This window comes from Streptomyces endophytica (assembly GCF_026153355.1).
GTDB classification, from domain to species: Bacteria; Actinomycetota; Actinomycetes; order Streptomycetales; family Streptomycetaceae; genus Streptomyces; species Streptomyces endophytica.
The window spans coordinates 2814890-2872231 of sequence record NZ_CP110636.1 but is presented as its reverse complement, the minus strand read 5'-3'; the positions used below and the strand labels follow the sequence as shown (position 1 = coordinate 2872231).

At 72.5% G+C, this 57342-nt stretch carries 44 protein-coding genes, 1 tRNA gene, 5 pseudogenes and 1 riboswitch (2 of these 51 only partly in view); of the genes and pseudogenes, 27 read left to right on the top strand and 23 right to left on the bottom strand.

Annotation, left to right across the window (positions count from 1 at the left end):
• The 3 genes in view from OJ254_RS13030 to hutU are tightly spaced (each overlapping or abutting the next) and all read right to left on the bottom strand, a layout consistent with a single transcriptional unit that may run on beyond the window.
• Positions 1-410: the beginning of a formimidoylglutamate deiminase gene (locus tag OJ254_RS13030; RefSeq protein ID WP_265362468.1), read on the bottom strand. It extends 949 nt beyond the left edge of the window; the window shows 410 of its 1359 coding nt (coding positions 1-410); the start codon lies at positions 408-410; its stop codon lies beyond the left edge, outside the window.
• Positions 401-1639 (bottom strand): allantoate amidohydrolase, encoded by a 1239-nt coding sequence (locus OJ254_RS13025; protein ID WP_265362467.1) that lies wholly within the window; start codon positions 1637-1639, stop codon positions 401-403. Before OJ254_RS13025 ends, OJ254_RS13030 begins: the two co-directional genes overlap by 10 nt.
• A complete protein-coding gene (gene hutU, locus OJ254_RS13020) occupies positions 1636-3300 on the bottom strand; it encodes a urocanate hydratase (RefSeq protein WP_265362466.1) in 1665 nt (554 codons plus the stop codon). The genes OJ254_RS13025 and hutU overlap by 4 nt, the downstream gene beginning before the upstream one ends.
• A gap of 228 nt (positions 3301-3528) precedes the next feature.
• Here hutU and OJ254_RS13015 point away from each other — a divergent pair, with 228 nt between their 5' ends.
• From OJ254_RS13015 to OJ254_RS12995, 5 genes are all read left to right on the top strand, one after another.
• Positions 3529-4050: a hypothetical protein gene (locus OJ254_RS13015; protein ID WP_265362465.1), complete on the top strand. Its 522-nt coding sequence runs from the start codon at positions 3529-3531 to the stop codon at positions 4048-4050.
• Positions 4047-4430, top strand: coding sequence for a transcriptional regulator (locus tag OJ254_RS13010; RefSeq protein WP_265362464.1), 384 nt, complete (start codon positions 4047-4049; stop codon positions 4428-4430). The genes OJ254_RS13015 and OJ254_RS13010 overlap by 4 nt, the downstream gene beginning before the upstream one ends.
• Complete coding sequence (locus OJ254_RS13005) at positions 4427-5392, top strand: ABC transporter ATP-binding protein (RefSeq protein WP_265362463.1); 966 nt, start codon at positions 4427-4429, stop codon at positions 5390-5392. The genes OJ254_RS13010 and OJ254_RS13005 overlap by 4 nt, the downstream gene beginning before the upstream one ends.
• Positions 5393-5431: 39 nt before the next feature.
• Complete coding sequence (locus OJ254_RS13000) at positions 5432-6397, top strand: ABC transporter permease (protein WP_265362462.1); 966 nt, start codon at positions 5432-5434, stop codon at positions 6395-6397.
• Between the two features lie 204 nt (positions 6398-6601).
• Positions 6602-7924, top strand: coding sequence for a type III PLP-dependent enzyme domain-containing protein (locus OJ254_RS12995; protein WP_265362461.1), 1323 nt, complete (start codon positions 6602-6604; stop codon positions 7922-7924).
• Positions 7925-8529: 605 nt separating this feature from the next.
• Here the strand turns inward: OJ254_RS12995 and OJ254_RS12990 are convergent.
• Together OJ254_RS12990 and OJ254_RS12985 are read right to left on the bottom strand one after the other, a co-directional pair.
• A complete protein-coding gene (locus tag OJ254_RS12990) occupies positions 8530-9474 on the bottom strand; it encodes a MurR/RpiR family transcriptional regulator (RefSeq protein ID WP_265362460.1) in 945 nt (314 codons plus the stop codon).
• Positions 9475-9837: 363 nt separating this feature from the next.
• Positions 9838-11321, bottom strand: a pseudogene (locus tag OJ254_RS12985) (aromatic amino acid ammonia-lyase).
• 207 nt (positions 11322-11528) lie between these two features.
• On the opposite strand from OJ254_RS12985, the pseudogene OJ254_RS12980 reads away from it, so the two are divergent.
• The 4 genes and pseudogenes from OJ254_RS12980 to OJ254_RS12965 all read left to right on the top strand — a co-directional run.
• Positions 11529-12634, top strand: a pseudogene (locus OJ254_RS12980) (ABC transporter ATP-binding protein); the annotation flags it as partial.
• Between the two features lie 155 nt (positions 12635-12789).
• Positions 12790-13461, top strand: a complete 672-nt coding sequence (locus OJ254_RS12975; RefSeq protein ID WP_261951075.1) for an ABC transporter permease — start codon at positions 12790-12792, stop codon at positions 13459-13461.
• Positions 13462-13468: 7 nt separating this feature from the next.
• Positions 13469-14140, top strand: coding sequence for an ABC transporter permease (locus tag OJ254_RS12970; protein WP_261951074.1), 672 nt, complete (start codon positions 13469-13471; stop codon positions 14138-14140).
• Between the two features lie 50 nt (positions 14141-14190).
• Positions 14191-15117, top strand: coding sequence for an ABC transporter substrate-binding protein (locus tag OJ254_RS12965; protein WP_265362459.1), 927 nt, complete (start codon positions 14191-14193; stop codon positions 15115-15117).
• Positions 15118-15670: 553 nt separating this feature from the next.
• Here the strand turns inward: OJ254_RS12965 and OJ254_RS12960 are convergent.
• Positions 15671-16708, bottom strand: a complete 1038-nt coding sequence (locus tag OJ254_RS12960; RefSeq protein ID WP_265362458.1) for a LacI family DNA-binding transcriptional regulator — start codon at positions 16706-16708, stop codon at positions 15671-15673.
• Positions 16709-16936: 228 nt separating this feature from the next.
• On the opposite strand from OJ254_RS12960, the gene OJ254_RS12955 reads away from it, so the two are divergent.
• The 4 genes from OJ254_RS12955 to OJ254_RS12940 all read left to right on the top strand — a co-directional run bounded on the left by OJ254_RS12955 (position 16937) and on the right by OJ254_RS12940 (position 20450).
• On the top strand, positions 16937-17854 hold the full coding sequence (locus OJ254_RS12955) for an amidohydrolase family protein (protein WP_265362457.1): 918 nt from the start codon (positions 16937-16939) through the stop codon (positions 17852-17854).
• A complete protein-coding gene (locus OJ254_RS12950; protein WP_265362456.1) occupies positions 17851-18429 on the top strand; it encodes a cysteine dioxygenase in 579 nt (192 codons plus the stop codon). The genes OJ254_RS12955 and OJ254_RS12950 overlap by 4 nt, the downstream gene beginning before the upstream one ends.
• Positions 18430-18568: 139 nt before the next feature.
• Positions 18569-19993: a purine-cytosine permease family protein gene (locus tag OJ254_RS12945; RefSeq protein WP_265362455.1), complete on the top strand. Its 1425-nt coding sequence runs from the start codon at positions 18569-18571 to the stop codon at positions 19991-19993.
• 40 nt (positions 19994-20033) lie between these two features.
• On the top strand, positions 20034-20450 hold the full coding sequence (locus OJ254_RS12940) for a hypothetical protein (RefSeq protein ID WP_265362454.1): 417 nt from the start codon (positions 20034-20036) through the stop codon (positions 20448-20450).
• A 350-nt stretch (positions 20451-20800) separates the two neighbouring features.
• On the opposite strand, the gene OJ254_RS12935 is transcribed toward OJ254_RS12940, so the two are convergent.
• Positions 20801-22189 carry a cystathionine beta-synthase gene (locus tag OJ254_RS12935; RefSeq protein WP_265362453.1) on the bottom strand — a complete coding sequence of 463 codons (1389 nt, stop codon included), beginning with the start codon at positions 22187-22189 and terminating at the stop codon, positions 20801-20803.
• 194 nt (positions 22190-22383) lie between these two features.
• On the opposite strand from OJ254_RS12935, the gene OJ254_RS12930 reads away from it, so the two are divergent.
• The 3 genes from OJ254_RS12930 to OJ254_RS12920 all read left to right on the top strand — a co-directional run bounded on the left by OJ254_RS12930 (position 22384) and on the right by OJ254_RS12920 (position 26425).
• A complete protein-coding gene (locus OJ254_RS12930; RefSeq protein WP_265362452.1) occupies positions 22384-23400 on the top strand; it encodes an SGNH/GDSL hydrolase family protein in 1017 nt (338 codons plus the stop codon).
• 268 nt (positions 23401-23668) lie between these two features.
• A complete protein-coding gene (locus tag OJ254_RS12925; RefSeq protein WP_265362451.1) occupies positions 23669-24889 on the top strand; it encodes an acetyl-CoA C-acetyltransferase in 1221 nt (406 codons plus the stop codon).
• 585 nt (positions 24890-25474) lie between these two features.
• Positions 25475-26425 (top strand): hypothetical protein, encoded by a 951-nt coding sequence (locus OJ254_RS12920; RefSeq protein WP_265362450.1) that lies wholly within the window; start codon positions 25475-25477, stop codon positions 26423-26425.
• 238 nt (positions 26426-26663) lie between these two features.
• Here the strand turns inward: OJ254_RS12920 and OJ254_RS12915 are convergent, their stop codons facing one another.
• Positions 26664-27023 (bottom strand): hypothetical protein, encoded by a 360-nt coding sequence (locus OJ254_RS12915; RefSeq protein WP_265362449.1) that lies wholly within the window; start codon positions 27021-27023, stop codon positions 26664-26666.
• A gap of 98 nt (positions 27024-27121) precedes the next feature.
• Here OJ254_RS12915 and OJ254_RS12910 point away from each other — a divergent pair, with 98 nt between their 5' ends.
• Positions 27122-27349, top strand: coding sequence for a DUF4287 domain-containing protein (locus tag OJ254_RS12910; protein ID WP_265365138.1), 228 nt, complete (start codon positions 27122-27124; stop codon positions 27347-27349).
• Positions 27350-27441: 92 nt separating this feature from the next.
• Here OJ254_RS12910 and OJ254_RS12905 read toward each other — a convergent pair whose 3' ends face one another.
• Positions 27442-28320 (bottom strand): Bax inhibitor-1/YccA family protein, encoded by an 879-nt coding sequence (locus OJ254_RS12905; protein WP_265362448.1) that lies wholly within the window; start codon positions 28318-28320, stop codon positions 27442-27444.
• Positions 28321-28745: 425 nt separating this feature from the next.
• Here OJ254_RS12905 and OJ254_RS12900 point away from each other — a divergent pair.
• A pseudogene (locus OJ254_RS12900) lies at positions 28746-31591 on the top strand (bifunctional glycosyltransferase/CDP-glycerol:glycerophosphate glycerophosphotransferase).
• Positions 31591-32760: a glycosyltransferase gene (locus OJ254_RS12895; RefSeq protein ID WP_265362447.1), complete on the top strand. Its 1170-nt coding sequence runs from the start codon at positions 31591-31593 to the stop codon at positions 32758-32760. The pseudogene OJ254_RS12900 and the gene OJ254_RS12895 overlap by 1 nt, the downstream one beginning before the upstream one ends.
• A gap of 106 nt (positions 32761-32866) precedes the next feature.
• Here OJ254_RS12895 and OJ254_RS12890 read toward each other — a convergent pair.
• Positions 32867-32948, bottom strand: a tRNA-Leu gene (locus OJ254_RS12890).
• 474 nt (positions 32949-33422) lie between these two features.
• Between OJ254_RS12890 and OJ254_RS12885 the strand changes: the two genes are divergently transcribed.
• Both OJ254_RS12885 and OJ254_RS12880 read left to right on the top strand, forming a co-directional pair.
• Complete coding sequence (locus OJ254_RS12885; RefSeq protein ID WP_265362446.1) at positions 33423-34235, top strand: ABC transporter ATP-binding protein; 813 nt, start codon at positions 33423-33425, stop codon at positions 34233-34235.
• Between the two features lie 47 nt (positions 34236-34282).
• A complete protein-coding gene (locus tag OJ254_RS12880) occupies positions 34283-36817 on the top strand; it encodes an ABC transporter permease (protein ID WP_265362445.1) in 2535 nt (844 codons plus the stop codon).
• Between the two features lie 68 nt (positions 36818-36885).
• Here OJ254_RS12880 and OJ254_RS12875 read toward each other — a convergent pair whose 3' ends face one another.
• Both OJ254_RS12875 and OJ254_RS12870 read right to left on the bottom strand, forming a co-directional pair.
• On the bottom strand, positions 36886-38196 hold the full coding sequence (locus OJ254_RS12875) for an SAM-dependent methyltransferase (RefSeq protein WP_265362443.1): 1311 nt from the start codon (positions 38194-38196) through the stop codon (positions 36886-36888).
• Positions 38197-38417: 221 nt separating this feature from the next.
• A pseudogene (locus OJ254_RS12870) lies at positions 38418-39803 on the bottom strand (NAD(P)/FAD-dependent oxidoreductase); the annotation flags it as partial.
• A 465-nt stretch (positions 39804-40268) separates the two neighbouring features.
• On the opposite strand from OJ254_RS12870, the gene OJ254_RS12865 reads away from it, so the two are divergent.
• Both OJ254_RS12865 and OJ254_RS12860 read left to right on the top strand, forming a co-directional pair.
• A complete protein-coding gene (locus OJ254_RS12865; RefSeq protein ID WP_260639121.1) occupies positions 40269-40541 on the top strand; it encodes a type II toxin-antitoxin system Phd/YefM family antitoxin in 273 nt (90 codons plus the stop codon).
• On the top strand, positions 40538-40807 hold the full coding sequence (locus tag OJ254_RS12860) for a type II toxin-antitoxin system RelE family toxin (protein WP_265362442.1): 270 nt from the start codon (positions 40538-40540) through the stop codon (positions 40805-40807). Before OJ254_RS12865 ends, OJ254_RS12860 begins: the two co-directional genes overlap by 4 nt.
• A 51-nt stretch (positions 40808-40858) precedes the next feature.
• On the opposite strand, the gene OJ254_RS12855 is transcribed toward OJ254_RS12860, so the two are convergent.
• From OJ254_RS12855 to OJ254_RS12820, 8 genes are all read right to left on the bottom strand, one after another.
• Positions 40859-41812: a Ppx/GppA phosphatase family protein gene (locus tag OJ254_RS12855; protein WP_265362441.1), complete on the bottom strand. Its 954-nt coding sequence runs from the start codon at positions 41810-41812 to the stop codon at positions 40859-40861.
• Positions 41809-42360, bottom strand: coding sequence for a DUF501 domain-containing protein (locus OJ254_RS12850; protein WP_265362440.1), 552 nt, complete (start codon positions 42358-42360; stop codon positions 41809-41811). Before OJ254_RS12850 ends, OJ254_RS12855 begins: the two co-directional genes overlap by 4 nt.
• Positions 42361-42495: 135 nt before the next feature.
• Positions 42496-42948: an FtsB family cell division protein gene (locus OJ254_RS12845; protein WP_265362439.1), complete on the bottom strand. Its 453-nt coding sequence runs from the start codon at positions 42946-42948 to the stop codon at positions 42496-42498.
• 176 nt (positions 42949-43124) lie between these two features.
• On the bottom strand, positions 43125-44405 hold the full coding sequence (gene eno, locus OJ254_RS12840; RefSeq protein WP_261951051.1) for a phosphopyruvate hydratase: 1281 nt from the start codon (positions 44403-44405) through the stop codon (positions 43125-43127).
• Between the two features lie 329 nt (positions 44406-44734).
• On the bottom strand, positions 44735-45391 hold the full coding sequence (locus OJ254_RS12835) for a transglycosylase family protein (RefSeq protein ID WP_279350563.1): 657 nt from the start codon (positions 45389-45391) through the stop codon (positions 44735-44737).
• Positions 45392-45398: 7 nt separating this feature from the next.
• A riboswitch (cyclic di-AMP (ydaO/yuaA leader) is annotated at positions 45399-45565 on the bottom strand.
• A gap of 251 nt (positions 45566-45816) precedes the next feature.
• Positions 45817-46857 carry a transglycosylase family protein gene (locus tag OJ254_RS12830; protein ID WP_279350561.1) on the bottom strand — a complete coding sequence of 347 codons (1041 nt, stop codon included), beginning with the start codon at positions 46855-46857 and terminating at the stop codon, positions 45817-45819.
• A 251-nt stretch (positions 46858-47108) separates the two neighbouring features.
• On the bottom strand, positions 47109-48344 hold the full coding sequence (locus OJ254_RS12825; RefSeq protein ID WP_265365136.1) for a cytochrome P450 family protein: 1236 nt from the start codon (positions 48342-48344) through the stop codon (positions 47109-47111).
• A 184-nt stretch (positions 48345-48528) separates the two neighbouring features.
• Complete coding sequence (locus tag OJ254_RS12820; RefSeq protein WP_265362437.1) at positions 48529-49410, bottom strand: LysR family transcriptional regulator; 882 nt, start codon at positions 49408-49410, stop codon at positions 48529-48531.
• A 46-nt stretch (positions 49411-49456) separates the two neighbouring features.
• Between OJ254_RS12820 and OJ254_RS31585 the strand changes: the two are divergent.
• Positions 49457-50850, top strand: a pseudogene (locus OJ254_RS31585) (MFS transporter).
• Here the strand turns inward: OJ254_RS31585 and OJ254_RS12805 are convergent.
• The 3 genes from OJ254_RS12805 to OJ254_RS12795 form a co-directional block, all read right to left on the bottom strand.
• On the bottom strand, positions 50840-53209 hold the full coding sequence (locus OJ254_RS12805) for a tetratricopeptide repeat protein (protein ID WP_265362434.1): 2370 nt from the start codon (positions 53207-53209) through the stop codon (positions 50840-50842). The pseudogene OJ254_RS31585 and the gene OJ254_RS12805 sit on opposite strands and share 11 nt — an antisense overlap.
• Before the next feature lie 34 nt (positions 53210-53243).
• Positions 53244-54188 (bottom strand): nucleoside triphosphate pyrophosphohydrolase, encoded by a 945-nt coding sequence (locus OJ254_RS12800; protein ID WP_265365135.1) that lies wholly within the window; start codon positions 54186-54188, stop codon positions 53244-53246.
• A 164-nt stretch (positions 54189-54352) separates the two neighbouring features.
• Entirely contained in the window at positions 54353-54991 is a 639-nt protein-coding gene (locus OJ254_RS12795; protein ID WP_265362433.1) for a SurA N-terminal domain-containing protein, read from the bottom strand.
• Positions 54992-55270: 279 nt separating this feature from the next.
• Between OJ254_RS12795 and OJ254_RS12790 the strand changes: the two genes are divergently transcribed.
• From OJ254_RS12790 to OJ254_RS12780, 3 genes are all read left to right on the top strand, one after another.
• Entirely contained in the window at positions 55271-55501 is a 231-nt protein-coding gene (locus tag OJ254_RS12790) for an acyl carrier protein (RefSeq protein ID WP_261951044.1), read from the top strand.
• Between the two features lie 77 nt (positions 55502-55578).
• Positions 55579-56787: a beta-ketoacyl-[acyl-carrier-protein] synthase family protein gene (locus OJ254_RS12785; RefSeq protein ID WP_265362432.1), complete on the top strand. Its 1209-nt coding sequence runs from the start codon at positions 55579-55581 to the stop codon at positions 56785-56787.
• Positions 56788-56830: 43 nt separating this feature from the next.
• Positions 56831-57342, top strand: partial view of an alpha/beta fold hydrolase gene (locus OJ254_RS12780; protein ID WP_265362431.1) — the 5' portion only. The gene runs 364 nt beyond the window's last position; 512 of the gene's 876 nt are visible here — the first part of the coding sequence; its start codon is at positions 56831-56833; the stop codon falls past the right edge of the window.

Sequence of the window (57342 nt, the reverse complement as noted above, 5' to 3'; positions counted from 1 at the left end):
TAGCGGGTGCCGCCGGGCGCGTGGTGGAGGTAGTGGAATTCGCCGACGCAGGTGATGCCGGCCAGCGCCATCTCGGCGTAGACGGCGCGGGCGAGGGCGTAGTAGCTGTCCGGGGTGAGCCGGTCGGCGACGGCGTACATGATCTCGCGCCAGGTCCAGAAGGTGCCGCTGCCGACCTGGACGGTGCCGCGCAGCGCGCGGTGGAAGGCGTGACTGTGGGCGTTGGCCAGGCCGGGCAGCGTCAGGCCGCGCAGGACGGTGGCGCCGGGCGGCGGGGTGGCGTCCCCGGTGCGGACGGCCGTGATCCGGCCGTCCGCGGTCCGAAGGGTCACGCCCGGTTCGACGTGGCTGCCGAGCCAGGCGTGTTCGAGCCAGTACGTCGTCGGTGTTGCCTGCGTGGTCAGCGACACGCCAGCCCCTCCAGTACGTCGGCGAGTGCGAGGACCCCGGCGGTGCAGTCGTCCTCCTCCGCCGCTTCGGCGGGCGAGTGGGACACGCCGGTCGGGTTGCGCACGAACAGCATGGCGGTGGGGACGGTTCCGGACAAAATACCGGCGTCATGGCCCGCGCCGGTGCCGAGGACGGGCACCGGGCGCTCCGCCGCCTTGCCCAGGAGGGTGCTCAGCTCGTCCCGCAGGGCGTGCTCGAACTCCACGACCGGGGTGAAGGATTCGCGGACGACGGTCAGGTCGACCCCGTCGCGTGCGGCGCGTTCGGCGGCGGCCTGCTCGATGCCGTGGATCACGGTGTCCAGGGTGTCCTGGTCGGGGGCGCGGGAGTCCAGCCAGCCGCGGACGAGCGAGGGGATGGCGTTGACGCCGTTCGGCTCCACGCTGATCTTCCCGAAGGTGGCCAGGGCGCCGGCCAGCCGGGCCTGTTCCCGGGCGGCGAGGACGGTCGCGGCGTAGCTGAGCATCGGGTCGCGCCGGTCCTCCAGGCGCGTGGTGCCGGCGTGGTTGGCCTCGCCGCGGAAGTCGAACCGCCAGCGGCCGTGCGGCCAGATGGCGGAGGCGACGCCGACCGGGTCGCCGGACAGGTCGAGGGCGCGGCCCTGCTCGACGTGGAGCTCGACGAACGCGCCGATCGCGGCGAGCCGTTCGGGGTCCGGGCCGATGGCGTCGGGGTCGTATCCGGCGCGCTCCATGGCCTGCGGCAGCGAGATGCCGTCGGCGTCGCGCAGCTCGTGCGCGGCCTCGGGGGTCAGGGCGCCGGCGGTGAGCCGGGAGCCGACGCAGGCCAGGCCGAAGCGGGCGCCTTCCTCGTCGCCGAAGTTGACGATCGCCAGCGGCTTCGCGGGGTCGGCTCCCCGGCGGCGGAGTTCGTCGAGCGCGGCGAAGGAGGAGACGACGCCGAGGGGGCCGTCGAAGGCGCCGCCGTCCGGCACGGAGTCCAGGTGGGAGCCGGTGACGACGGCCTCGCCGGGGGCCACGTCCTGGTGGCCGGTGGCGCCGAGCCAGGCCCACTGGTTGCCGTTGCGGTCGAGTTCGTAGGCGAGTCCGCGGGCCTCGGCCTGCGCCCGGAACCACGCGCGGCAGTCGGCGTCCGCGCCGGTCCAGGCGTAGCGGCGGTATCCCCCGGTGGCGGAGTTGCGGCCGAGCGGCCGCAACTCCTGCCACATCTCGTGGAACGAGGCGGTCACGCGCCCTCGCCCTCGCGCATCGGGATGCGGACGCCGCGTTCGGCGGCCACCTCGTCGGCGCGCTCGTAGCCGGCGTCGACATGGCGGATGACGCCCATGCCGGGGTCGTTGGTGAGGACCCGGCGGATCTTCTCGCCGGCCAGCGGGGTGCCGTCGGCGACGGTGACCTGTCCGGCGTGGATCGAGCGGCCCATGCCGACGCCGCCGCCGTGGTGGAGCGAGACCCAGGAGGCGCCGGAGGCGACGTTGACCATGGCGTTGAGCAGCGGCCAGTCGGCGATCGCGTCCGAGCCGTCCTTCATGGCCTCGGTCTCGCGGTAGGGGGAGGCGACGGAGCCGCAGTCGAGGTGGTCGCGGCCGATGGCCAGCGGGGCGCGCAGGGTGCCGTCGGCGACCATCTCGTTGAACCGCTCGCCGGCCTTGTCGCGTTCGCCGTAGCCGAGCCAGCAGATCCGGGCGGGCAGGCCCTGGAAGTGGACCCGCTCGCCGGCCATCTTGATCCACCGGGCGAGCGACTCGTTCTCCGGGAAGAGGTCGAGGATCGCCTTGTCGGTGGCGGCGATGTCCTGGGCGTCACCGGACAGCGCGGCCCAGCGGAACGGCCCCTTGCCCTCGGCGAACAGCGGCCGGATGTAGGCGGGGACGAAGCCGGGGAAGGCGAAGGCCCGCTCGTAGCCGGCGAGTTGGGCCTCACCGCGGATGGAGTTGCCGTAGTCGAAGACCTCGGCGCCGGCGTCCATGAAGCCGACCATGGCCTCGACGTGCCGGGCCATCGACTCGCGGGCGCGGGTGGTGAAGCCCGCCGGGTCCTTGGCGGCGTAGGCGGCCATGTCGTCGAAGTCGACGCCGGTCGGCAGGTAGGCCAGCGGGTCGTGGGCGGAGGTCTGGTCCGTCACGATGTCGATCGGGGCGCCCTCGGCGAGCATCTGCGGGAGCAGGTCGGCGGCGTTGCCGAGCAGGCCGATGGAGAGCGGCTTGCGGGCGTCGCGGGCCTCGACGGCGAGCTGCAGGGCGTGCTGCAGGTTGTCGGCCTTGACGTCGAGGTAGCGGTGCTCGATCCGGCGCTCGATGGCGCGCGGGTCGCAGTCGATGCACAGGGCGACGCCGTCGTTCATGGTGACGGCGAGGGGCTGGGCGCCGCCCATGCCGCCGAGGCCGGCGGTGAGGGTGATCGTCCCGGCGAGGGTGCCGCCGAACTTCTTCGCCGCGACGGCGGCGAAGGTCTCGTAGGTGCCCTGGAGGATGCCCTGGGTGCCGATGTAGATCCACGAACCGGCGGTCATCTGGCCGTACATGGTCAGGCCGAGGGCCTCCAGGCGGCGGAACTCCTCCCAGTTGGCCCAGTCGCCGACGAGGTTGGAGTTGGCGATGAGCACCCGCGGCGCCCACTCGTGCGTCTGCATCACGCCGACCGGCTTGCCGGACTGGACGAGCATCGTCTCGTCCTGCTTGAGCGTGGTGAGGGTGCGCACCATCGCGTCGAAGGAGCGCCAGTCACGGGCGGCCTTGCCGGTGCCGCCGTAGACGACGAGCTGGTCCGGGTGCTCGGCCACCTCCGGATCGAGGTTGTTCTGCAGCATGCGCAGCGCGGCTTCCTGCTGCCATCCCCGAGCACTCAGCTCCGTACCGCGCGGTGCCCGCACGGGTCGCGGTCCCGACATGGGCCGTGCCTCCCTGACATCGAATGGATTGAGCTATTCACATCTTGGAGGCGATGAATAGTGCTAGTCAACAGGACGCGGTGAAGGTTTTCCACACCCCGACCGTTCGACTTGCCCAGCCGGAAAGTCGGTGTTAGCTTTCCCAGTAGGAAAGTTGAGGTGGGTTGCCTGCGCGGATTGCCGGCGCGGGCCCCGCCCGTCTGAAACGCCAACGGGGAGGCGAAGGACATGACCACACCGGTGGATGCCGAGCGGGCCTGGCAGGATCTCCAGCGCATCCGGGTGCCACAGGAGCGGGTGTACGACGAGGTCGAGCGCTGCGCACGGAGCGACCAGCAGGGCACCTACGTGACGGCGGGCCTCATGTGGCTCTTCCTCGCCAGCTCGGGGCTCGACCTCCCGAGGTGGGGCGCCTTCGCGCTCCTCGCCGTCTATGTGGGAGCCCTGGCCGCCCTGGCCGTGGTCTTCAGCCGCCGGAGCCGGATGCGGCTGCACCGGTCGCGGTACGGCTGGCGCAGCGTCGTCACCTTCTTCGCGGGCGGGGCCCTCAGCGGCGGCATGATCATCCTCACCGGGCGCCTGACCGACTGGCTGGCGCTGCCCTACGGCAGCCTGATCCAGGCCACTCTCTCCGCCGGCGCCTTCGTGCTCTTCGTCGGCCCGGCCAACCGCTGGGCGATCAGCCCGCTGCGCGGCCGGGGCCTGACCGACCCCACCGTGAGAACCGTCCCCGAGGAGGCGGACCGATGAGCACTCCCTCGGGCTTCGACGAACTGATCCATCCCTCCACCCGGCTGTCGGTCGTCGCCCTGCTCGCCGCGACGGAATGGGCCGACTTCTCCTTCATCCGGGACAGCCTCTCGCTCAGCGACTCCGCGCTGTCCAAGCAGCTGCACACCCTGGAGGAGGCCGGGTACCTGGAGATCCACAAGGAGGGCGGCGGCCGCAAACGCCGCACCAAGGTGCGGCTGACGAGCCGCGGCCGCACCGCCTTCGAGGGGCATGTGGCCGCGCTCCGGGCGATCGTCGAGGGCGCCGGCCCCACGGCCGCCCCCGCGGCCCCACCACCCGATCCGGGACGGACCTCGGACCCGACCACCCAGCAACACCACGCGGAGGCACACCAATGACGACCACCGAGGGCGCGCCCGTGCCCCCGACCGCCGACGCCGCACCGCCGGTCATCCAGGTGAGCGGTCTGCGGATGTCCTACGGCAGCACCGATGTGCTGCACGGCGTCGACCTGGAGGTCCGGCGCGGCGAGGTCTTCGCGCTGCTCGGCCCCAACGGCGCCGGGAAGAGCACCACCGTCGAGATCCTGGAGGGCTTCCGGCAGCGTTCCGCCGGGACGGTCCGGGTGCTGGGCACGGACCCGGCGCGCGGCGGCGACGCCTGGCGCGGCCGGATCGGCCTGGTGCTGCAGTCCTGGCGGGACCACCGCCGCTGGCGGGTGGCCGAGTTGCTGACGCACTTCGCCACGTACCACGAGGCACCGCGCGACCCCGCTGAACTGCTGGCCCTGGTCGGCCTCACCGGGCAGTCCGGCAAGCAGGTGGACCAGCTCTCCGGCGGGCAGCGCCGCCGCCTGGACGTCGCGCTCGCCCTGGTCGGCCGCCCCGAGCTGGTCTTCCTGGACGAGCCGACCACCGGCTTCGACCCGGAAGCCCGCCGCGACTTCCACGACCTGATCGAGCGGCTGGCCCGCGACGAGGGCGTCACGGTCCTGCTGACCACGCACGACCTGGTGGAGGCCGAGCGGCTGGCCGACCGGATAGCGATGCTGGTCAACGGCCGGATCCGGGCCCACGGCACCCCGGCGGAGCTGGCCCGCAGCGCCGCCGCCCATGCCGAGGTCCGCTGGACGGCCCCGGACGGCACGGCCCGGCGGGAGCACACCGCGGACCCGTCCCGGCTGGTGTGGGAGCTCCACCGCGAGATCGGCGGCCCGGTCGCCGACCTGGAGGTGCGCCGCCCGACGCTGGAGGACACCTATCTGCGGATGGTGCACCGGGAAGAGGCGGCGGAAACCGCGGCGGAACCGGTGACGGACGCCTTCGACGACGGCGTCGGCAGCGGGACCCGCGCCGCCTGAGAGGCGGACGCACAGCACCACAGACCAAGGGGGACGGACATGACAGCGGTCGACACAGTGACGGCAGCGACGAACGCGGACGGGGAAACCGGCATGACGGACAAGGGAGTGGGAGACGGCGGGCAGGGCCCGGCCAAGAGCAGGCCCGGTTCCCGCCGGCGCTACTGGCAGGCCGGCTGGCAGCGCGGCGGGATCGAGATACGGCATCTGCTCCGCAACCCCAAGGAGCTGAGCGGCCAAATCATCAACGTCGTGGTCGCGCTGGTGGTCGCGAGCAACATGGACGACGACGTACCGGGGACCCATGTCCCGATGTCGCACCTGGCCCTCTCCGGCTTCGCCGCCTATCTGCTCTTCCAGATCGGCCTGCTGAACCTCCCGCAGATCCTGGTGACCGAGCGGGAGGAGGGCGCCCTGCTGCGGCTGCGGACCACCCCGGGCGGCATACCGGCCTACCTCATCGCCAAGTCGGTGCTGATCGTCGCGATGGCGCTGGCCACCCTGGTCGTCCTGCTGGGCGCCGGCGCACTGGTGGCGAACGGACCACTGCCGCACGGCGTCGACGACTGGCTGACGCTGCTGTGGGTCAGCGCGCTGGGGCTGCTGGCCGTGGTGCCGCTCGGTGCGGCCATCGGCGCCGTCCTGCCCAATCCGCGCGAGGCGCTGGCGATGATCATGCTGCCGGCCATGGGCCTGCTGGTGACGTCCGGGGCGATGTTCCCGCTCACCTCGCTGCCCGCGGTCGTCCAGAAGATCGCCTCCGTCTTCCCGCTGAAGTGGATGGCCCAGGGCGTGCGCTCGGCGCTGCTCCCGGACGCCGCCCGGGCCGCGGAACCGGCCGGCTCCTGGGAGCTGCCGACGGTCGCCCTGGTCCTGGCCGCCTGGGCCGTGGTCGGCTTCCTGCTCGCCGTACCCCTGCTGCGCCGTGCCGCCCGCCGCGAGTCCGGCTCCCGCCTCGGCGAACGCCACCGCAAGGCCAACCTCGGAGCGGCCCCCGCAGCCTGACCGGGCTCGCCCGGTCCGCCCCGGGCCCGGCCGGCGCCCGTCCACCCCCGGGACAGCGCCGGCCGGGCCCCTAGCCGACCTTCCGCCACTCCTTCGCCGCCCCTCCCCGCCCCTCCCCCGTCCCTTCGCCGTCCTTTCATCCACCACGGCCGCCCCGCCCGGTAAGCGATGGCGCAGGGCCCCGGGCGATGATGGAGTGGCCCCATGACGTACACGGACCGAGACCGTGCCGTACAGGCAGCCGTTGCGCAGGGGCTGGTGGGGCCCGAGGAACCGGTGGCGGGGCTGCTGGACATCACCGGCGTCCGGCGATCGGCTGCCGAACTGCACGCCGCCTTCGCGGAGTTCACCGCTCCCGGCGCACCGGTGCTGCACGCCTTCGCGGTGAAGGCGGCGTCGCTGGTGCCCGTGCTGCGGCTGCTGGCGCAGGAGGGGCTCGGCTGCGAGGTGGCCAGCCCCGGCGAGCTGGCACTGGCCCGGGCCGCCGGCGTGCCTGCCGACCGCACGGTCCTGGACTCACCGGCCAAGACCCCCGCCGAGCTGCGGGAGGCGCTGGCCCTCGGGATCGCGGTCAACGCCGACAACCGTGAGGAACTGGCCCGGATCGACCACCTGCGGACGTCCGTGCCGAGCACCGCGCCCATCGGCCTGCGGGTCAATCCGCAGATCGGCGGCGGCCGCATCGGGGCGATGAGCACCGCCACCGACACCTCGAAGTTCGGTATCGCGCTACGCGACGAGGGCGCCCGCGACTGGGTCGTCCGCGCCTGCCTCGACCGTCCGTGGCTGACCCGGCTGCACGCCCACGTCGGTTCGCAGGGCATGCCGCTGGAGCTGATGGGCGCCGGGGTGCGCGCCCTGTTCGACCTCGCCGAGGAGATCAACGAACGGGCCGGCCGGCAGCAGATCGACACCCTGGACATCGGCGGCGGCCTCCCGGTCAACTTCTCCTCCGACGTCACCACCCCCACCTACCGCGAGTACGCCGCACTGCTCCGCTCGGCCGTCCCCGGCCTGTTCGCCGGGCGGTACGGCCTGATCACCGAGTTCGGCCGCTCCCTGCTGGCCAAGCACGGCACGGTCCTCGCCCGCGTCGAGTACGCGAAGTCGGCGGGCGGCCGCCCGATCGCGGTTACCCATGCCGGCGCCCAGGTCGCCACCCGTACGGTCTTCGTCCCCGAAGCGTGGCCCCTCCGGGTCGCGGCCTACGACGCCGAGGGGCGCCCCAAGACGGGGGCGCCGGTCGCCCAGGACATCGCCGGCCCCTGCTGCTTCGCCGGCGACCTGGTCGCCGAGAACCGCCCGCTCCCCCTCCTGCAGTCCGGCGACCACACCGCGCTGCTCGACACCGGCGCGTACTACTTCTCCACGCACTTCGCGTACAACTCGCTCCCCCGCCCCGGCGTCTACGGCTACGCCGCGTCCCCCGACGGCGTCCGCTTCGCGGTCATCCGCACCCCGCAGAGCCTGTCGGACCTCACCGCTGAAAGCGGCGCCGCGTACGCGGAGTCGCTCCGCGAGTTGTAGCCCCACGTAGCTGGCTTTCCCGCCGCGGGGCGCTGTGCTTTGCGGCGCCCCGTACGTACCTCGCCGTCCCGCCGCGGGTCGTCTCACCGTTGCGCGCTTTGCGGCGCCCCGCACGTACCCGTCTCTCCCGCCGCGGTTGTTGTTCGCCGTTGCGCCTGGCGGCGGGCGTGGTGTGTCGGGTGCGGTGCCGGCCCTCCAGACTTCGTCCTCCGGTCCAGCCCCTCCCGTGAGTGGGAGTTTCCAAGCTAGTTGGGGGCGGGCCTGGTCTGTTGCCTGCGGGCACGTGGACATCACCTGCACCCCCACCGTCCTTCACTTTCCCCCTCACGGGAGGGGACGGGCCGGAGGGGCCGGTTGTGTGGACGTAAAGCGTCAGCAGTCCACACAACCGGCCCCGGAGGCCCGTCACCGCACCCACCACAACCCAGCCCGCCGCAGGCGCAACGGACAACAACACCCGCGGCGCCGCAGACAGGTACGTGCGCGGCGCCGCAAAGCGCGCAACGGACAACAACACCCGCGGCGGGACGGCCAGGTACGTGGGAGGCGCCGCAAAGCGCGCAACGGCGAGCAACACCCACGGCGGGACGGCCAACTACGTGGGGTCACTCCACGAAGAGCCCCCGCGCAGCGGCCCGCGCGTCGAATTCTTCGAGGCGTGCCTGCGCGTCCGGTAGTGCGTCGCACATCGCCTCCAGGAGGACGCGGCCCAGGAGCATGGGGGCGCAGGCGGTGTCGAAGGCCAGGCCGGTGCCGACCGCGGCGGGCAGCAACAGGTCGGTGTGGCGGGCGACCGGCGCGAAGGCGCTGTCGGCGACGGTGACCACGGTCAGCCCGGCGTCCCGGGCGTAGGCGAGGGCCTCGACGACCTCGCGGGGATGCCGGGGCAGCGCGAAGCACAACAGGGTGGTGGCGCCGGCCCGCACCGCGGCGTCGATCCGGTCGGGGAGCATCGTGCCGCCCTCGTCCAGCAGCCGGACGTCCGGGTGGACCTTGCGGGCGAAGTACGTGAACCCGGCGGCCTGGGCGGTGGCGGCGCGCAGGCCGAGGACGGGCAGCGGCCGGGAGGCGGCGAAGAGGCGGCCGGCCTCGATCACCGGCGACGGGTCGGCCAGCGCGGCGGCCAGGTGCCGGAGGTTGTCGATCTCCGCCTGGACGGCCTGCTGGTACTCGTTGGCGGTGCCGTCGTCGCCGGCCTTCTCCGCGGGCGCGACCTCGCGCAGGTGGCGGCGGAGCGCCGGGTAGCCGTCGAAGCCGAGCGCCACCGCGAAGCGGGTGACGGACGGCTGGCTGACGCCGGCCAGTTCGGCCAGTTCGACGCTGGAGAGGAAGGGCGCGTCGGCGGCCCGGCGCACCATGCAGTGAGCGATCCGGCGCTGGGTGGGCGTCAGCCGGTGGCCCTCGAAGAGCTTCTGGAGGCGGGCGGCGGTGCCGGTGTCCGCGTCCGTGACCCGGCCGGCCGTCGCGTCCCGCGCCTCCTCGGCCCGCTCCCCCGGCGCACCGCCGGCCGCGCCGCCGGTGCCGCGGCCGTTGTCCCCGTCCCCGCTCATCGCCTCTTCTTCCCGGCCCGGTGCGGGCCTTTTCCTGTGTCGACCGACTGTACGGAATTCCTGGCTCGGAACGGCGCGCGGTACGCCTGACGATCCGGCCGTACGGGATCGTTCCGGCCACCGCCCGCCGGGCCGCGGACCTCCGCGCGCCGGGGCAAGCCCGCCACCCGCCCGGCCACCCGCCCGCCCCACGGCGCACCGGCCACCCGCCCGGCCATACGCCCGGCCCGTGGCACACCGGCCACCCGTCCGGCCGCAGGCCCGTGCCGGGCGCCGGTCCGGCACCCGGCCGGGTGCGCGCCCGCGCGGTGGTGCGCCGGCCCGCAGGACCACTGGCCCGTCCCGTCTGCGTTCATGCCGTGCTCACACCTCCGCCAGTTCGTCCAGCAGCTCCGTCGCCACCGCCACGTCGTCCGTCAGCGGCCGGTCCTCCATGCGCGGGTCGAGCGCCTCGGCGGCCCGGGCGTAGGCGGTGGCGAGCGGCAGGCCGGGCTCGGGTTCCAGCGAGCGCATCCGCAACGCCCGTACGGCGGCGACGAGTTCGCAGGCGAGGACCTGGCGGTAGTACGTGCCGGCGCGCAGCGTCTGGCGGGCCCCGAGGGAGGCGAAGCTGGCCTGTTCCTCGACGCCGCGGGAGAGGACCGCGTGGCCGAGGGAGGCCGGGTGGGAGACCGCCCGCATCTCGCCGAGCGCCGCGCCGGCCGCGTATTCGAGGATCATCACGCCCGAGCTGGCCGGCGCGGCGTCGCCGAGGAAGGGCCGCAGCCGGGTGAAGTCGGGCTCGGAGAGCGCGGCGAGCCGGGCGGTGGACAGCCGGGCGGTCTGCAGGACGGCCAGCCGGAAGGCGTCCAGGGCGAGGACGACGTGGGCGGCGTAGAAGTTGCCGTGGTGGTAGGCGGCCTGGTCCTCGATGCTGATCAGCGGGTTCTCGCCGGCGGCGTTGAGCTCGACGGTCAGCACGGATTCCAGGGTGTCGGCGGTGTCCAGCGCCGGGCCGTGGATCTGGGGGAGGCAGCGGAAGCCGTACGGGTCCTGGATGCGGCCCAGCGGCGGGCTGGGCCGCGCCGGCACGCCGGAGAGGGTGCGCAGCTGGGCGGCGGCGGCCGCGGAGCCGGGGTGCGGGCGGGCGAGCATGACCGGTTCGGCGAACGGTTCGTAGGAGCCGCCGACCGCGAGCAGGGAGAGCGCGGCGATGGGCAGTGAGGCGGCCAGCAGCCGGCGCAGTTCGTCCAGGGCGAGTGCGGACTGGCCGAGGGTGAGGGCGTTGCTGCTGATCAGGGCGAGCGCGTCGTTGTTGTCGAGGGCGACGGGGGCGGGGGCGCGGCCGCCGGGGAGGCCGTGCCAGGGGTGTTCGCCGGCCAGTGCCAGGCCGGTCTGGGCGAGCGCGGCCAGGTCGCCGGTGCCGACCGCGCCGTGTTCGTTGACGACCGGGTGGGCGCCGGCGTCGAGGGCGGCGATCAGGGCCGTGATGACCGCGGGGTTGAGGCCGGCGCCGCCGGCGAGCAGTTGGTTGGCGCGGACCGCGAGCATCGCCCGGACCTCGCGGCCGGCAGCGGGTCGCCGATCGCACCGGCGTGGCTGCGCAGCAGCCGGAGGCCGTGGGCGGCGTCGGCGGCCTCGACGTCCTCGGTGCGGTTGGCGCCGACGCCGGTGCTGCGGCCGTAGACGCGTCCGGTGGCGGCGAGCCGGCGGGCGGTGTCCCAGGATTCCGCGGCGCGGGCGAGGGCCTTGGGATCGGGGGCCGCGGGGCGGGCGGCGCGGTCCGCGAGGGCGGCGACGTCGGCGGGGCGCAGCGCGGTGCCGTCGAGGGTGATGCGCCTGCCGGACCGGTGGGCATTGTCCAGCATGTGGGAAATCAAGGGGCTCAACTCCCTCTTATAACGCGCTTTGTAGAACGAATTCCGACACCTGGTTCCGTACGGTGGCCGAGCGGAGAGCGGGAAGAACTCTCGGGTAACCCACGTTGTAACACGGGGTTTACTCCCACCTATTGACTTCTATTCACGTGCCTAAGACTCTGCATGACACTATGCAGGCCGGGCAAGGGGCAGCGGATGATCAAATTCGACGCAGTCAGCAAGCGGTACCCGAACGGCACCACCGCGGTGGACGATCTCTCCCTCGACCTCCCCGAGGGCGGCGTCACCGTCCTCGTCGGATCGTCCGGATGCGGCAAGACGACGACCCTGGGGATGGTCAACCGCATGGTCGAGCCGACCTCCGGCACCATCAGCGTCGGCGGCCGCGACGTCCTGGAGGCGGACGCCGCCGAGCTGCGCCGCGGCATCGGCTACGTCATCCAGCAGTCCGGCCTCTTCCCACACCGTACGGTCCTCGACAACATCGCGACCGTCCCGCTGCTGCTCGGCTGGGGCCGCCGCAAGGCCCGGGCCCGCGCCTCGGAGCTGCTGGAGCTGGTCGGCCTGCCCGCGGACACCGGCAAGCGCTATCCGCACCAGCTCTCCGGCGGCCAGCAGCAGCGCGTCGGGGTGGCCCGGGCGCTCGCCGCCGACCCCCGGTGCTGCTGATGGACGAGCCGTTCGGCGCGGTCGACCCGGTCGTCCGCACCCAGCTCCAGAACGAGCTGCTGCGGCTCCAGGAGGAGCTCCGCAAGACGGTCGTCTTCGTCACCCACGACATCGACGAGGCGGTCCGCCTGGGCGACCGGATCGCGGTGTTCCGCACCGGCGGCCGGCTCGTCCAGTGCGCCGAGCCGGCCGAACTGCTGGCCCGTCCCGCCGATGACTTCGTCGCCGACTTCCTCGGCGCCGAGCGCGGGCTGAAGCTGCTCTCGCTCACCACCCTCGCCGACGTACCGCACGCGCCCGGCCGGGCGATACGCGCCGACGAACCGGTCGGCGCGATAGGCCGCGACGGCGGACGCTGGCGCCTGGTGACCTCGCCGCGCGGTGAACCGCTGGGCTGGCTGGACACCGACGCGCTGCCGGCCGGCGGTACGGCCGGTGAGGCGGAGCTGGCCGCGGTCCGGCCGCTGCGGGACACCGATTCGTTGCTCTCCGCGCTCAACGAAGCGGTCTCCTCACCGGCCGGGGCGGTCGCCCGGGTCACCGCCGACGGCGTCCTCACCGGCGTCACCTCCCGCGACGCCATCCACGACCGGGCCGGCCGCAGCCACGCCGACGCCGCCCGCGCGGCCGCTCCGGAGACTCCGACGGCACCGGCGACTCCGACCGCACCGGCGACTCCGACGGCAGCCACGCGGACCGCGGCCGAGAAGCCCCATGAGCCCGCCGCCGAGGGCCCCACCCCCGACGACCCCGCGCCCGAGGCCCCGGCCTCCGCGGAGCGCCCCGCATGACCGTCGAATGGGGCTGGTTCCCCGATCACGCCGGCGAACTGACCCGCCTCACCGCGGACCATCTCGCCACCGCCGTCCCCGCCGTCCTGTTCGGCCTGCTGATCGCGCTGCCGCTGGCGGTCCTCGCGCACCGCGTCCGCCCGCTGCGCGGCTTCGTCCTCGGCGCGTCCAACATCCTCTACACCATCCCCTCGCTCGCCTTCTTCGTCCTGCTGCTGCCGGTCACCGGGCTGACCCGCACCACCGCGATCACCGGCCTGACCGCGTACACCCTGGTCGTCCTGGTGCGGAACACCGTCGAGGGCCTGGACGCGGTCCCGGAACGCGTACGCGAGGCCTCGAAGGCGATGGGGACCCGGCCGCTGCGCACCCTGCTCACCGTCGAGCTGCCGCTCGCCCTCCCGGTGATCATGGCGGGCGTACGGGTCGCGACGGTGATGTCCATCTCCTTGGTCAGCGTGGCGAGTTACATCGGGTACGGCGGGCTCGGCCAGCTCTTCACCGACGGCTTCCAGCGCAACTTCCCCACCCCGGTCGTCGCCGGCGTGGTCCTGACCCTGCTGCTCGCGCTGGCCGCCGACGCCCTGCTGGTGACCGTCCAGCGGCTGTGCACCCCCTGGCGGCGCGGCACGCCCCGGTCCGCCCCCAAGCTGTGGAAGCGAGCGTGACGGCCCGATGCTCGAACTCCTGAAGAACCTGGCGGCCTGGCTGACCGGCCCGGCCCAGTGGGCGGGCCCCGACGGCATCGCCACCCGCGTCCTGGAGCACCTGGAGTACTCGGTGCTCGCCACCCTCGCCGCGGCCGTGATCGCCCTGCCCGTCGGGCTGCTCATCGGGCACACCGGCCGCGGCGCCTTCCTCGCCGTCAACCTCTCCTCCTTCGGCCGCGCGCTGCCCACCGTCGGCCTGGTCACCCTGGTCTTCCTCGCCGGCGGGCTCAGTGTGTGGCCGGTGTACGTCTCGCTGGTCGCACTCGCCGTGCCCGTGATCATCACCAATACGTACGCCGGGATGGCCGCCGTCGACCCGGAGGTCAAGGACGCCGCCAAGGGCGTCGGACTGCGCGGCCGCCAGATCCTCTGGCAGGTCGAGGTGCCGCTGGCGCTGCCGCTGATCATGACCGGCATCCGCCTGGCGACCGTCCAGGTCGTGGCCACCGCCACCATCGCCGCCTACGTCAGCTTCGGCGGGCTGGGCCGCTACGTCTTCGACGGCCTGGCCCAGCGCGATCTGGTGCAGGTGCTCGGCGGTGCGGTGCTGGTCGCCGTGCTCGCCGTCGTCGCCGATCTGGCCCTGGGCGGGCTGACCCGGCTGCTGTTCCGCGGCCGCCCGGCCACCGCCCGCTGAACCGCCACGCCCCGCGCCCCGTACGCCCGCCCCTCCCGAGGAGCCCCGCCATGAACCGCCGCACCGCCCTGACCACCCTGCTCGCCGGCGCCTCGGCACCGCTGCTGGCCGCCTGTTCCTCCGGCATCACCTCCCTCAAGGGGAACGGCGCCGGCGGCGACAGCGGCAACAGCAGCGGTGGACTGGTCATCGGCACCGCCAACTTCACCGAGAACCAGATCCTCGGCTACCTCTACGCGGGCGTGCTGTCCGCGGCCGGCGTCAAGGCCACCGTCCGCCCCAACCTCGGCTCCCGCGAGATCGTGGTCCCGGCCCTGCGCTCCGGCGACATCGACCTGCTCCCCGAATACCAGGGCAGCCTGCTGCTCTACCTCGACAAGAAGGCCACCGAGACCGAGGCCGGCGCCATGCAGAACGCGCTGGCCACGGTGGTGCCCGACGGCCTGGAGGTGCTCCCGTACGCGGCCGCCGAGGACCGCGACAGCTTCGCCGTGACCCGCGAGACCGCCGAGCGCTACGGCCTTACGTCGCTCGACGACCTGCGCAGGACCAGCGGCAAGCTGGTGTTCGGCGCGGCCGCCGAGATGAAGAAGCGGGTGGTCGGGCTGGTCGGCCTCAAGGACAAGTACGGCGTGGAATTCAAGGAGTTCAAGGCGCTGGACTCGTCCGGCCCGCTGGTCAAGGGCGCCCTGAAGAAGGGCGACGTCGACGTCGCCAACGTCTTCACCACCGACGTCGACATCAAGGAGAACGGCTGGGTACTGCTGGCCGACCCCCGGCACCTGGTCCCGGCCCAGCACATCGTCCCGCTGATCGCCGCCCGCAAGGCCGACACGAAGGTGCGCCGCGCGCTGGCGACCCTCGGCAACGCACTGACCACCGCCGACCTCACGGAACTCAACCGCAAGGTCGACAAGGACAAGAAGGACCCCGACCGGGTGGCGGCCGCATGGCTCTCCCAGCGGAAGCTGGGCTGAGGCTGAGGCTGACTTCCCACGTACCTGGCTGTCCCGCCGCGGAGCGCTGCGCTTTGCGGCGCCTCCCACGTACCTCGCCGTCCCGCCGCGGTTGTTGTTCGCCGTTGCGCCTGCGGCGGGCTGGGGGGTGTCGGGTGCGGTGACGGACCTCCGGGACCGGTCGTGTGGACTGCTGACGCTTTACGCTCCGCTGCGCTCCGCCTTCGCTCTTTATTGAGCCCTTGGAAGCGAAGCCCACACAACCGGCCCCTCCGGCCCGTCCCCTCCCGTGAGAGGGAAAGTTAAGGCCGGTCGGGGTGCACGTCATGCCCACACGCCCGCAGGCAACAGACAACGCACACCCCCAACCAGCTCTTACCACCCCCTCACGGGAGGGGCTGGACCGGAGGACGAAGTCTGGAGGGCCGGCACCGCACCCGACAACACCACGCCCGCCGCCAGGCGCAACGGCGAACAACAACCGCGGCGGGACAGACGGGTACGTGCGGGGCGCCGCAAAGCGCAACGGCGAACAACCCCCGCGGCGGGACGGCGAGGTACGTGGGAGGCCCGCCTAGCGCGGAGCGATAGCCGAACCCCGTTCCGACAGCCGCGGCGCACACAGGATGCGCTTGCGGCGGACGCGGCGGCCCTCTATCGCCGCGACCGCCAGGCGGGCGGCCTCCTTGGCGATCTCGCCGAGGCCCCAGTCGACGGTGGTCAGCGGCGGGGTGAGGACGCGGGAGACCGGGTGGTCGTCGAAGCCGACGACGGACAGGTCCCGGCCGACGGTCAGTCCGGCCTCGGCGGCGGCCGCGTAGACGCCGTAGGCGATGGAGTCGGAGAAGCAGAAGACCGCGGCGGGCGGCGGTAGCGCGCCGGCCGGGCGGCGGCCGTCGGGGGTGTTGGTGAGCACCCGCCGGGCCACCGCGGTCGCCTCGCCCAACTCCTGGGGGCAGGGCAGGACCTGGGCGTCGATGCCGAGGCGGTCGGCGGCCTCGCGGACGTAGACGTCGGCGGGGCGGTCGGGGGTGGAGGGGCCGGTGGGGGTGAGGACGGTGATCTGGCGGTGGCCCAGGCCGCGGAGGTAGTCCAGGACCGCGTCGATGCCGGCGCGGTTGTCGAAGAGCACCTCGCCCGCCGTACGGGCCCGGCTCAGCGCGTCGCCGATGGAGACCACCGGCACCCCCTCGGCGATCGCCGCCCAGCCCTCGGCCGAGGGGTCGACCGGGGAGACCAGCAGACCGTCCACCCGCTGGTCGCGCAGCTGCTTGGCGAGGACCAGTTCCCGCTCGGGGTCGCCGCCGGCGTCGAGGATCAGCGCGTAGCGGTCGCCGGCCAGCAGTTCGCGTCCTATGGCGGCCATCAGTTGCTGCTGCCAGAGGTCCTGGAGGTCGCCGGCGAGCACGCCGACGGTGCTCGTGCGGCCGCTGGCGAGGGCGCGGGCGATCGGGTCGGCCTCGTAGCCGAGTTCGGCGGCGGCCTTGCGCACCCGCTCCTCGGTCTCCTTGGAGACGTGCTTGCCGCGCAGTGCGTAGGAGACGGCTGCGGTGGAGAGTCCGGTGGCCTCGGCCACCTCACGGAGGGTGGTGCGTTTGTTGGGCCTGGCCATGCCGGAAGCCTACCCAAGGCGGGAGGGGCGGCCGGGCTCCCTCGTCCGGCGGGGTCGGCGCGGGGGCGGTGGGGACCGGCACCGCACCCGCGGTGGGGACGGGCATTGCCCCGGCGGCGGGCCGGCAGCGCTCCGGGGCGCGGGCCTTGACACCCCCGCTGGTTAACCGTTTCACTTAAACGCATCAGTTAACCGGTTAAGTGAAACGGTTGAGGAGGTTCGCGCGCCGTGCCCAGCGATGTCCATCAGCACCTCTGGCCGCCCGCGTTCGTGGCGCTGCTGCGGGCCCGCGGTGTGCCGCCGCGGCTGGACGGCTGGACGCTGGAGCTGCCCGGTGAGCCGCCGTACACCGTCGATCCGGCCGACCACGACATCGCGGCCCGGGTCCGGCTCGCCCGGGCGGACGGGCTGGACCGGGCGCTGGTCTCGCTCTCCAGTCCGCTCGGCATCGAATACCTGCCGCCCGAGGAGGCCGCGCCGCTGCTCACCGCGTTCCACGACGGCGCGCTGGCGCTGCCCGCCCCCTTCGGCGTCTGGGCCTCGGTCTGTCTCGCCGCTCCCGAACCGGACACCGGGGCGCTCCGCCGCGAGCTGCGGCGCGGCTGCGTGGGCCTCCAACTGCCCGCCACCGCCCTGCTGGACGCCGCCGGCTGGGCCCGCTGCGCGCCCCTGCTGGACATCCTCGCCGCGCTGGACAAGCCGCTGTTCGTGCACCCGGGCGCGGCCCCGCCCGCCGAGGGCGCCGCCCCCGCCTGGTGGCCCGCGCTGGTCCCGTACGTCCAGCAGATGCACGCCTCCTGGTTCGCGTTCCGGGCCTTCGGCCGGCCGCGCCACCCGGACCTGCGGGTCTGTTTCGCGGCGCTGGCGGGCCTGGCGCCGCTGCACGGGGAGCGGCTGGTGGCCCGGGGCGGGGGCCGGGAGCGGGGCCGGGTGGACGCCGGCGCGTTCTACGAGACGTCCTCGTACGGGACCCGGGCGGTGGACGCGCTGGTACGGGCCGTCGGCATCGACGTCGTCGTCAGCGGCAGCGACCGCCCCTATGCCGCGCCGGTGATCCCCGGCCTCGGCGCCGAGGCCGCCGTGCACGCCCTGCGCACCGTCAATCCGGCCCGCCTGCTGGGCCCGTCGAAAGGAGTCCGACCATGACGCACGCCGCCTCCCGGACCGAGGCCGCCGCTGCCACCGGGGCCGGTCCGGCCGTGGACGCCGGGCTGCCGTTCGCCGCGCTGCCCGAGCGCACTCTCGGCAAGCGTGAACTGCGGTCGCTGGTCGACGAGTTGGCGGACCGTCCGGATCTGTGGCGCGGGCAGGTCGCGTTCTCCGACACCGAACGGCACTACGCGTCGCTGTACCGCGACGAGTTCGTCGACGTCTGGCTGCTGTGCTGGACCCGGCAGAACGACACCGGCTGGCACGACCACGACCTCTCCTCCGGTGCCGTCCGGGTCGTGCAGGGGGTGCTGACCGAGTCCAATCCGCGGATCGGCGGGGAGCATCTGGCCACCGCCGTCGGCGCCGGCTCGTCGTTCTGCTTCGGTCCGGACCACATCCACCGGCTCACCGGGGCGACCGACGACGCGGTGTCGGTGCACGCCTATTCGCCGCCGTTGTGGCGCCTGGGCCAGTACGACATCACCGAGGACGGCCTGATGCGCCGGGTCTCGGTGTCGTACGCGGACGAGCTGCGGCCGATGGGTGATCCGGCGTCGCCGGCCGCGTGAGCCGCCGGCCGGCCCACCCGCCGTTCCCACCGGCGCGGTTGCCGCGAATTCCGCGCTTTCCCGCTCCTACCTATTGACCTTCCATTCACCGGCACAGATCCTGCATGAATCCATACAGGCGACGACCCGGGGCGGATGCATGGCAGGCGTGGTGGAACGGCGCTCGATCGACGTGGTCCCCGATGACGAACGGCACGGCAGTCCGGTCAGCCAGTTCACGCTCTGGCTGGGCGCGAACCTCCAGATCACCGCCGTGGTCACCGGCGCGCTGGCGGTCGTCTTCGGGGCGAACGCCTTCTGGGCGGTGATCGGGCTGCTGCTCGGCAACCTCCTCGGCGGGGCGGTGATGGCGCTGCACTCCGCCCAGGGCCCGCGGCTCGGCCTGCCGCAGATGATCACCTCCCGGGCGCAGTTCGGGGTGCGCGGGGCGGTGGTCCCGCTGGCGCTGGTCATCGTGATGTACATCGGGTTCTTCGCCAGCGGCAGCGTGCTGGCGGGGCAGGCGGTGGGCGAGTTGACACACCTGGGCGAGACGCCGGGGATCGTGCTGTTCGCGGCGGTCACCGCGGTCGCCGCGGCCGTCGGCTACCGCCTCATCCACGCCCTGGGGCGGATCGCCGGCCTGGTGTGCGCGCTGGCCTTCGTCTATCTGGGCGTCCGGCTCCTGCACCGCGCCGACCTCGGCACGCTGCTGCACGACCACCGCTTCGGGCTGCCGGTCTTCCTGCTCGCCGTCTCGCTCTCGGCCTCCTGGCAGCTGGCGTTCGGCCCGTACGTCGCCGACTACTCGCGCTATCTGCCCCGGCACACCTCGGCCCGCGCCACGTTCTGGTGGACGCTGTCCGGCTCGGTGCTCGGCGCGCAGTGGTCGATGACCTTCGGGGCGCTGGCCGCCGCCGCGGCGCCGGGCGCGTTCGTCGGGCACGAGGTGGGTTACGTCGTCGGCCTGGGCGGCGCCGGACTGATCGCCTCCTTCCTGTACTTCGTCATCGCGCTCGGCAAGCTGACCATCAACGTCCTCAACACCTACGGCGGCTTCATGTCGCTGGTCACCAGCGTCAGCGGGTTCCGCGGCCAGCGCGAGCTGTCGCCGCGCGGCCGGGCCGGGTACATCGCCGGGATCATGGTGGCGGGGACGGCGGTCGCCCTGCTGGGCAAGGACTCGTTCCTGACGTCCTTCAAGGACTTCCTGCTGTTCCTGCTGACCTTCTTCACGCCCTGGTCGGCGATCAACCTCACCGACTACTACCTGATCTCCAAGGAGCGCTACGACATCGCCGCGCTCAGCGACCCGGCCGGCCGCTACGGCGCCTGGAACGCCCGGGCCCTGACCGTCTACGCACTCGGCGTGCTCGCCCAACTCCCCTTCCTGTCCACGCACTTCTACACCGGCCCCCTGGTGGCCCCGCTCGGCGGCGCGGATGTCTCCTGGCTCGTCGGCCTCGCCGTACCGGCCGTCCTGTACGGGCTCACCGCCCGCCGCGGCGCCGCTCCCGGCCCGGCTCCCGCCGCGGCCCCGGGTGAACAGGAGGGGCAGCAGAGCCCGGCCGGATCGGGGGGTTAGCCCTACCGCGCCGTGTCCCGGCGGTCCGTACGCTCGCACCATGGCGACACACGACCCCGACCTGCGCAAGGAACTCGACGCGACGCTCCAGACCCGCAAGGAGCTGGGGCCCGAGTACGAGGCGGAGCTGGTGGATTCCTTCCTGGAGAAGCTGGACCACACCGTCGACCGCAGGGTCCGGCGGCAGCTCGCCGAGCAGCAGGTCCAGGTGGCGCGCGGCGGCCGCCCGCCGCGGCCGGAGGGCGGCGGGCGCCGTTTCTGGGAGCGGTTCGGGGTCGCCGCCCTCTCCCTGGTACTGGCCGTCCCGCTGACCGCGATCGGCGTGATCAACGCCGGGATCCCGGGGCTGCTGGTGTGCTGGGCCGGCATCGTCGGCGTCAACGCGGTGCACAGCGTCGGGGTGCGGAACCTGCTGCTCGGAGGGCGCGACGAGCGGCGTGACGGGGAGTGGGACTGAGCCCGGGAGGGGAAGTTGTGGCGGGGACCGCCGCACCCCGGCCGAGCCGGGGGCGGGACGACGGCGGTCCCCGCCAGGGACGCGGTCCGGGTCAGGGCCGGCCGTCGCGTCCAAGTGGCGATCTGGGAGGTCCGGGAGCCGCTCCGGAGGTCCGTATCGCCGTGCACATCAATGTGCCGGACGAGTGTTAAGCGCGTGCTGCCAGCACATGACGCATACGTACACCTTGCGCCGACGGACCGTTTCCTGACGGCCACTTGACGCCGCGACGGGCACGGAGTGAGGGGCACGCCCCGACGGGCACGGCGTGACGCGGCGGCCGCCACCGGGGACGGCCGCCGCGGCCGGTGCTACTTGCCGGCCTCGCGGGCCAGGAAGGCCAGCAGGTCCTGCCGGCTCACCACGCCCTTCGGCTTGCCCTCCACGAGGACGATCGCCGCGTCGGCGCTCTCCAGGACGGCCATCAGGTCGGCGACCGACTCGCCGGAGCCGACCTGCGGCAGCGGCCGGCACATGTGCTTCTCCAGCGGATCGGTCAGCGACGCCCGCTGGGTGAACAGCGCGTCCAGCAGCTCCCGTTCGACGACGGAGCCGACGACCTCGGCGGCCATCACGTCCGGGTGGCCGGCGCCGGGCTTGACGATCGGCATCTGCGAGACGCCGTACTCGCGCAGCACGTCGATCGCCTCGCCGACGGTCTCCTCCGGGTGCATGTGGACCAGCGAGGGCAGCGCGCCCTCCTTGTGCTCCAGCACGTCGACGACGCGGGCGGCGGTGCCGCCCTCCTCCAGGAAGCCGTAGTCGGCCATCCACTCGTCGTTGAAGATCTTGGAGAGGTAGCCGCGGCCGCTGTCCGGCAGCAGGACGACGACCACGTCGTCCGGGCCGAGCCGGGAGGCGACCTCCAGCGCGGCCACCACGGCCATGCCGCAGGAGCCGCCGACCAGCAGGCCCTCCTCCTTGGCCAGCCGCCGGGTCATCTGGAAGGCGTCCTTGTCCGACACCGCCACGATCTCGTCGGCGACCGTGCGGTCGTAGGCGGTCGGCCAGAAGTCCTCGCCGACGCCCTCGATCAGGTACGGGCGCCCGGAGCCGCCGCTGTAGACCGAGCCCTCCGGGTCGGCGCCGACGACCTTGACCCGGCCCTCGCTGGCGTCCTTCAGGTAGCGGCCGGTGCCGCTGATCGTGCCGCCGGTGCCGACGCCCGCCACGAAGTGCGTGATCCGCCCGTCCGTCTGGGCCCACAGCTCCGGACCGGTGGTCTCGTAGTGGGAGCGCGGGTTGTTCGGGTTGCTGTACTGGTCCGGCTTCCAGGCGCCCGGCGTCTCGCGCACCAGCCGGTCCGAGACGTTGTAGTACGAGTCCGGGTGCTCGGGGTCCACCGCGGTCGGGCAGACCACGACCTCGGCGCCGTACGCCCGCAGCACGTTGATCTTGTCCGTGGACACCTTGTCCGGGCAGACGAAGATGCACTTGTAGCCCTTTTGCTGGGCCACGATCGCCAGGCCCACCCCGGTGTTCCCGGAGGTCGGCTCGACGATCGTGCCGCCCGGCTTCAGCTCACCCGACTGCTCGGCGGCCTCGATCATCCGCACGGCGATCCGGTCCTTCACCGAACCGCCGGGATTGAAGTACTCGACCTTCGCCAGGACGGTGGCCTGGATGCCCTTGGTCACGTTGTTGAGCCGCACGAGCGGGGTGTTGCCGACGAGCTCAATCATCGAATCGTAAAACTGCACGGTGGTCTCCGCGGTCGGGGGCACGCTCTCCTGCGCCCGTGCCGCCAGCCTATTGCCCGGGTGGCGCGAAGGACGGAGGAGTTGCGTTCCGTGCGGGAACGGGCAACACCCTGTTGTAGGAGTTCTTGCCGATTCAAGAGCGCGTCGGCCCGCGGGTCCGGCGCGTCCGCACTGCACGGGGAGGTGCCCGGCCCATGCCGATGACGATGTCCAGGGCGAGGGTGGCACGGCGGATCGCGACCGCCGCCGCGGTCGGCGGCGGCGGGGTCGGGCTGCTCGGCGTCGCCGCCGTCGGCGTGCTGCTGACCGAGGTCCGGCTGGCCCGCCGTACGGTCGGTGGCTCCAGCGACATCCCGCCGTGCGCCGACGGCCGCTACGGCGCCGCCTTCGGCCACCGCACCGACCGCCCGCCGCTCCGCCTGGGCTTCCTCGGCGACTCCACCGCCGCCGGCCAGGGCGTGCACCGCGTCTCGCAGACGCCGGGCGCGCTGCTCGCCTCCGGCCTCGCCGCGGTCGCCGAACTCCCCGTCGACTTCCGCAACGTGGCGCTGCCCGGGGCGCAGTCGGACGATCTGGCGCGCCAGGTGGAGCTGCTGCTCCTGGACGGCGCCCAGACCCCGGACGTCTGCGTGATCATGATCGGTGCCAACGACGTCACCCACCGGATGCCGCCGGCGCAGTCCGTCCGCCACCTCTCGGAGGCGGTGCGCCGGCTGCGTGCCGAGGGCTGTGAGGTGGTGGTGGGCACCTGCCCCGATCTGGGCACGATCGAGCCGGTCTACCAGCCGCTGCGGTGGGTGGCCCGGCGGCTCTCGCGGCAGCTCGCGGCCGCGCAGACGATCGGGGCGGTCGAGAACGGCGGCCGTACGGTCTCGCTGGGCGACCTGCTGGGCCCCGAGTTCGAGGCGCGTCCGCGGGAGCTTTTCGGGCCGGACAACTACCACCCGTCGGCGGAGGGGTACGCCACCGCCGCCATGGCCGTGCTGCCGACGCTGTGCGCCTCGCTGGGCCTGTGGCCGGACGAGGAGCGGCCGGAGCCCGCCCGGGGCGAGGGCATCCTCCCGGTCGAGCAGGCGGCCGCCGAGGCGGCTTCCGAGGGCGGTACGGAGGTCACCGCCTCCCGCGCGCCCTGGGCACTGCTCAAGCACCGGCGGCGGCGCCAGCTGCCGGACGCGGAGGAGTCGGCGGACCAGCCGTCGGTGCCGCGCTGAGGGCCCGAGGAACGCCGAACGGGCACGGGGCCGCCTGGGAATACCCGGCGGCCCCTTGCCGTTCCATAAGCGCTCGCTTAGAAAAGAGGTCCGCATCACAACGCGCACCCCGTGACCTCAGCACTACGTGCAGGTAACTTCCCTCACAGTCCAGCACCTTCACCCGCCCGTCGCCCGACCTTCCCCAAGCTCTCAACTCCGTTCGAGCAGGGGATACCCAAGCCCCTCAACGAGGCGCAGGGCGCGACCTTGATTTCTTGGAGCCGTGATGCCCGAAGCCGTGATCGTCTCAGCCGCCCGCTCCCCGATCGGCCGTGCCTTCAAGGGCTCGCTGAAGGACCTGCGCCCGGACGACCTGACCGCGAAGATCATCGAGACCGCCCTGGCCAAGGTCCCCGAGCTGGACCCCAGGGACATCGACGACCTGATGCTGGGCTGCGGCCTCCCCGGTGGCGAGCAGGGCCACAACCTCGGCCGCATCGTGGCCGTCCAGATGGGGATGGACCACCTCCCGGGCTGCACGGTCACCCGCTACTGTTCCTCGTCGCTCCAGACGACGCGGATGGCGCTGCACGCCATCAAGGCCGGTGAGGGCGACGTCTTCATCTCGGCCGGCGTCGAGACGGTCTCGCGCAGCGTGAAGGGCACCTCCGACGGGCTGCCCGACACCCACAACCCGCTCTTCGCCGACGCCGAGGCCCGTACGGCCGCGCGCGCCGAGCAGGAGGGCGCCGACTGGCACGACCCGCGCGAGGACGGCCTGGTCCCCGACGCGTACATCGCGATGGGCCAGACCGCGGAGAACCTCGCCCGCCTCAAGGGCGTCACCCGCCAGGACATGGACGAGTTCGGCGTACGGTCGCAGAACCTCGCCGAGAAGGCGATCAAGGACGGCTTCTGGGAGCGGGAGATCACCCCGGTCACGCTGCCGGACGGCACGGTCGTCTCGCAGGACGACGGCCCGCGCGCCGGCGTCACGCTGGAGGGCGTGCAGGGCCTCAAGCCGGTCTTCCGCCCCGACGGCCTGGTGACGGCCGGCAACTGCTGCCCGCTCAACGACGGTGCCGCGGCGCTGGTCATCATGTCCGACACCAAGGCCCGCGAGCTGGGCCTGACCCCGCTCGCCCGGATCGTCTCCACCGGCGTCTCGGGCCTGTCCCCCGAGATCATGGGCTACGGCCCGGTCGAGGCCAGCAAGCAGGCGCTGCGCCGCGCCGGCCTCACCATCTCCGACATCGACCTGGTCGAGATCAACGAGGCGTTCGCCGCCCAGGTGATCCCCTCCTACCGCGACCTGGACATCCCGCTGGACAAGCTGAACGTCAACGGCGGCGCGATCGCCGTCGGCCACCCCTTCGGCATGACCGGCGCCCGCATCACCACCACGCTCATCAACTCCCTCCAGTGGCACGACAAGCAGTTCGGCCTGGAGACCATGTGCGTCGGCGGCGGCCAGGGCATGGCGATGGTCATCGAGCGGCTGAGCTGAGCTGGAGCGCAGCGGAAGCGAAGTTCAGCGCGACCACAGGCACGAGCGGCTGAGCTGAGCTGGAGCGCAGCGGAAGCGAAGTTCAGCGGACCACAAGCACCACGTGCGGCTGAGCTGAGCTGACGAGCCTCCAGAGATCCTTCGAGGGTGTGCGTCGGGCGGAACAGACCAACTCCCGCCCAGCGCACACCCTTCGCTGTTGTACGGACACGGGCGGCGACGGCGCGTGACCTGCCTCACTCGTTAACAAGATCGCGACCCAATCTCCCCCAGGATTGTGATGAACGTCCTGGGGGCGAAGCGTTGTTGCAGGTCAGCAGGGGGGCGCCACACCCCACGAGGCCCATGGCCCCCAGCATTTCGGGACATAGCGCCCGGTGAGCGGTCGCCGACCCCCGGCAGGCTGATGTAGGAAGTCGGAGAACATTCTGCTAACGGGAGTACGCCGGTGAGCGAGCCGCCACCATTGGTGACCCCCGTGAGCGGCGCATCAAGGGGGTCACCCCGGCCGACCGCCGGGGGAAGTCCATGTACCGATGCACGGCCCGAGGGAAGTGGGCCGCCGAACGAAGTGGAGGTCGGCGCATGAGCGTCACCACCCTCGTCCTGCTCGTGGCCGCGGCCGTCGCCGTGGTGCTGGGCGCCGTCGCGCTGGGCACCGCCCGTGCGCTGCGCCGCCAGCTCACCGAGCTGCACGGTGAGCTCGTCGCCGCCCGCCGGGACGCCGCGGCGCGCGCGGAGGCGGCCGAGACCGCCGCGACCATCCCCGCCGCCCGTACCAGCCCGGCCGAGGCGACCCCGCTCGCGGACATACGCGCCGCCGTCGCCGACGCGCTCGCCGAGGAGCGCGAGCGGGAGCTGGCCGAGGCCCGCGCGTTCTGGGCCGCGCAGGAGGCCAGGGACGCCGCGGACGCCCCCACTCTGCTCGGCCTCGGTGACGAGGGCCCGCTGGACGGCCGCGAGGGCCGGCTGACCCGCGACGGGCGGCCGGAGCCGGAGCGGCTCGACCTCCAGCCGTTCGTGCCCCGCCAGGCGGACCTGGCCGGCCTGGAGCCGCTGCTGGGCCCGGATGCCCTGGAGGCGATGGAGACCCTGGAGTCCGTGGAGGCGCTGGAGGCCCTGGACGCACCGGAGTTGGAGCCCGTCGAGGGCACCGAGTCCGCCGAACTGGCCGCCGCCCGCCGCCGCCACCCCTCGCACCCGGACTTCTCGCCGTCCCCGGTGATCAGCGACCACGAGCGCACCGTGGCGCGCCTGGAGGAGCTGGCGCGGGACGCCACCGCGGTCGCGGACGTCCGCCCGGGCCCGCTGGGCACCCTGGACGTGTACGTCTTCGCCGACGGCACCACGCTCTGTCTGACCCCCGGCCAGCGCGAGGCCGCGGACCGGGTCGCCGACGCGCTGCACGCCGGGCGCACGCCGGTACTGCTGGGCGGCTCCGGCATCTCCGGCGCCTACGCCCTGACCTTCTCCTGGGGCGAGACCCGCGAGGACAGCGTCTACATCCTCGCCGACCGCGTCATCGCCTCGCTCTGAGCCTCGCTCTGGCCACCCTCCCGCCCGTGGCGCGGTGACCGGCGGCCGGTGGCTCGGTGGCCGGTGGCTCGGTGACCAGTGGCCGGCGGCTCGGTGACTCGGTGGCTCGGTGGCCGGAATCCTGACCGGAATACCGCCCACCCCCACCACGTTGTGGCCCCGCAGGGGGCCCATGCGTCCCCTAGGGAAAGTGTTCGCCCGCCCCCTAGGGACCGCCCCCGAGGGCAGACGGCCGCCCCTAGCAGCGCTCCGCCGCCGCCCGTACGCATCGCACGGCCTCCGCCAGCTCTTCGGCGGGGGCCACTTTCGCGTCAGGATCGGGGCCGGTTCCGGCGGGGCGGGCGGCCGCGGCCCGTAGCGCCTCGACGAGGTCGTGACCGGCCACCGCGAGCTGGTCGCCGACCGCGAACTGCCCGGCGTCCGGGAACGGGCGCGGTGGCTCCCCGGGCCGTTCGATCAGCTGCGCACGGGTCGCCAACTCCCGTGCCAGCGCGAGTCCCTCGGCCGCCGCGCCCTGGCTGAGCCGGCTCTGCGGCAGCGCTCGGAGGCGGTCGGCGAGGGAGTCCACGGCGGTCTGCAAAGGGGTCACGTCAAGCACATCGTGAGCCTATGCGCCACTCCTGGGTGGTTGCCAACGGCGGAAGCCTCAGGCACGGTGTGCTGAAGAACCAGCATCGACCGCGTCCGGAGGCGCCGATGTCTCAGCTCTTCTCCGAAGAGACCCACCGGAACATGCTCTCCCGCATCCCCGAGTGCACGGGACGGGAAATCTCCGAATGGCTCCGCACCGTTGACGAAGGCCCCGCTTTCTTCCGCTTCGACGAAAAGGTCAGCTGGCTCCGTGGCGAGCACAACCTCGCCCACGGGCACGCCAAGGCGATCGTTCACGAATACGACCTCAGGCGCGCCGCGCGGAAGTTCTGATCCGCGATGAGGCGCCGTCCTCAACCCCGAAGGGCCCGCAGGCTGCTGCCTGCGGGCCCTTCGTCGCGGTGCTGCTTACGCCGCCGGGGCGGTCAGTCGCCCCGGAGGATGGAGATCAGCCGCAGCATCTCCATGTAGATCCACACCAGCGTGAGGGTCAGGCCGAACGCCGCCAGCCAGGACTCCTCGCGCGGCGCGCCGTAGGCGATGCCGTCCTCGACCTGCTTGAAGTCCAGGGCGAGGAACAGCGCGCCGAGGACCACACCGACGACGCCGAAGAGGATGCCCAGGCCGCCGCTGCGGAAGCCGAGGCCGTCCCCGCCGCCGAAGGCCATGAACAGCACGTTGACCAGCGACAGCAGGACGAAGCCCAGCGCCGCGATCAGCACGAAGCGGGTGAAGCGGGCGGTGACCCGGACGATCCGCGTCTTGTAGGCGACCAGCATGGCGACGAACACCGCCATCGTGCCCAGCACCGCCTGCATGGGGGCGCCGTTCATCTTCGGCAGGTCGTTGATGAAGCCGCTGAGCGCGCCGAGGAAGACGCCCTCCAGCGCCGCGTACGCGAGGATCAGCGCGGGCGACGGCCGGCGCTTGAAGGACTGGACGAAGCCCAGCACCATCGCGACCAGACCCGCGCCGACGGCGAAGCCGAGGTTCTGGGTCAGGAACAGCCAGCCGACGGTGGCGCCGGCGATGACCGTGCCGAGCGTCAGGCCCGTGCGCGTGACGACGTCGTCCATCGTCATCGGCCGGGTCTGCGGCGCGTACTGCGGCGGTGCCTGGGTGACGGGCTGGCCCTGGGCGGACGGGTCGGTGGGGGCCTGCGCGTAGGGGTTGCCGCCCTGTGCGTAGGGGTTGGTGCCGGCGTACGGGTTCGCGGTGGGGCCCCCGGCCTGCGCGTTGAAGCCCGCGTAGCCGGTGTCTCGGCTGAACCCCCGTCGCGAGAAGACCGGGTTGCTGCTCCTCATCTCACTCCTCCATGGCCGCCCTGCGCGGCCTTGACGGCAAGCGTAATGGCTTGGCAAAGACACGTCGCTCGTTCTTGGGCAGGATCTTTCCCCGTACTCGGCGCGACACGTCCTCCGAGAGGAGGACGTCCGGGACGCCGCGGACGTGCCCGGAGACCGCCCCGCTCATGAACCCGGGCACAACGGACGTCACATCCGAGCAGGCAACCGATTCACCGGAGCGGCCGTCTTCCCTTCCGGCCGGAAGCCCCCCGCCGGGCGGATCGGCGGAGATGACACCTGGTCATGATCCGCATGCCGGAGCGCCCTTCCCCACGGCCCCGGCAGCTCACTGTGCGTAGTGCCGTGGGCGCGATTCGTGGTAATCGGGGGGACAGACGGGGCTATTCTGGCGGCAAACAGCAGCGAAAGAGGTTGAGGTCCCTGTGCCTGACGTCTCCGTAGTCGTCATCGTCTACAACGACGCCGACCGGTTGCCGACCGCGGTCCAGTCCGTACTGGACCAGACGCTCCGGGACGTCGAGGTGGTGATCGTCGACGACTGCAGCACCGACCGTTCCTTCGAAGTGGCGCAGCAGCTCGCCGCCACGCACCCGGAGAGAGTCAGAGCCTTCCAGCTGCCGGAGAACAGCGGCGCGGGCGGCGAGCCGCGCAACGCCGGCATCCAGCACACCCGTGGGCGCTACGTCATGTTCCTGGACAGCGACGACGTCCTGGAGGTCAATGCCTGCCGGAACATGCTGGAGGCCGCCGAGGCGAACGACTCGGACATCGTTTCCGGTCTGTGCGTCCGGCTGCACAAGGACACCCGCAATCAGAAGCGGGACGAATGGTATTCCTGGCTGTATTCCACGACCCGGACCCTGGAGTCGGTCACGGAATTGCCGGACCTGTTCGTCTGGGACACCCTCTCCACCAACAAGTGCTATCGCCGCGATTTCCTCATCGAACATGACCTGCGATTCCCGAAGGGCATGTTCTACGAGGACCTGATGTTCATCGCCGATGCCTATCTCGCGGCGGAGCGCATCACCCTGATCCCCAATCAGGTCTATTACTGGCACGTATTCGAGCGGGCCGCCGTGAAATCGGTGACGAACCGGCGGCACGAAATGACGAACTATGCGCACCGGCTGGAGATCCACCGGCGCATCGACGCATTGCTGGCGGAGCGCGGGCTGTCCGGAATAAAGCTCGCCAAGGACGTCAAATTCCTCAAGCACGATCTGGTGCTGCATCTGCGCGACCTGCCGTTCCGGGACGAGTCGTACCGCCGCGAGTTCGCCGAACTCTCCCGGGAATATCTCGCCGGGATCGCCCCCGAGGCGTACGAGCGGGTGCCGGCCATCCAGGCCATCTGCGCGTACCTGCTCCAGCGGGGTGACTGGGAGAACCTGATCCCGGCGGTGGACACGCTGATCAACCGCGACAAGGTCTCCTCGCCGCTGGCCGAGCACGACGGCCGGATCTACTGGTGCGGGGGCCACTTCGACGACGCCTTCGGCCGCTCCGTACTGGACGTCACCGACATCGGCTACCACGAGAAGCCGGTCAACCAGCTGTTCCTGCGCAACCAGCTCACCCGTTACCGGGAGTCCGGTGGGGCCGTCTCCCTGGAGGGGCGGATCACCAACCCGCTGGGCGTCATCCCGCCCGGTGCGCGGCTGAAGGGCGAGCTGGAGTTCAGCGCCCGGCGGCGCAGCCTGCAGTCCTTCCGCTTCCCGGTGGGCGAGCTGCGCCACGAGGGTGACGCGGTCCACTGGGCGGCCACCACGGACCTCACCGCCGGGCTGCGCCCGCTGGGCATCGTGGACTCCATCTGGGACGTGCGGCTGCGGCTGGACGTGGACGGGGTGCGCACCACCACCCGGCTCACCGTCGCCGACACCGAGCTGACCGGGTCGCTGCCGGTCCGGCCGCGGCTGACGCGGATGGTCGCCGACCGTCTCCAGCCGCACGCCTCGGCGAAGGGGCATCTGGCGTTCCGGCTGGTCAGCGAGGGCGCGAACGCCGAGCGGATGCAGGAGCTGATCACCCGCGGGGTGCGCGGGAGGCCGGGCACGCTCGCCAAGACCGGCTACCGCAAGGCGAAGGCGCTGCGCAAGAAGGTCACCTCCGGCGACAACAAGCTCCGGGCGTACCACGAGGTGTTCTGCCGGCTGCCCGTCAAGAAGCGCACGGTGGTCTTCGAGAGCCACCTGGGCAAGCAGTACAGCGACAGCCCGCGCGCGATCTACGAGGAGATGCGCCGGCAGGGCCTCGACTTCGAGGCGATCTGGTCGTACGCCGGCTCGCCGAAGGACTTCCCGAAGGGCGTCACGCTGGTCAAGCGCTGGTCGCTGCCGTACCTCAAGGCGCTGGCGCAGGCGGAGTTCTGGGTGGACAACCAGAGCTACCCGCTCAAGCTGACCAAGCGCCCCGAGACCACGTACATCCAGACCTGGCACGGCTCGGCGCTGAAGAAGATGGGCTTCGACCAGCCCGCCCTCAAGGCGCAGACCCGGCAGCAGCAGCAGGAGCAGCAGCGTTCGCTGGACCGCTTCGACCGCTTCCTGGTCCGTTCCGAGCACGATGTGCACACCCTGGCCAAGGCGTTCCGGCTCCAGGAGAAGACGCTGCTGCGGGTCGGGTACCCGCGCAACGACGCGCTGGTGCGCGCCCGGCAGCGCGAGGAGGAGCTGGGGCGGCGCGAACGCGGGCCGCTGGCCGCGGAGTTGGGCATTCCCGAGGACAAGACGGTGCTGCTGTACGCGCCGACGTTCCGCAAGGCGGGCGGCCGGCACGGGCGCTTCGAATTGCCCTTCGACGTCGAGCGGTTCGCGGACCAGTTCGGTGACCGCTACGTCCTGCTGGTGCGCTCGCACTATCTCAATCACGTGGTGCTGCCCCCGACGGTGCAGGGCCGGGTCATCGACGTGTCGGCGCGCCATGACGTGACGCCGCTGCTGGAGCTGGCCGACGGGCTGATCACCGACTATTCGTCGGTGATGTTCGACTACGCCCTGCTGGACCGGCCGTTGGTGTTCTTCACCTACGACTACGACGAATACGTCCACGAGGGCCGGGGACCTACTTCGATCTGCTGGCGCACGCGCCGGGGCCGGTGGTCCGTACCGAGGACGATTTCCACGAGACGGTCAAGTCGTTCGAGACGCAGTCCCTGGAATACGCCCGCAAGCGCGCGGAATTCGTCGCCAAGTTCGGGGAATACGACCGTGGCGACGCCGCCCGGAGCATTGTCGATCAGTTCTTTGCGCAGTGGAGCCGTTGATGACCAAGTCGTACGCAGCCGGGCCGCGGGACATCTTCTTCGTCTCCAACAGCGTCAACGAGATGGGCGGCATCACCAGTTGGTCGCACCAGATGGCGCGCCTGTTCAGCGAGCGGGGCCACCGGGTGCACGTCATCGGCATCGTGCCGGCGCCCGAGGGGCGCGCCCATGAGCTGGCCGACGACGTGCCGTTCAAGGCCACCACGCTGTACCGCGACCACCCGCCGACGGTCCGCCCGGTGCGCGGGCTGAAGGACCGGCTGAACGTCGCCGAGCAGCGCCGCCGGGCCGCCCGGGAGGCCGGGATGCGGGAGCAGGCGGCGAAGATGAGTGCGCTGTTCCGGGCGGCGAAGCCGGGCGGGGTGGTGATCGTCACCCAGGTGTGGGCGATGGAGTGGGTCGCGCTGGCCGACACCGCCGGGCTGACGGTGGTCGGAATGAGCCATGAGTCGTTCGAGACCTGCCGCAAGTCGTCCCGCTTCGGCCGGGTCAAGCGGTTTTACGCGGACGTCGACCGGATGCTGACGCTCACCCGCGAGGACGCCGACCGCTGGATCCGCCAGCGGATGGACAATGTCGGTTTCATGCCGAACCCCCTGCCGTTCTTCCCCGACGTCCCGTCGGACCGCTCCCGCAAGTGCGTGGTCAGCATCGGCCGGCTGCACGAGGAGAAGGGCGTCGACCTGCTGCTGGAGGCGTGGGCGCAGGTCGCCCCGGAGCATCCGGACTGGACGCTGCGGATCTACGGTTCCGGCGAGGAGGCCGAGGCGCTGCGCAAGCTGGCGGCGGAGCTGGGGGTGACCTCGTCCGTCGAGTGGATGGGGCGCACCTCCGACGTGCCGGGGGCGCTGCGGGAGAGTGCGGTGTTCGCGCTCAGCTCGCGGGGTGAGGGCTTTCCGCTGGCGCCGATGGAGGCGATGGCGACGGCCGTGCCGTGTGTGGCGTTCGACGTGGCGCCGGGTGTCCACGAGATCATCACGGACGGCGAGGACGGTTTCCTCGCTCCCCCGGGCAATATCACCGAATTCGCCCGGCATCTCGACACGCTGATGTCGGACAAGGAGCTCCGGGACGCGATGGGCGAAGCCGCCCGGGAGAACATCCAGCGGTTCTCCACCGACGAGATTGTCGGGCGCTGGGAGAACCTCTTCGCTCTCCTGGAGCGCTGAGCCCGCCGAACAAAGCACGAGGGCCGCCGGTTTGCCCCGGCGGCCCTTCTCGTTGAAAATTCAGGTAAGCACCCGACTTCGAACCCCGCCTTGGTCACGTGCGGAGTGCCCGGAGCCGGACTTGAACCGGCACGGCCCGTAGGCCAGCGAGGTTTAAGCTCGCCGTGTCTGCATTCCACCATCCGGGCTTGGGGATCCCCCATGCCACCCCAAAGAGGGCAGCACGAGCGTAGCCCGCAGCGCACGACGCAGATCGGCCGCTCATCCCGAGGTTGTCTTATTTTATTGGCAACTGAGGGTGCATCAGCGCTGGGTACAGGCCGTGGGCACATGCCTGGTGCCTGCCTTTGCCACGCCCCGCCGCGGCGCAAATCAGTACCCGAATTGACGGAAACTCGACGCCTGCCCACCACCCCCGTCACCCGACCGGGGACGCCCGCCGCACCGCCCGGTACGCCGCCCCCGCCTCAGGGTTCGTCTCCTCCTCCGGGATGACCGGACGGACCGCGGGTACTGCCCAGGGGTGGTCAAGGACGGTCACAGGGGTTGACGTCCTCCCCCCGTGCGCTGACCCACGATGGAAAGCGTCCGCATGGCGTCCGCGGCGTGCCTCCCGGCCGCGCGGCCCCGATGGTCCCTCGTCCCGACAGGAGCTCGTTCCCGTGACCACCACCCACTCCGGTGTCCCGACCGCCGGCCGCACCACCGCGGTGGCCGCCCGCGCCACGGATCTCACCAAGGTCTACGGCCAGGGCGAGACCCAGGTGGTCGCCCTGGACGCGGTCTCCGTCGACTTCCGGCAGGCGCAGTTCACCGCGATCATGGGCCCCTCCGGGTCCGGCAAGTCGACGCTGATGCACTGCATGGCCGGACTGGACTCGATCTCCGGCGGCTCCGCCCGGATAGGCGACGTCGAGCTGACCGGCCTCAAGGACAAGAAGCTCACCCAGCTGCGGCGCGACAAGATCGGCTTCGTCTTCCAGGCGTTCAACCTGCTGCCGACCCTGAACGCGCTGGAGAACATCACGCTGCCCATGGACATCGCGGGCCGCAAGCCGGACCGCGCCTGGCTGGACCGCGTGGTGGAGACCGTCGGCCTGGCCGGCCGCCTCAAGCACCGCCCCAGCCAGCTCTCCGGCGGCCAGCAGCAGCGGGTCGCGGTCGCCCGCGCGCTCGCCTCCCGGCCCGAGATCATCTTCGCCGACGAGCCCACCGGGAACCTGGACTCGCGCTCCGGCGCCGAGGTGCTGGGCTTCCTGCGCAACTCCGTGCGCGAGCTCGGCCAGACCGTGGTGATGGTCACCCACGACCCGGTCGCCGCCTCCTACGCGGACCGGGTGGTCTTCCTCGCCGACGGCCGGATCGTCGACGACATGCCGGACCCGACCGCCGACATGGTCCTGGAGCGCATGCTGCGTTTTTCCGGGGGTGCCCCCCAGGCCCCCGGCTTCGACGCCAAGGGCCGCACGAGCTGATCAGCAGCCACCCGTACTCCGGACCTCTCCTCCAGGACTGACCACTCATGTTCCGTACCGCCTTGCGCAACGTGCTTGCGCACAAGGCCCGGCTGCTGATGACCGTCCTCGCCGTGATGCTCGGCGTGGCCTTCGTCTCCGGCACCCTGGTCTTCACCTCGACCATCTCCGACGCGTACCAGGCCAGCTCCCAGAAGGGCTTCGACCGCGTCGACGTCGCCGTCCAGCCGCGTTCCGCAGGCGACCACCGGGGCGCGCCCGGCCGGACCCCGCGGCTCGACCGGAAGCTGCTCGACGCGGCCGCCCGGGTACCCGGCGCGGCCTCCGCCACCGGCACCGTCTCCGGCTTCACCGCCATCGCCGACAAGAAGGGCGCGCTGATCGGGGACGGCTTCTCCACCCGCGGCGGCAACTACTTCCCCGGCAAGGACGGCACCGACGCCCGCTACCCGCTGCGCGACGGCACCGCCCCCAAGGGCCCGCACGAGTTCGCCCTGGACGCGCACACCGCGGACAAGGCCGGCTACAAGGTCGGGGACACCGTCCGGATCTCGGTCGACGGACCGGTCCGCGAGCAGAAGCTGACCGGCGTCTTCACCACCGACGACGGCACCGTGGCGGCCGGCGGCAGCCTGGCGCTGTTCGACACCCCGACCGCCCAGAAGCTGTTCGCCGCACCCGGCACGTTCAGCGAGATCGACGTCACCGCCGCACCCGGCACCTCGCAGACGGCCCTGAAGGCCGCGGTCGACAAGGTGCTGCCCAAGGACGGCGCGGAGGCCACCACGGGCCGTCAACTCGCCGACGAGCAGGCGAAGATGATCGCCGAGAGCATGGACGGCATGAAGACCGGCCTGCTGGCCTTCGCCGGTATCGCGCTCTTCGTCGGCGTCTTCATCATCGCCAACACCTTCACCATGCTGGTCGCCCAGCGCACCAAGGAGCTGGCCCTGCTGCGGGCGGTCGGCGCCTCCCGCCGTCAGGTCACCCGCTCGGTGCTGATCGAGGCGTTCGTCGTCGGCGCGGTCGCCGCGGTCACCGGCCTGGCCGCCGGTGTCGGCATCGGCGCCGGCCTGCGCGCCCTGATGAGCGCCACCGGAGCCACCGTCCCCGACGGGCCCCTGGTGGTCTCGCCGTCGACGGTCGCGACCTCGCTGCTGGTCGGCATCGTCATCACCGTCCTGGCCGCCTGGCTGCCCGGCCGCCGGGCCGCGAAGATCCCGCCGGTCGCCGCGATGAACAGCGTGCACGCCACCGCCACCACCAAGTCGCTGGTGGTCCGCAACACCATCGGTGCACTGTTCGCGGGCGCCGGTGCGGCCGGGGTGCTGGTCGCCACCGGGATGTCCGACGGCAAGGTCGTCATGGGCGGCGGTGCGGCGCTGCTGCTGATCGGCGTGTTCATCCTGACGCCGCTGCTGTCCCGTCCGCTGATCGCGCTGGCCGCGCCCGTGCTGCGCGCCTTCGGGATCTCCGGTTCCCTCGCGCGGCAGAACGCGGTCCGCAACCCGCGCCGTACGGCCGCCACGGCGTCCGCGCTGATGGTCGGGCTGGCCCTGATCACCGGTATGACGGTGATCGCGGGCAGCGTGCAGAAGGGCATCGACAAGATGGCCACCGACGCGCTGAAGGCCGACTACGTCGTCTCCATGGCCAGCCGCACGCCGCTCTCCCCCGCCGTCGAGAAGCAGCTGAGCGGCCTCGACCAGGTCACCGCGGTCAGCCCGCTGCGCAACTCCCCGGCCCGGATCGGCACCGGCACCGCGTACCTGACCGGCGTGAACGGCCCGGACTTCGGCAAGCTCACCCGGCTCGACTTCACCCAGGGGGCGCTGGGCGACCTGCGCGGCGACAAGGTGGTCGTGGACGACGCGACCGCCAAGGAGAAGGGCTGGCGGCCCGGCTCCCGCTTCCCGGTGACCTACGAGGACGGCAAGAAGGGCACGCTGACCGTCTCGGGCGTCTACCGGGGCAACGAGATGCTGAGCGGCGTCCTCCTGGACAACGCCACGCTGGCCCCGCACCAGAAGCAGATCACCGACATGCAGGTGATGGTCAAGACGAAGGACGGGGCCACCGACGCCACCAAGGACGCACTGGTCACCGCGCTCGGCAAGAACCCGGCGATCTCCGTCTCCGACAAGCAGGACGTCTCCGACGGCATCGCCAAGATGTTCAACCTGATGCTGAACATGCTCTACGGGCTGCTGGCCATGGCAGTGATCGTCGCGGTGCTCGGCGTCATCAACACCCTGGCGATGTCGGTCTTCGAACGCTCCCAGGAGATCGGCATGCTGCGGGCCATCGGCCTGGACCGGCGCGGCGTCAAGCGCATGGTGCGCCTGGAGTCGCTGGTGATCTCGCTCTTCGGCGGGGTGCTCGGCATCGGCCTGGGCGTCTTCTTCGGCTGGGCCGCCGGTGAGCTGATCTCCGGCCACCTGGCGACGTACGAACTGGTCCTGCCCTGGGACCGGATGGGGATGTTCCTCGCGCTGGCCGCCCTCGTCGGCGTCCTGGCCGCGCTCTGGCCGGCACGGCGGGCGGCCCGGCTGAACATGCTGGCGTCGATCAAGGCGGAGTAACCGCGGAAGAGCGCGTGTGCCGGGTCCCCGCGCGGGGACCCGGCACACGCGCTCTCCGGCCCGGCGGGTCAGCCCGTCCAGGTCCGCGCCCGCAGCGGCAGCCCGGACGCGCCGGGTTCCGGGGTCCGTACGGCCAGCACCTGGTTGACTCCTATCCGGTTGCGCTCGAACGACAGCGCCGAGGCGGCCATGTAGAGCCGCCATACCCGGGCCCGCCCGGGGGAGGTGAGCCGCACCGCCGCGTCCCAGCGCCGCTCCAGGTTGGTGACCCACTGACGCAGCGTCAGCGCGTAGTGCTCGCGGATCGCCTCCACGTCCCGCACCTCGAACCCGGCCTCCTCCAGCTGGGCCACGGTCCGGCCGACCGGCGCCAGCTCGCCGTCCGGGAAGACGTACCGGTCGATGAACTCGTCGACCCGGTAGGTCTCCTCGTCCGCCACCGGCCGCCGGGCGATCTGGTGGTTGAGCAGCCGCCCGCCGGGCCGCAGCAGGGCGTACAGCGCGTCCGCGTACTCCGCGTACCGGGCGCGGCCGACGTGCTCGGCCATCCCCACCGAGGAGATCGCGTCGAACGGCTCGTCCTTGATCTCGCGGTAGTCCTGCACCCGGATCTCGACCCGGTCGGCGAGCCCGGCCTCGGCGATCCGCTTGCGCGCGTAGGTGGCCTGCTCCTCGGAGAGGGTGATGCCGACCGCCCGTACGCCGTACTCGCGGGCCGCGTGCAGCACCATCGAGCCCCAGCCGCAGCCGACGTCCAGCAGCCGCTGGTCCTCCTTCAGGGCGAGCTTGCGGCAGATCAGGTCGAGCTTGTCGCGCTGGGCGTCCTCCAGGGTCGCGTCCGGCGCCTCCCAGTAGGCGCAGGAGTAGACCATGGACGGGCCGAGCACCAGCTCGTAGAAGTCGTTGCCGACGTCGTAGTGGTGGCTGATGGCTTCCTTGTCGCGCAGCAGGGTGTGCAGCGGCCCGCGGCGCCGGCGCGACTCCTCGACGGGCGGTGCGGGCGGGACCGGCGCGCCGATCAGGGTCAGCAGTTCCCGGGCGGCGTGACGGATCTCCGGGCGGGCCAGGGCGCGCAGGACGGCGGCCCGCTGCGGCTTGGGGGCGTCGGCGCCGCGCTCCCAGACCAGTCCGGCGAGCAGGTCGAGCGCGTCGTAGAGGTCGCCGTCGACGTCGATGTCGCCGGCCACCCAGGCCCGGGCCAGGCCCAGTTCGCCGGGCTTGAACACCAGCCGGCGCAGCGCGCGGCGGTTGCGGAAGACGAGCGTGGGTGCCCCCGGCGGGCCCGACTCGCTGCGGTCCCAGGCGCGGATGCGCACCGGGAGCGGGGCCCCCAGTACCTCCTCGGCGAGCTTGGTGAGCCGTCCAGCGGCGTCGGCCATGTCGCACACCTCCGTGTCGACGAGTCGGGCGAAGAAGTTTCACCCACCACGTAAACGCCAACGGGGCGTCCCGTTAGTCCCGTTCGCTGGTAAGAGAACCTCACCCGGGACGGTTTTCGCCAGAGCGGACACGTTTGCGGACATGCCGAAGGGCGCCCGCCCCACGGATGGCGGACGCCCTTCGGGCTGGTCGGAGTACTCCGGTACCCGACCGGTGGATCAGCTTGCCTTGGCCTTCGGCTTGTCGCCGGAGCCGGCCGCGGCCGGCGCGGGGCCGGCTTGGCCGCCTCGTAGAACTCCTCGCGGGGGTTCTCCATGGCGCCGAGCGAGACGACCTCGCGCTTGAGGAACATGGCCAGCGTCCAGTCGGCGAAGACCCGGATCTTGCGGTTGAACGTCGGCATCGCCATGCCGTGGTACGCGCGGTGCATGTACCAGGCGAGACGGCCCTTGAGCTTGATCTTCATCTTGCCCATGACGATCATCGCGACGCCCTTGTGCAGGCCGAGACCGGCGACCGCACCCTTGTTGGCGTGGCTGTAGTCCTTCTGCGGGAAGCCCCGCATGCCGGAGACCACGTTGTCGCCGAGGACCTTGGCCTGCCGCAGCGCGTGCTGCGCGTTCGGCGGGCACCAGGCGTTCTCGTTGCCGTTCTTGCGGCCGACCAGGTCCGGGACCTGGGCGTTGTCGCCGGCGGCCCAGATGTAGTCGGTGCCCTGCACCTGGAGGGACGGGGCGGTGTCGACGTGACCGCGCGGGCCGAGCGGCAGGCCGAAGCGGGCCAGCGCCGGGTTGGGCTTGACGCCCGCGGTCCACACGATGGTGTTGGAGTCGACCTCGAGGCCGTTGTTCAGCTTGACGTGGCCGTCGACGCAGGAGTCCATGCCGGTCTTGAGGTAGACCTCGACCCCGCGGGACTCCAGGTGCTCCTTGCCGTACGCACCGAGCTTCGGGCCGACCTCGGGGAGGATCTTGTCGGCGACGTCGACCAGCAGGAAGCGCATGTCCTCGCGCTTCACGTTGTTGTAGTACTTCGCGGCGTCGCGGGCCATGTCCTCGACCTCACCGACGGTCTCCGCACCGGCGAAGCCACCGCCGACGAAGACGAAGGTGAGCGCCTTGCGGCGGACGTCCTCGTCGGTCGTGGAGTCGGCCTTGTCCAGCTGCTCCAGGACGTGGTTGCGCAGGCCGATGGCCTCCTCGATGCCCTTCATGCCGATGCCGTTCTCGGCGAGGCCGGGGATCGGGAAGGTGCGGGAGACCGCGCCCATCGCGATGACCAGGTAGTCGAAGGGCAGCTCGTACGCCTCGCCGACCAGCGGGGCGATCGTGGCGACCTTGCGGTCCTGATCGATGGTGGTGACCCGGCCGGTGAGGACCTCCGCCTTCGGCAGCACGCGTCGCAGCGGGACGACGACGTGCCGGGGGGAGATGCTGCCGGCGGCGGCTTCGGGGAGGAAGGGCTGATAGGTCATGTACGACCGCGGGTCGACGACCGTGACGGTCGCCTCGCCGTAGCGCATCTTCTTGAGGATGCGCCGAGCTGCGTACAGGCCTACGTACCCACCGCCTACTACGAGGATCCTGGGACGCTCCGTGGTGCTCATGCAATCGAGTATCCACCCCCACATGGGGGGTCGCTCGTGAGCCCCTTCACAAGGACCCGAGGGGCATCTGCTACACTCCGCCGGCTTCGTGACGGACGCCATAGCGCGGGCCGGAACCACCGTAGTACGCGAGGCGTTGGAGACCCCCGTTGATCAGGCCTTGTAGGCCATCCGGGTGACCCATCACACCCTGCGGGAGCGCGTGACCGAGCCGCCGGAACCCGCGCATTCTCCGGGTCGAACGGCCCCGAAGCCTTCGAATGAGCGTCGCACAGTCAGATTGTTCGCCCGACAGGAGGTTTTTTCATGTGAAGGATTTCACGAACTTTCTTCCACGGGGCGCCCGCGGAGCCCCCTGAGCGCCCCTGAATCGCGCTCGGAGGGCACCACGCCCACTCAAGAAGCCGCCCGGCAGAGGCCGTTGCCGCACTCGCGTGTGTACACAATCGTGCGTACACTTTCTTCATGGCCGAGAGCACTGTGACTGTACGGGAAGCCCGCGCACACCTGGCGGACCACATCAATCGCGCCGAGGAGGGCACACCTACGGTGATCACCCGCAACGGCGAGCCCGTCGCGGCCGTGGTGCCGATCGCGGACTTCAACGCGCTGGAGGAAGCAGCCGACGTGTTGCTGGCCCGGGAGGCGGAAGCGGTCCTGGCCCAGGATGGCCCGACGGTGTCTATGGCTGAGCTGCTGGCAGACCTGTTCGCCGATCGCACTGACGACGCGGCGTGAAGTACGCGTTCCGGTTCACTGCGGCGGCACAGCGGCAACTTCGAGCCATCGACCGGCCTGCCGCCATGCGCATCCTGGCCGCACTGACCGCGCTCGGCGACGATCCGTACCGTGAGGACGCCGACATCAAGAAACTCACCGGCCCGTCTGGCCTTTATCGGCTCCGGGTCGGCAGCTACCGGGTCGCCTATCGGGTCGAAGACGGCGAACTCATCATCCTCGTCGTCAAGATCGGCGACCGACGCGACGTCTACCGCAACATCTGAGAGCAGGCAGCCCGAAGCCCTGAGGCTCCGGGTCGCCTCACAGCCAGAGGGTCACTCGTCGTCGAGTGCGGCGTGCCAAGCGATGCCGTCCAGGATGTCGTGCTCGCTGACCACGACCTCCTCGGCGCCGGTGCGTTCCATGATCGCGAGCAGGACGAGGGCGCCCGCGCCGATCACGTCGACCCGGCCCGGGTGCATGACCGGGATGGCCGCGCGCTCGGCGTGGGTGGCGGTGAGCAGCTGCTCGGTGATCTCGCGGACCTTCGCCAGCGGGATGCGGGAGTGGTGGATGGCCTCGGAGTCGTAGTGGGTGAGGCCTAGGGCGATCGCGGCGACGGTGGTCACCGAGCCGGCCAGGCCCACCAGGGTGGCGGCCTCGGCCAGCGGGACGGCCTCCTCCGCGTGGTCCAGGGCCTTGGCGATGTCGGCCTTGATGGCGGCGACCTGGGCGGCGGTCGGCGGGTCGCTGATCTCGCCGTTGTGCACCAGGTGCCGTTCGGTCATCCGGACGCAGCCGACGTCGACCGAGCGCGCGGTCCGGACGGCGTCATCACCGAGGACGAACTCGGTCGAGCCGCCGCCGATGTCCACCACCAGGAACGGACGATGAAGATCGGCGCGGCCGGTGAGCTCCTTGGTGGCGCCGTTGAAGGAGAACTCCGCCTCCTGGTCGCCGGTGATCACCTCGGGCTCCACGCCCAGGATGTCCACCACGCCGCGCACGAAGTCCGCGCGGTTCTCCGCGTCCCGGGAGGCCGAGGTCGCCACGAAACGGACCCGCTCGGCGCCCAGGCCCTTGATCACCGCGGCGTACTCCCGGCAGGCCGCGAAGGTGCGCTCCAGCGCCTCCGGCGCCAGCCGCCCGGTGCGGTCCACGTCCTGGCCCAGGCGGACGATCTGCATCCGGCGGTCGAGCTCCGTCAGCTCGCCGGTCGCCGGGTCGACGTCCGCGACCAGCAGGCGGATGGAGTTCGTACCGCAGTCGACGGCGGCGACACGCTTCACTCGGACTCTCCCTCGGTCTGGCTGTCGGTCCCGCCGCACGGGCTCACGCACGGGCCCTTCTTCCACCACTCCGGCAGCATGGCGATCGCCTCGTCACCGAGCGGGTTGACGCCGGGCCCGGCCGCCAGCGAGTGGCCGACGAGGACGTGCAGGCATTTGACCCGGTCGGGCATGCCGCCCGCGCTGGGGAAGCCCTCCAGCACCTCGATGGCGTCCCGCCGCCGGATGTAGTCCTCGTGGGCCGCGCGGTAGGCGGCGGCGAGCTCCGGGTCGGCCGCCAGCCGCTCGGACATCTCCTTCATCACGCCGTTGGCCTCCAGCGTGCCGATCGCGGAGGCCGCGCGCGGGCAGGTGAGGTAGTAGAGCGTGGGGAAGGGCGTGCCGTCCTCCAGGCGCGGCGCCGTCTCGACGACGTCCGGCTGGCCGCACGGGCAGCGGTGCGCGATGGCGCGCAGGCCGCGCGGCGGGCGGCCGAGCTGCTCCTTGAAGGCGGCGATGTCCGCGGCGGTGGGCTCGGTGGGCTCGGTCTGGGGCGGAGGGGTTTCCATGTGCGCTTTCGGTGAGGTGGTGAGTGGAAGGGCGGGCGGCGGGGCGGGGGTGCGCGCCGTCCCTGTCGACAGTACGGGCCCGGGCGCGCCGGCGGTACGGGCCGGCGGCCCCGGCGGCACCCCGCGGAGCCGGCGCTACCGCTTGTCGGCCGCGTCGACCGCGTGCCAGAGGTTGTCGTACCAGGGGCGCTGCGCGGCCTGCGTCCCCTTGGGGGCGGCGGCGGTGCCGGAGCCGTCCTGGACGATGTACCCGGTCTCGCCCGGCATGACGTAGTGCAGGTGCCGGCGGGCCTGCTGGCGGACGTACTCCGGGTCCTGCCAGCGGGCCTTCTGCTCGCGCAGCCGGTCCAGTTCGGCGCCCGCGTCCCGGGCCTTGCGGCGCTGGTCGGCGATGTCGGAGCGCTGGGAGACGTACTGCCTTATCGGGTACGCGAGCGCGACCACCAGCGAGCACATCACCAGGGCCAGCAGGGCGGCGCGGCCGGTGAGGCGGTTGCGGCGGGCCGGCCGGGCGCGGTAGACGCGGGCGGCGGCCTGCTCGCCGAGCGCCTTGAGTCGGGTCGCGGTCGAGAACCGGTCCGCGGGCACGTCGTCTCCCCTTCACTGACGGACGCCGGTCTGCTTCAAGCAGGTACGTCCCCGGCAACGGTACGGGACCGTCGCCGGGGACGTACGGGGCGCTGGGCGGTCGGCTCGCCCGATCAGCCCTCTCGGGCTCGGGTCGGCTGCCCTGGCGGGACCGCGGGGCGCCGAGCTCCGGGGCGTCAGCCCTTGAAGCGGGGGAACGCGCTGCGGCCGGCGTACACCGCGGCGTCGTCGAGGATCTCCTCGATGCGCAGCAGCTGGTTGTACTTGGCGACGCGCTCGGAGCGGGCCGGGGCGCCGGTCTTGATCTGGCCGCAGTTGGTGGCGACGGCGAGGTCGGCGATGGTGACGTCCTCGGTCTCGCCGGAGCGGTGCGACATCATGCACTTGAAGCCGTTGCGCTGGGCCAGCTCGACGGCGTCCAGGGTCTCGGTCAGCGAGCCGATCTGGTTGACCTTGACCAGGAGGGCGTTGGCGGAGCCCTCCTCGATGCCGCGGGCCAGGCGCTCCGGGTTGGTGACGAACAGGTCGTCGCCGACCAGCTGGACCTTGGCGCCGAGCTTGTCGGTGATGACCTTCCAGCCGGCCCAGTCGTCCTCGAACAGCGGGTCCTCGATGGAGACCAGCGGGTAGGCCGCCACCAGCTCCTCGTAGTACTCGGTCATCTCGGCGGCCGAGCGGTCCTTGCCCTCGAACTGGTACTTGCCGTCCTTGTAGAACTCGGAGGCGGCGACGTCCAGCGCCAGCGCGATGTCCTGGCCGGGGGCGTAACCGGCCTCCTTGATGGCCTCCAGGATGAGGTCGAGGGCCTCGCGGTTGGAGCCCAGGTTCGGGGCGAAGCCGCCCTCGTCGCCGAGGCCGGTGGCCAGGCCCTTGGCCTTCAGGACCTTCTTGAGGGTGTGGTAGACCTCGGCGCCCCAGCGCAGGGCCTCGGAGAAGGACTCCGCGCCGATCGGGGCGATCATGAACTCCTGGATGTCCACGTTGGAGTCGGCGTGCGAGCCGCCGTTCAGGATGTTCATCATCGGCACGGGCAGGACGTGCGCGTTCGGGCCACCCAGGTAGCGGAACAGCGGGAGGTCGCTGGCCTCGGAGGCGGCGTGCGCGACGGCGAGGGAGACGCCGAGGATGGCGTTGGCGCCGAGCGAGCCCTTGTTGTCGGTGGCGTCCAGGTCGAACATGGCCTGGTCGATCAGCCGCTGCTCGGTCGCGTCGTAGCCGACGAGCTCCGGGCCGATCTGCTCGATGACGGCCAGGACGGCCTTCTCCACGCCCTTGCCGAGGTAGCGGTTGGGGTCGCCGTCGCGGAGCTCGATGGCCTCGAAGGCGCCGGTCGAGGCGCCGGACGGCACGGCGGCACGGCCGGTGCTGCCGTCGTCGAGGCCGACCTCGACCTCGACCGTGGGATTACCTCGCGAGTCGAGAATTTCGCGGGCTACGACGACGTCGATGGACGGCACGTTGTCTCCTTCATGGGTGTCTGGAGTTCTGCAGCACGAGCCTAACGGCCCGGGGAGCGTCCGCCTGCCCTTGGCCCGCTCCGTGGGACGGAATAACCCCACAAGCGACACAAAGGCCCAGTTCACGGGACGTTTGCCGCAATGTTCGCCGAGCGGGGAAAGTCCGGCGGAGCGTCCGGCCGGCGGCGGCACGGACGGCGGGCACGGACGGCGGGGTACGGACGGCGGGGTACGGACGGCGGGTACGGAGAAGCCCCGCCGCGGCGCGCCGGGGGAGGGCGCGCCGGACGGGGCCGGTCTCACCAGGGGTGCCCCGGTGTGGGGACGACTCAGACGTGGAGCTTCTGACCCGGGAAGATCAGGTTGGGGTTACCGCCGATGACGGACTTGTTGGCCGCGTAGACGGCCTTCCAGTGGGTGCCGTGCGCCTTGGCGATCTTGGCGAGGGTGTCGCCGGCCTTGACGGTGTAGTTGCCGTGGCCCTGGTTCTTCTTCGGGGCGGCCGGGGCGCTCTCGTGCTTCGGGGCGGCCGGGGTGCGCTTGACGGCCGCGTCGCTCTTCGCCGGCGCGGACTTGGCGACCGGGGTGCTGGTGTCCAGGTCGGGGGACGGGCCACCGGAGGTCAGGCCGCCGGCGCCGGCGCAGGACCAGGCGCCCGGGCCCTGGAGGGCGAGGAGCTTCTCGGCGGCGGCGATCTGCTGGGACTTGCTGGCCAGGTCGGCGCGCGGCGCGTACTTGGTGCCACCGGCGGCGGCCCAGCTGGAGTTGGAGAACTGCAGGCCACCGTAGTAGCCGTTACCGGTGTTGATCGACCAGTTGCCGCCGGACTCGCACTGGGCGACCTTGTCCCAGGTGGCGACGGAGGCGGCGGAGGCAGAGGTGGCGCCCATCAGCGGGACGGCCACGGCGGCACCGGCGACACCGGCGAGGGTGGCGACGCGGGCGGCCTTGGAGGGACGACGGTGCTTGCCCTTGAAGATCAGCATGGTTCGTTCGTTTCCTCACCGACGCCTACGAGGTGAGCTGTCGGGTTCGGACTGTGAGTCGCCCGGCCGGTGCCGTGAGCACCGGGCTTCACCCCAAGCCGGCTGACCCGCTTTCACGGGCCGGGCCGGCGCCTACCTTGGTTCCCCCGCTCCTGCCTACGGCGCTTGCGCGTCAACTGCCTCCGACCACCGGCAGGACTCGGCGTGTGATCGAAGGGGCCCGCTTTGGCGAGCGGTGATGACCGTAATCAGGAACCACCGCGGTGTTCAAACCCCCCATCTGGACCGAGTTGACCATTTTTGATCACGGAGGGGTCACAAACCCGCAGGTGGGGACCGGTGCGACGGTGGCGGACCCTTCGGGGCCCACCACCCACAACGAGACGCTTGTCTCACTTTCGCCAAAGCGGGCCGAAACCGGCGAACTACCCTGCGGACCGCCCGAGATCGAGCTGCTGACCCGGCTGGATCAGGTCCGCGTCGGAGCCGACGACGTCCTCGTTGCGGTCGTAGAGCGCCGGCCAGCCGCCCGGCAGCCGGTGCGCCCGGGCGATCGCTGACAGGCTGTCACCCGGCTGCACGGTGTACCCGTCGCCCTCGGCCGGGGGCGTCCGGTGCGCGTCGTCGCCGCGCGAGGCGTGCCGCCCGCCGGAGGCCCGGTCGCCGCCGTCACCCTCGCCCTCGCCCTGGTCCGCGTCGCCGCGGTGCCGGCCCTTACCGCCCGGCACGCCGTCCGTCGCCGTACCGCCCCGCGATCCGCCGGAGGCCGTGTCGTCCCCCTTGCCCCTACCGGGGCCGTCGCCGGTACCGCTGGCGTCGCTGCCGCTGGTGCCGTCGTCGGAGGGGGCGGTGGTGCCGGACGGGTCCTCGCCCCGGTCGCCCGGCGTCGCGTCGCCGGACTGCCCGGAGGAGCCGGAGGTCCGGTCGGGGTCGGGGGACGTGCCGGTACCGGCGGAGTCCGAGGGGGCGGGAGTGGACGGGGACGGCGTGGCCTTCGACGGCTTGTCACCGGCCGGCCCGTCGCGGTCATCGCCGCCGGGGTCGTCGGCCGTCCCGTCGTGCCAGCCGGAGGAGCCGGAGCCGGCGGTCCCGTCGTCGTCCGACGGGTCGGGTATCGGGGTGCTGGTGCCGCCCGGGTCGACCTGCGGCGCCCGGCCGTCCTTCTTCAGACCGGCGTTCACCGCACAGCTCGGCCAGGCGTCCGGGCCGAGGTCGTCGAGGATCGTCTCGGCCACCGCGATCTGCTGGGCGCGGCTGGCGAGGTCGGGCCGCGAGGCGTAGGCCGCGCCGCCGTGCCGGTCCCACATGTCCTGGGTGAGCTGGAGCCCGCCGTAGAAGCCGTTGCCGGTGTCCGAGCTCCAGATGCCGCCGCTCTCGCACTGGGCGACCCGGTCCCAGGTCGCGGTGTCGGCGGCGTGGGCGCCACCGGCGGAGAGCAGAGGCAGTGCGAGTGCCGAGCCGGTCACTCCCGCCGTGACAAAGATGGCCGGTGCTTGACGGGGGCGACGGTGTCGGCCGTTCCCGGAACGCATGCGGATGCCTTTCGCGCGGCGGTTGAGTTGTCGCGATCCGACGGCTTCCTCGGCACTGTGTTCGAGGAAGCCGTTGATCGTGGATCGAAAGGTAGCCGGGGTCACGGGTAGTCACAAGTCGGTGTAGCCGAGATCACGCGCAGGTCACGTCCTGACGCTCTGTCACCACCGTCCTCCGCCGCTGGTCAGGGCCGCTCGGGCGGGAACTCCACCGGCAGCGACCGCAGTCCGCGCATGATGAGCCCGCCGCGCCACCGCAATTCGGCCGGTTCCGCCGCAAGCCGGATGTCCGGAAGCCGGGTCAGCAGCGTGGCGAGCGCGGTCTGCCCTTCGAGCCGGGCGAGCGGGGCGCCCAGGCAGTAGTGGATGCCGTGCCCGTAGCCCAGATGCTGATTGTCACGCCGGGTCAGGTCGAGCAGGTCCGGGTCGGGGAAGCGCGCCGGGTCGCGGTCGGCGGCGGCCAGCACCACCAGGACGGGATCCCCCTCGGCGATCCGCTGCCCGCCGAGGGTCAGCTCCTCGGTGGCGAACCGCCAGGTCGCCAGCTCCACGGGGCCGTCGAAGCGGAGCAGCTCCTCGACACCGGTGGCCAGCAGCTCGGTGTCGCCGGCCGCCAGCGATTTCTGCAGCAGCTCGCGCTGGGCGGGGTGCCGCAGCAGCTGGTACGTGCCGTTACCGATCAGGTTCACGGTCGTCTCAAAACCGGCAAACAGCAGGATAAAGGCCATCGCGGCGACCTCGTTCTCGGTGAGGTGCTCGCCGTGGTCCGAGGCGCGGATCAGCCCGGAGATCAGGTCCTCGTCCGGGGCGGGGGTGGCCTCCAGGGTTTCGCGCTTGCGGTGGATCAGTTCGGCGAGATAGCCGCGCATCTTCTTCACGGACCGCGCGACCCCACCGCGCGGGCCGCCGCCGTGGCGGATCATCATGCCCGCCCAGTCCCGGAAGTCGTCCTGGTCCTCGCGCGGGACACCCAGCAGGTCACAGATCGCGTAGATCGGCAGCGGAAACGCGAACTCGTGGATCAGGTCGGCCTCGCCGCGACCGGCGAACCCGTCGATGAGGTGGTCGGTCAGCTCCTGCACCCGGGGCGCGAACTCGGCGACGCGACGGGGTGTGAACGCCTTGCTGACCAGCCGGCGCAGCCGGGTGTGGTCCGGCGGGTCGATGTTGAGCAGATGCGTCATCAGGTTGGCGCTGCGCTCGCCCGGGATGCCGACCTTGCCCTTGCCGTGCGCGGACTCGCTGTGGTGCACCGGGTTCTTGGAGAGCCGGGCGTCGGCCAGCGCCTGCCGCGCCTCGGTGTAGCGGGTCACCAGCCATGCCTCCACCCCGCTGGGCAGCGCCGTGCGGTGCACCGGCGCGTGCTCGCGCAGCCAGGCGTACGCCGGATACGGGTCGGACGCGAACTCCCAGGTGAACAGCTCGGGCGCGGGCGGGACCGGCCCGTTGGCCGGGCAGCCCGCGGGGCGGTCCGGAGCGCTGTCCGCGGGCGTGGGGTCCGTAGGGGTGGGGCGGGGCTCGTCGTGCACCCTCTGACCGTAACCGCCCCGGAAGACGCCCCGCGCACGGGCGGCGGGCCCGCCCCCCGGGGCACCCGGCGGCCCCTCAGGAGCCGCCCGGATCCACCCCCAGCCCCTCCAGGAAGGCCACCGCCGCCGGTGACGGGCCCAGGGCGCTCCACACCACCCGTTCCGTACGCTCCGGCGCGGGCCGCGCCCGCACGATGTGCAGCCCGGACAGCTCGGCGGCGATGGCCTCCGGGACCATGCCGATACCCAGCCCGGCCCGCACCAGCTTCGCCAGGAACTCCACCGTGGTCACCTCGAAGGACACCTCCGACGACAGCCCCGCCGCCCGGAACGCCTCGTCGCGCTGGCGCCGGGCCGCCGACCCCGCCGTGAAGTCCACGAAGGTCTCCCGCGCCAGCCGCGCCAGCGTCGTCCACTCCCGCCCCGCCAGCGCATGCCCCGGCGGCACCACGGCCACCAGCTCCCCGCGGGCCAGCACCCGCTCCCGCACGCCTGACGGGCGGGCGCCGGGCACCAGCCCGACGAAGGCGACGTCCAGCGTCCCCTCCCGCACCTTCTCGATGAGCGGATCGCTCATCTCCATCTGCAGGCCGACCCGCACCCGCGGATAGCGGCCGCGGAATGCGCCCAGCTCACGGGCGAGATCGACGGCCGCCACGGTCGAGATGGCGCCCACCGCCAGCCGGCCGCGCACCTCCCCGGTCGCCGCCGCCACCTCGGCCCGGGCCCGCTCGGCCGCCGCCAGCGCCTGCCGCGCGACGGGCACGAACGCCTCCCCGGCGGCGGTCAGCCGGACGCTGCGGCTGGTCCGGTCGAAGAGCCGCGCACCGAGCTCCTTCTCCAGCCGGGCGATCTGGTGGCTGAGCGCCGACTGCACGACGTGGCACCGCTCGGCGGCCCGGGTGAACCCGCCGGTTTCCGCCACCGCCACGACATAGCGCATCTGCTGGAGCTCCATGCCCACCGATCCTGCCACCGGCGGAAGGGATCGATCGTGATTCGCGATGGGTCCGATGAAAACGATGTGTTGGACTCATCGATGGTGTCGGCCCGAGGCTGGGTGCTGCCCGCCGCCACGGTGGCCGCGGGCACGAACGGGGAGGTCAGGCATGACAGCCGAGGACACACACCGGTCCGCGCAGGACCGACCGGGACGACTGGGCCGCGGCACGCTGCTGCTGATGTCCGTCGCCACCGGGCTGTCCGTCGCCGGCAACTACTTCGCCCAGCCGCTGCTCGACGTCATCGGCCATGACCTGCGGCTTTCGGCATCCACCGCCGCGCTGGTGGTGACCGTCGCACAGACCGGGTACGGCCTCGGGCTGCTGCTGCTCGTCCCGCTCGGCGACCTGTTGGAGCGGCGCCGGCTGGCCGTCACGCTGTGCGCGGCGACCGCCGTCTTCCTCACCGTGACGGCGAGCGCGACCAACGCCGCCCTGCTGCTGACCGGCACCGCACTGACCAGTCTGACCTCGGTCGCGGCGCAGGTCGTCATGCCGTACGCGGCCACCCTCGCCGCCCCGAGGAGCGCGGCCGGACCGTCGGCACCGTCATGACCGGTCTGCTGCTCGGCATCCTGCTCGCCCGTACGGCCTCCGGCACCCTCGCCGAGCTGGGCGGCTGGCGCACCGCTTACTGGGTCAACGCCGGGCTGATGGCGCTGATGGCCGTGCTGCTGCGGCTCCGGCTGCCGGCCCTGCGCACCACGGTGGGACTGCGCTATCCGGCGCTGCTGCGCTCCACCCTCGCGCTGTTCGCTCACGAGCCGGTGCTGCGGTGGCGGGCGGTGCTGGGCGCGCTGACCTTCGCGGGCTTCAGCGCGCTGTGGACGGCGCTGGCGTTCCTGATGTCCGGGCCGGCCTACGGCTGGCAGGAGTCCGCCATCGGTCTGCTGGGGCTGGTCGGCGCGGCCGGCTCGCTCTCCGCCTCCGCCACCGGCCGGCTGGCGGACCGCGGCCTGGTCCACCACGTCGCCGGCGCCGCGGCGTTCCTGCTGCTCGGCTCCTGGGGGCTGCTGGCCCTGGGCGGGGCGGGCGGCGCCTGGTCGCTGGCGGCGCTGCTGGCCGGGGTGATCGTGCTGGACCTCGCCGCGCACGCCCTGCACGTCAGCAACCAGAACCTGATCTACGGCGTCCGCCCCGAGGCCCGTAACCGCCTCAACTCCGCCTACATGACCAGCTACTTCGCGGGCGGCGCGGCGGGCTCGGCGCTGACGTCGGTGGTGTGGTCCGCGGCGGGCTGGGGCGGGGTGTGCGTCATGGGGGCCGGACTGGCGGCGGCCGTGGTGACGGTGTGGCTGCTGGACCGGCTGGTGCGGCACCGCACCCGGCCGGACGGGCCGGTGCGGGAGCAGGGGCAGGAGCAGCCGGCCGCGGCGGCGGTCCCGGTCACCCGCTGACGGTGTCGCCTCCCGATGCCGCGCCCGCGCCCGGGTCCTCGCCGAGGGCCCGCTCGGCACCGGGGTGGCCCAGGGCGGCGGCCTTGCGGTACCAGGCCTGGGCCTCGCCGGGCTCGCCGGCCCTCTTGTGCAGCTCGGCGAGGCGGAAGGCGCCGTAGGGGTCGCCGGACTCGTACGCCTTGACGTGCCAGGGGCGGGCCTCGTCCGGACGGTCCTGGAGCTCCAGCAAGACGCCGTAGTTGGCGGCGGCGAGGGGCCTGCCCTCGGCGGCGTGCTCCTTGAGTTCCGTTTCGACCGTGTCCAGCGACGGCGGCGCCTCGAAGTTGTCGTACAGCCGCTCCGCCGCCTGCTTGTCACCGGCGTCGGCGGCCCGCCGCAACCAGACCGCCGCCATTTTGTGCTCGTTCCACAGCAGGATCAGGCTGCCGTAACGCCCCGCCGCCTCCGCGCAGCCGGCCAGGATCGCGTCGTGGTAGCTGTCGAAGGCGTCGGTGTCGTCCCCCGCGGCCAGCCGCAGATCACCCCACAGGTACGCCGCCTCCGCACTCCCGCCTTCCTTGGCGACGCCGAGCCAGCGCTCCGCCCGCGTCCGCAGCAGCTTCCCCAGCAGCGTCGCCGCTTCCGTGTCCCCCGCCTCCGCGGCGAGCTCCAGATACGGTTCGGCGGCCCTGCCCTCGCCACGGTCGGCGAGCATCCGGCCCAGCCGCCCCGCGGACTGCGCCTGCCCGCCGTCGGCCGCCCGCCGGAACCACTCCTCGGCCTCCGCCCGCTCCCCCAGCGACTCGGCCAGCACCCCGAGGTTGTGCAGCGCCTTGTCGTCGCCCGCCTCGGCGGCCCGCCGGAACGCCTCGCGGGCGGCGGCCGCGATCGCACCGTAGTCGTACGCGTCGTCCGTCCGCGCCACCTCCAGGGCGCAGCCCCAGATCTGGCCGTCCACCGGCGGCAGGGTGTCGTGCCGCGCGGCCGCGTGCCGCAGGAACGGCGCGGCCCGCCAGGTGTCGCCGGTGCCGCGGATGAGGAACCGCAGCAGGCCGTGGCGCCGCTCGGTGGCCCACGCGAGGGCGTCCGCCAGCGACTCCCGGTCCATGCCGGTGACGTCCGCGTAGCCCTCGTGCACCTTGACCAGCAGGTCCATCGGCAGCGGGCGGCGCAGCCCGCAGCGGGCCAGGTCGAGGGCGGCGCGGACCAGGGCGTGGCCGCGCGGGTGGCGGTCGGCGCGGCGGGCCCGCCACCACTCGTCCCACAGCAGCGGCCCGAGCGCCAGATAGGCGGCCGCACCTTCCGGTCCGCCGGCCCAGAGCACCTCGCCCAGCCGCGGGTCATCCGCCCGCGCGGCCCGGCGCGCCAGCCGGTCCCGCTCGATCGGGCTCCACTCACGGGCCAGCTCGACGACGGTCGCCAGGTCCAGCACCCGGCCGTGCGGGGTGTGCCGGTGCTCGTCGTAGGCGTCCTCGCGCATGGTGGCGAGCACGGTCACGCGCAGCGCGGTCAGCTGGGCCAGCAGCCGCGGTTCCAGGCCGCCGCCGGCGTCGCCGAGATGCCCGTCGAGGTCGTCCAGCCAGAGGACGTACCGGCCGGGACGCCCCTGTAGCAGGGCGGGCAGACCGCGCAGGTCCGTGCCGCGCGCGGGCGCGAACACCCGGAATCCGGCGAGCCCTTGGACCATCGCCTCCAGCGCCGTACGCGACTTGCCGGCGAACGGCTCCCCGAGCACCAGCACCAGCCCGCCGGCCTCCCGGGCCCGGGTGACCGCCGCGATGAGGGCGTCGTCGCGGTCCCGGATGACGTACGGCGGCAGCTGCGGGAGGTCCGGCAGCCGGTACGTGGGGCGTACGCCCAGCGCGACCGGATCGACGTCCTCGGTACGCGGCCAGCCGTCCGGGTCGGGCAGCGCGCTCTGCAGCGAACTGGCGTGGAACGTCAGTGAGTTGATGGAGGTGGCCTGGATGACATTGCCCTGGAGGCCACCGGTGATGGAGTTGCGCACACCGGCGGCCGGCACCTCCACCGCCACCCCTTCCGCATCGGGGGACGCGGCCGGGCCGGCACCCCCGCCCGCGTCCGCATCGGGGACCAACTCGGCCAGCACGGCGCGTAGTTGACCCGCGGCCCCGGGGTCGCCCTCAAGCAGGTCCCGCAGCCGTGCCCGCCACTGCGCGGTGACGTCGGTCGGGTCGGCGGTGGCGCCGGAGAACAGGTCACCGGTGGTCTGCGCCAGGGCAATGACCTCGCTGTGCTGGTCCGTGCGCCGGAACAGCTGGGTGACCTGCTGCAGGGCGTCCTCCCAGGCGTCCGTCGCCATGGCCTGCACCAGCGCCGTCGCCCCCGCACCCGCCAGCGTCGCCAACTCCGCTTCCACGCCCGCCCCCTCAACACGCCCTGCACCAACGGTACTAAGGAGTACCGCCCTCCGCGGCCAGCACCGCGTCGCGGTAGGCGCGGGCCGCCGCGCGGAGCGCCGCCTCCGGGTCGGTGCCCTCCGCCTCGGCGCGGACCGCCATGGCCAGGAGCTCGTACCCGACGCCCCGGCCGGCCGGCAGCGGCACGTCCAGGCCCGCCGTGCGCACCCGCGACGCCAGCTTCGCCGCCAGGGCCAGGCCGGGCTGGGCCAGCGGCACGCCCTCGGTCACCGATCCCCGCTGCTTCTCCACGGCCTTGGTACGTATCCAGTGCGCCTTGACGTCCTCCGGGGTGGCCGCCTCCGCCTCCCCGAAGACATGCGGATGGCGGTGGATCAGCTTCTCCACGATCGTGCCCGCCACGTCGTCGACGGAGAACGGCTCCTCCGGGTCGTCCTGCGCGATCCGGGCGTGGAAGACCACTTGGAGGAGCACGTCCCCCAGCTCCTCGCGCAGCTCGACCCGGTCGCCGGCCTCGATCGCCTCGACCATCTCGTACGCCTCCTCCAGGCCGTACTTGGCGAGGTCCTGGTGGGTGCGGATGCTGCTCCAGGGGCACTCGGCGCGGATCTGGTCCATGACCTGGACGAGGTCGAGCAGCCGGGCGCCGGGCAGGTCGTAGGAGCCGGGCAGGAGCTCCAGGTCGGGCATGGTCTCGCGGCCGGAGCCGGCCAGCCGGGCCAGCCCGTCGGTGAGCGCGCTCTCGCCCTCCGCCGAGGTCAGCACGACGACCGTACGGTCCTCGGGTACGCAGTAGTCGACCAGCTCGCGGGCGGTCGGGGCGGCGGTCTCCACCGCGATGCCGGCCTCGCGCAGATACGGCAGCTGCGGATGGTCCGGATCGGCGCACAGCACCCGCTCGGCGGCGCGCAGGACCTGCCACGCGGGCCAGGACAGCAGTCCGGGGGCGACCCGGTGGCTGGTGGTGAGCAGGACCAGGCGTCCGGTGCCGGGGCCCTCGGGACGGGCGGCGGCGCCGGGTCGGCGGCGGAGGCGTCAGCGTTCACGCATCGAACGTAACGCACCCCACCGACAACCCCACCGGCACGGCTGGTCCACGCGGACCTCCCGCCCGGCAGTGCCCGCGCCGCCGCCCGCCCGGATCAGGTCTGCTGCCGCGCCGGGGCGGTGGCGATCCACGGGTCCTTGGTCTCGCCGAGGATGACCTGCCGGTCGTCCCACCTGCCGAAGCGCGGATTGACGTCGATCCCCATCGACCGGGACGTCCGCGCCAGCGACCGGGCCAGCTTCTGCTGGCCCTGCGGCGTGCCGCGGTCCGCGCCGAGGTGCCGGGCGATGCCGTCGAGCAGCAGCTGGTTGCGGACCGTGCCGTCGACCTCGTCGGGGGCGATGCCCTGCTGCAGCCACATCGCCTTCAGCCGCTCGGCCCCGCCGGCCTGCTTCTCGGCCTTGCCGCGCCACGCCTGGACGTCCTTGCGGGTGACCGTCACCCCGGCGTCCTTCGCGCCGCGCGCCAGCACCTCGTCGAAGATCATGCCGTTGAGCGTGGCCAGGCTGAGCCGGCCGGTGTTCATGATCAGCTGGCCGCCCTGCGGGGACCTGGCCTGTGCGGCCCGTACGTCCCGGACCTTCGCCTGGAGCTGGGCGACGGTGATCCGCTTCCCGTCCACGACGGCGGCGGCACCGGGGTGCGCCTGGCTCCCGCAGGCGGCGAGCAGTGGCGTCGCGGCCAGCAGAGCGGCGGTGGCGGATACGGAGAGCGCTGTCCTACGGCGGAACACATGGCCTCCCGGCAGATCGTGCGACGGAGTCTCGACCTTGAGTGATCGATGCTATGAAGTCGGCGTGGCCCAGGCCACTGCTTCGGCCAACGATCTGCGCCGGGCTCGGTTTCTGTGCCCCGCACCCGGCCCCGTCCGGCCGCCCGCCCGATCCGGGCGGTCCGCGGCCCGCCCCGCACGGCGCGCTGCACGAACGCCGGGCGTGGCGTGACTCAACGGGCGTCTGTGGCGTTGTCCCCATAGTCCGGCGGGCCCCAACCGGTGAGAAAGGTGGCTGGAGTGGACATCGCGGAACAGGTGCGGACCCTGTTGACGACGAAATTCGGGGTGGATCCCCTCTCCGTGAGCCCGGAGGTCCCGTTGCGGAAGCTGGGGGTCGATTCGCTGGCGCTGGAGGAGCTGCGGCTGCTCATCGAGGACGGCCTCCAGGTCGACCTGGAGGACGTCGAGCTGACGCCCCGGGACAGTTACGGCCAGCTGCTGGCGGCCGTGCACGTGGCGGCCGCGTGAGCCGCCCGGGCCGGGAGCCCCACCCGGTCCCGGGCCGGTACGCGACCGGTCCCGCGCAGCAGCCGTACGCGGCCGCCGTGACCGGTCTGGGCATGCTGACCGCCGCCGGCGCCGGGGCCGGCGCGAGCTGGCGGGAGATCACCCGCGCCACCACGCCGTCCGGGGTGCGCCGACCGGCCGAACTGCGCGACCTGCCCACGGACTTCATGTATCTCGTCGACGGCCTGGACGTCGACGAGGCCCTGGACGTCGCCTCCCGCCGTCTGATGGACCGTTTCTCCCAACTGGCGGTGCTGGCCGCCCGCGAGGCCGTGGCCGACGCCGGGCTGGACCCCGCCGAGTGGGACGGCGACCGGGTCGCGGTCCTCATCGGGACCGCCAACGGCGGACTCCCCGCCTACGACGAGCAGCACACCACCCTCCTGGAGCGCGGGCCGCGCCGGGTCTCCCCCGTGCTGGCCGCGCTCACCACCGGCAACAGCGCCGCGGCGAGCGTCTGCCGCGATCTGGCCGCCCGCGGCCCGAGCCTCGCGGTGAACACCACCTGCGCCTCCGGCACCGACGCCATCGGCCTGGCCCGTCAGCTGCTGCGCGCCGGCATGTGCGACATCGCCCTCGCCGGCGGCGCCGAATCGGCCTGCTCCCGGCTGCTGGTGGCGAGCATGTGCAAGATGAAGGGCCTGTCGACCCGGCGGGACGACCCGGCCGCGGCCTGCCGCCCGTTCGACGCCGGCCGGGACGGCTTCGTCCTGGGCGAGGGCGCCGGGCTGCTCGTCCTGGAGCGGCCCGAGCACGCCCGGGCCCGGGGCGCCCGGATCCGGGCCGAGATCACCGGCTACGGCGCGTCCAACGACGCGTACGCCCCGGTCGCCCCGCATCCCGACGGCGCCGGCGCCGAACGCGCGCTGCGTGCCGCGCTGGCCGACGCCGGCGCGGACCCCGCCGACATCGGGCACGTCAACGCGCACGGCACCTCGACGGTCCTCAACGATCTGATCGAGGGCACCATGCTGCGCCGGGTGCTCGGCGAACACCCCCTGGTCACCTCGACCAAAGCCATGACCGGCCACACCCTCGGCGCGGCCGGCGCCATCGAGACCGCGTTCACCGTGCTGGCGGTGCAGCACCAGCTGGTGCCGCCGACGGCGAACCTCGTATCGCCCGACCCCGACATCCCCGTCGAGGTGGTGGCCAAGGAAGCCCGGCCGGCGCGGCTGGACTGCGCGGTGAAGACCTCACTGGGGTTCGGCGGGCACAACGCCGCCCTGGTCGTCAGCCGCGGGTGAGCCCACCGCCGGTCCCGGCGTGGCACCCACGCGAAGGAGACGCATGACCAACGAAGCGGTCCACCCCCTGAGGGTGGACGGGCTGTCCTACTCCTACCGTCTGGTGCGGCAGCCGGCTCCCCGGACCGAACCGGTACTGGTGCTGGGCGGCGCGCTGCAGGACAAATACGGCTGGCAGCACCTCGACGAGCCGGTGTCACCGCTGGCGAGCCTGATCACCATCGACCTGCCGGGCTCGGGCAACGCCGATCCGCTCCGCCCCGACCAGGGCCTCGCGACCATGTGCCGGGCGGTCGAGCACGTCCTCGACGACCTCGGGGTGGCCCGCGTCAACCTCTTCGGCTACTCCTTCGGTTCGGCGATCGCGTTCGCCTTCGCGCAGCGGCGGCCGCACCGGATCGCGCGGCTGCTGCTCGGCGGGGTGCCGGCGCACATCACCAACGCCCAGCTGGCGTTGTGGCGGCAGGCCGCGGCCCGGATGGCGGCCGGGGAGCCGGAGGAGTTCGTCGACCTGGCGCTGAAGCTGTGGCTGTGCCAGGACGAGAGCCGCTTCGT

What these genes read in the sequence shown, in the direction of transcription:
- OJ254_RS12960 (WP_265362458.1), bottom strand. Translation starts at nt 16,708, where the DNA reads ATGGCCAGGCCCAACAAACGCACCACCCTCCGTGAGGTGGCCGAGGCC.
- OJ254_RS12940 (WP_265362454.1), top strand. Translation starts at nt 20,034, where the DNA reads ATGGCGACACACGACCCCGACCTGCGCAAGGAACTCGACGCGACGCTC.
- OJ254_RS12975 (WP_261951075.1), top strand. Translation starts at nt 12,790, where the DNA reads ATGACCGTCGAATGGGGCTGGTTCCCCGATCACGCCGGCGAACTGACC.
- OJ254_RS12920 (WP_265362450.1), top strand. Translation starts at nt 25,475, where the DNA reads ATGAGCGTCACCACCCTCGTCCTGCTCGTGGCCGCGGCCGTCGCCGTG.
- OJ254_RS13015 (WP_265362465.1), top strand. Translation starts at nt 3,529, where the DNA reads ATGACCACACCGGTGGATGCCGAGCGGGCCTGGCAGGATCTCCAGCGC.
- OJ254_RS12820 (WP_265362437.1), bottom strand. Translation starts at nt 49,410, where the DNA reads ATGGAGCTCCAGCAGATGCGCTATGTCGTGGCGGTGGCGGAAACCGGC.
- OJ254_RS12880 (WP_265362445.1), top strand. Translation starts at nt 34,283, where the DNA reads ATGTTCCGTACCGCCTTGCGCAACGTGCTTGCGCACAAGGCCCGGCTG.
- OJ254_RS12995 (WP_265362461.1), top strand. Translation starts at nt 6,602, where the DNA reads ATGACGTACACGGACCGAGACCGTGCCGTACAGGCAGCCGTTGCGCAG.
- OJ254_RS12965 (WP_265362459.1), top strand. Translation starts at nt 14,191, where the DNA reads ATGAACCGCCGCACCGCCCTGACCACCCTGCTCGCCGGCGCCTCGGCA.
- OJ254_RS12925 (WP_265362451.1), top strand. Translation starts at nt 23,669, where the DNA reads ATGCCCGAAGCCGTGATCGTCTCAGCCGCCCGCTCCCCGATCGGCCGT.
- OJ254_RS12950 (WP_265362456.1), top strand. Translation starts at nt 17,851, where the DNA reads ATGACGCACGCCGCCTCCCGGACCGAGGCCGCCGCTGCCACCGGGGCC.
- OJ254_RS12835 (WP_279350563.1), bottom strand. Translation starts at nt 45,391, where the DNA reads ATGCTGATCTTCAAGGGCAAGCACCGTCGTCCCTCCAAGGCCGCCCGC.
- OJ254_RS12905 (WP_265362448.1), bottom strand. Translation starts at nt 28,320, where the DNA reads ATGAGGAGCAGCAACCCGGTCTTCTCGCGACGGGGGTTCAGCCGAGAC.
- OJ254_RS12990 (WP_265362460.1), bottom strand. Translation starts at nt 9,474, where the DNA reads ATGAGCGGGGACGGGGACAACGGCCGCGGCACCGGCGGCGCGGCCGGC.
- OJ254_RS12945 (WP_265362455.1), top strand. Translation starts at nt 18,569, where the DNA reads ATGGCAGGCGTGGTGGAACGGCGCTCGATCGACGTGGTCCCCGATGAC.
- OJ254_RS13010 (WP_265362464.1), top strand. Translation starts at nt 4,047, where the DNA reads ATGAGCACTCCCTCGGGCTTCGACGAACTGATCCATCCCTCCACCCGG.
- OJ254_RS13000 (WP_265362462.1), top strand. Translation starts at nt 5,432, where the DNA reads ATGACAGCGGTCGACACAGTGACGGCAGCGACGAACGCGGACGGGGAA.
- OJ254_RS12895 (WP_265362447.1), top strand. Translation starts at nt 31,591, where the DNA reads ATGACCAAGTCGTACGCAGCCGGGCCGCGGGACATCTTCTTCGTCTCC.
- OJ254_RS12970 (WP_261951074.1), top strand. Translation starts at nt 13,469, where the DNA reads ATGCTCGAACTCCTGAAGAACCTGGCGGCCTGGCTGACCGGCCCGGCC.
- OJ254_RS12865 (WP_260639121.1), top strand. Translation starts at nt 40,269, where the DNA reads ATGGCCGAGAGCACTGTGACTGTACGGGAAGCCCGCGCACACCTGGCG.
- OJ254_RS12850 (WP_265362440.1), bottom strand. Translation starts at nt 42,360, where the DNA reads ATGGAAACCCCTCCGCCCCAGACCGAGCCCACCGAGCCCACCGCCGCG.
- OJ254_RS12875 (WP_265362443.1), bottom strand. Translation starts at nt 38,196, where the DNA reads ATGGCCGACGCCGCTGGACGGCTCACCAAGCTCGCCGAGGAGGTACTG.
- OJ254_RS12930 (WP_265362452.1), top strand. Translation starts at nt 22,384, where the DNA reads ATGCCGATGACGATGTCCAGGGCGAGGGTGGCACGGCGGATCGCGACC.
- OJ254_RS12910 (WP_265365138.1), top strand. Translation starts at nt 27,122, where the DNA reads ATGTCTCAGCTCTTCTCCGAAGAGACCCACCGGAACATGCTCTCCCGC.
- OJ254_RS13005 (WP_265362463.1), top strand. Translation starts at nt 4,427, where the DNA reads ATGACGACCACCGAGGGCGCGCCCGTGCCCCCGACCGCCGACGCCGCA.
- hutU (WP_265362466.1), bottom strand. Translation starts at nt 3,300, where the DNA reads ATGTCGGGACCGCGACCCGTGCGGGCACCGCGCGGTACGGAGCTGAGT.